51 protein-coding genes (1 of these 51 only partly in view) are annotated in these 57219 nt (G+C 67.2%); 26 read left to right on the top strand and 25 right to left on the bottom strand.

The features are described from left to right. The 7 genes from RT697_RS06770 to RT697_RS06740 all read left to right on the top strand — a co-directional run. Window positions 1-313, top strand: the 3' portion of a protein-coding gene (locus RT697_RS06770) for a gluconate 2-dehydrogenase subunit 3 family protein (protein WP_175121198.1). The gene continues 401 nt to the left of window position 1, outside the view; only the last 313 of its 714 coding nucleotides appear in the window; its start codon lies off the left edge, out of view; its stop codon occupies window positions 311-313. 3 nt (window positions 314-316) lie between these two features. Then, window positions 317-2092: a GMC family oxidoreductase gene (locus RT697_RS06765; protein WP_313697636.1), complete on the top strand. Its 1776-nt coding sequence runs from the start codon at window positions 317-319 to the stop codon at window positions 2090-2092. Between the two features lie 12 nt (window positions 2093-2104). Further along, window positions 2105-3433, top strand: a complete 1329-nt coding sequence (locus tag RT697_RS06760) for a cytochrome c (RefSeq protein ID WP_313697634.1) — start codon at window positions 2105-2107, stop codon at window positions 3431-3433. A 104-nt stretch (window positions 3434-3537) separates the two neighbouring features. Continuing rightward, the gene (locus RT697_RS06755) at window positions 3538-3744 is read left to right on the top strand and encodes a hypothetical protein (RefSeq protein WP_313697632.1); all 207 of its coding nucleotides are present in this window, start codon (window positions 3538-3540) and stop codon (window positions 3742-3744) included. 12 nt (window positions 3745-3756) lie between these two features. Then, window positions 3757-4296, top strand: a complete 540-nt coding sequence (locus RT697_RS06750; protein WP_313697630.1) for an ATP-binding protein — start codon at window positions 3757-3759, stop codon at window positions 4294-4296. Between the two features lie 37 nt (window positions 4297-4333). Continuing rightward, window positions 4334-5980, top strand: a complete 1647-nt coding sequence (locus RT697_RS06745) for a VRR-NUC domain-containing protein (protein WP_313697629.1) — start codon at window positions 4334-4336, stop codon at window positions 5978-5980. Next, window positions 5977-8247, top strand: a complete 2271-nt coding sequence (locus tag RT697_RS06740) for an ATP-dependent DNA helicase (protein WP_313697627.1) — start codon at window positions 5977-5979, stop codon at window positions 8245-8247. Before RT697_RS06745 ends, RT697_RS06740 begins: the two co-directional genes overlap by 4 nt. Window positions 8248-8258: 11 nt before the next feature. Here the strand turns inward: RT697_RS06740 and RT697_RS06735 are convergent, their stop codons facing one another. Continuing rightward, entirely contained in the window at window positions 8259-8714 is a 456-nt protein-coding gene (locus RT697_RS06735) for a group III truncated hemoglobin (protein ID WP_313697625.1), read from the bottom strand. A gap of 166 nt (window positions 8715-8880) precedes the next feature. Here RT697_RS06735 and fes point away from each other — a divergent pair, with 166 nt between their 5' ends. The 9 genes from fes (at window position 8881) to RT697_RS06690 (ending at window position 20973) form a co-directional block, all read left to right on the top strand. Continuing rightward, entirely contained in the window at window positions 8881-10494 is a 1614-nt protein-coding gene (gene fes / locus RT697_RS06730; protein ID WP_313697623.1) for an enterochelin esterase, read from the top strand. A gap of 227 nt (window positions 10495-10721) precedes the next feature. Next, window positions 10722-12188, top strand: a complete 1467-nt coding sequence (locus RT697_RS06725; RefSeq protein WP_313697622.1) for an amidase — start codon at window positions 10722-10724, stop codon at window positions 12186-12188. Between the two features lie 264 nt (window positions 12189-12452). After that, window positions 12453-14072, top strand: coding sequence for a methyl-accepting chemotaxis protein (locus tag RT697_RS06720; protein ID WP_313697620.1), 1620 nt, complete (start codon window positions 12453-12455; stop codon window positions 14070-14072). Window positions 14073-14080: 8 nt separating this feature from the next. Continuing rightward, entirely contained in the window at window positions 14081-14623 is a 543-nt protein-coding gene (locus RT697_RS06715) for a chemotaxis protein CheW (RefSeq protein WP_313697618.1), read from the top strand. Then, window positions 14620-15942, top strand: coding sequence for a CheR family methyltransferase (locus RT697_RS06710; RefSeq protein ID WP_313697616.1), 1323 nt, complete (start codon window positions 14620-14622; stop codon window positions 15940-15942). The genes RT697_RS06715 and RT697_RS06710 overlap by 4 nt, the downstream gene beginning before the upstream one ends. Next, entirely contained in the window at window positions 15935-16606 is a 672-nt protein-coding gene (locus RT697_RS06705; RefSeq protein WP_409517407.1) for a chemotaxis protein CheW, read from the top strand. The genes RT697_RS06710 and RT697_RS06705 overlap by 8 nt, the downstream gene beginning before the upstream one ends. After that, the gene (locus RT697_RS06700) at window positions 16603-18918 is read left to right on the top strand and encodes a hybrid sensor histidine kinase/response regulator (RefSeq protein ID WP_313697614.1); all 2316 of its coding nucleotides are present in this window, start codon (window positions 16603-16605) and stop codon (window positions 18916-18918) included. The genes RT697_RS06705 and RT697_RS06700 overlap by 4 nt, the downstream gene beginning before the upstream one ends. Next, entirely contained in the window at window positions 18915-19925 is a 1011-nt protein-coding gene (locus RT697_RS06695) for a chemotaxis response regulator protein-glutamate methylesterase (protein WP_313697613.1), read from the top strand. The genes RT697_RS06700 and RT697_RS06695 overlap by 4 nt, the downstream gene beginning before the upstream one ends. Window positions 19926-19959: 34 nt before the next feature. Then, complete coding sequence (locus tag RT697_RS06690; protein WP_313697611.1) at window positions 19960-20973, top strand: PleD family two-component system response regulator; 1014 nt, start codon at window positions 19960-19962, stop codon at window positions 20971-20973. A 24-nt stretch (window positions 20974-20997) separates the two neighbouring features. Here the strand turns inward: RT697_RS06690 and RT697_RS06685 are convergent, their stop codons facing one another. From RT697_RS06685 to RT697_RS06635, 11 genes are all read right to left on the bottom strand, one after another. After that, window positions 20998-22653 (bottom strand): ABC transporter permease, encoded by a 1656-nt coding sequence (locus tag RT697_RS06685; RefSeq protein WP_313697609.1) that lies wholly within the window; start codon window positions 22651-22653, stop codon window positions 20998-21000. A gap of 40 nt (window positions 22654-22693) precedes the next feature. Next, window positions 22694-23629, bottom strand: coding sequence for an ABC transporter substrate-binding protein (locus RT697_RS06680; RefSeq protein WP_313697608.1), 936 nt, complete (start codon window positions 23627-23629; stop codon window positions 22694-22696). A 42-nt stretch (window positions 23630-23671) separates the two neighbouring features. Continuing rightward, window positions 23672-24382 (bottom strand): ABC transporter ATP-binding protein, encoded by a 711-nt coding sequence (locus tag RT697_RS06675; RefSeq protein ID WP_313697607.1) that lies wholly within the window; start codon window positions 24380-24382, stop codon window positions 23672-23674. Continuing rightward, on the bottom strand, window positions 24379-25497 hold the full coding sequence (locus RT697_RS06670; RefSeq protein WP_313697605.1) for a porin: 1119 nt from the start codon (window positions 25495-25497) through the stop codon (window positions 24379-24381). The genes RT697_RS06675 and RT697_RS06670 overlap by 4 nt, the downstream gene beginning before the upstream one ends. Before the next feature lie 328 nt (window positions 25498-25825). After that, window positions 25826-26491 (bottom strand): GntR family transcriptional regulator, encoded by a 666-nt coding sequence (locus RT697_RS06665; protein ID WP_313697603.1) that lies wholly within the window; start codon window positions 26489-26491, stop codon window positions 25826-25828. A gap of 97 nt (window positions 26492-26588) precedes the next feature. Continuing rightward, a complete protein-coding gene (locus tag RT697_RS06660; protein ID WP_313697601.1) occupies window positions 26589-27641 on the bottom strand; it encodes an NAD(P)-dependent oxidoreductase in 1053 nt (350 codons plus the stop codon). A gap of 2 nt (window positions 27642-27643) precedes the next feature. After that, entirely contained in the window at window positions 27644-28315 is a 672-nt protein-coding gene (locus RT697_RS06655) for an RraA family protein (protein ID WP_313697599.1), read from the bottom strand. A 36-nt stretch (window positions 28316-28351) separates the two neighbouring features. After that, window positions 28352-29317 (bottom strand): tripartite tricarboxylate transporter substrate binding protein, encoded by a 966-nt coding sequence (locus RT697_RS06650; RefSeq protein WP_313697597.1) that lies wholly within the window; start codon window positions 29315-29317, stop codon window positions 28352-28354. 59 nt (window positions 29318-29376) lie between these two features. Next, window positions 29377-30252, bottom strand: coding sequence for an NAD(P)-binding domain-containing protein (locus RT697_RS06645; protein ID WP_313697595.1), 876 nt, complete (start codon window positions 30250-30252; stop codon window positions 29377-29379). Window positions 30253-30361: 109 nt separating this feature from the next. After that, window positions 30362-31042 carry an RraA family protein gene (locus RT697_RS06640; protein ID WP_313697594.1) on the bottom strand — a complete coding sequence of 227 codons (681 nt, stop codon included), beginning with the start codon at window positions 31040-31042 and terminating at the stop codon, window positions 30362-30364. Between the two features lie 41 nt (window positions 31043-31083). After that, window positions 31084-31743, bottom strand: a complete 660-nt coding sequence (locus RT697_RS06635) for an RraA family protein (RefSeq protein ID WP_313697592.1) — start codon at window positions 31741-31743, stop codon at window positions 31084-31086. 129 nt (window positions 31744-31872) lie between these two features. On the opposite strand from RT697_RS06635, the gene RT697_RS06630 reads away from it, so the two are divergent. Beyond that, window positions 31873-32793 carry a LysR substrate-binding domain-containing protein gene (locus tag RT697_RS06630; protein WP_313697590.1) on the top strand — a complete coding sequence of 307 codons (921 nt, stop codon included), beginning with the start codon at window positions 31873-31875 and terminating at the stop codon, window positions 32791-32793. Between the two features lie 39 nt (window positions 32794-32832). On the opposite strand, the gene RT697_RS06625 is transcribed toward RT697_RS06630, so the two are convergent. The 4 genes from RT697_RS06625 to RT697_RS06610 form a co-directional block, all read right to left on the bottom strand. Next, window positions 32833-33789, bottom strand: a complete 957-nt coding sequence (locus tag RT697_RS06625; protein ID WP_313697588.1) for a tripartite tricarboxylate transporter substrate binding protein — start codon at window positions 33787-33789, stop codon at window positions 32833-32835. A gap of 38 nt (window positions 33790-33827) precedes the next feature. Then, window positions 33828-34796 (bottom strand): tripartite tricarboxylate transporter substrate binding protein, encoded by a 969-nt coding sequence (locus RT697_RS06620; RefSeq protein ID WP_313697586.1) that lies wholly within the window; start codon window positions 34794-34796, stop codon window positions 33828-33830. Window positions 34797-34865: 69 nt separating this feature from the next. Continuing rightward, the gene (locus RT697_RS06615) at window positions 34866-35561 is read right to left on the bottom strand and encodes an alpha/beta hydrolase (protein ID WP_313697585.1); all 696 of its coding nucleotides are present in this window, start codon (window positions 35559-35561) and stop codon (window positions 34866-34868) included. Window positions 35562-35676: 115 nt separating this feature from the next. Next, entirely contained in the window at window positions 35677-36609 is a 933-nt protein-coding gene (locus RT697_RS06610) for a LysR substrate-binding domain-containing protein (RefSeq protein WP_105241563.1), read from the bottom strand. Window positions 36610-36724: 115 nt separating this feature from the next. Between RT697_RS06610 and RT697_RS06605 the strand changes: the two genes are divergently transcribed. Genes RT697_RS06605 through RT697_RS06595 form a run of 3 tightly spaced genes read left to right on the top strand, consistent with a single transcriptional unit; the run spans window position 36725 to window position 39390 of the window. Continuing rightward, window positions 36725-37261, top strand: coding sequence for a phosphonopyruvate decarboxylase (locus tag RT697_RS06605; RefSeq protein ID WP_105239255.1), 537 nt, complete (start codon window positions 36725-36727; stop codon window positions 37259-37261). Continuing rightward, on the top strand, window positions 37261-37860 hold the full coding sequence (locus RT697_RS06600) for a thiamine pyrophosphate-dependent enzyme (RefSeq protein ID WP_313697582.1): 600 nt from the start codon (window positions 37261-37263) through the stop codon (window positions 37858-37860). Before RT697_RS06605 ends, RT697_RS06600 begins: the two co-directional genes overlap by 1 nt. A 51-nt stretch (window positions 37861-37911) precedes the next feature. After that, window positions 37912-39390, top strand: a complete 1479-nt coding sequence (locus tag RT697_RS06595) for an aldehyde dehydrogenase (protein ID WP_313697581.1) — start codon at window positions 37912-37914, stop codon at window positions 39388-39390. A 61-nt stretch (window positions 39391-39451) separates the two neighbouring features. On the opposite strand, the gene RT697_RS06590 is transcribed toward RT697_RS06595, so the two are convergent. After that, a complete protein-coding gene (locus RT697_RS06590; RefSeq protein WP_313697579.1) occupies window positions 39452-40378 on the bottom strand; it encodes a LysR family transcriptional regulator in 927 nt (308 codons plus the stop codon). 130 nt (window positions 40379-40508) lie between these two features. On the opposite strand from RT697_RS06590, the gene RT697_RS06585 reads away from it, so the two are divergent. The 4 genes from RT697_RS06585 (at window position 40509) to RT697_RS06570 (ending at window position 44699) form a co-directional block, all read left to right on the top strand. Beyond that, a complete protein-coding gene (locus RT697_RS06585) occupies window positions 40509-41750 on the top strand; it encodes an aconitase X catalytic domain-containing protein (protein ID WP_291383860.1) in 1242 nt (413 codons plus the stop codon). Window positions 41751-41755: 5 nt separating this feature from the next. After that, window positions 41756-42175 (top strand): aconitase X swivel domain-containing protein, encoded by a 420-nt coding sequence (locus tag RT697_RS06580; protein WP_313697578.1) that lies wholly within the window; start codon window positions 41756-41758, stop codon window positions 42173-42175. Between the two features lie 105 nt (window positions 42176-42280). Continuing rightward, window positions 42281-43270 (top strand): tripartite tricarboxylate transporter substrate binding protein, encoded by a 990-nt coding sequence (locus RT697_RS06575; RefSeq protein ID WP_313697576.1) that lies wholly within the window; start codon window positions 42281-42283, stop codon window positions 43268-43270. 145 nt (window positions 43271-43415) lie between these two features. Beyond that, entirely contained in the window at window positions 43416-44699 is a 1284-nt protein-coding gene (locus RT697_RS06570; RefSeq protein WP_313697574.1) for a cystathionine gamma-synthase family protein, read from the top strand. Window positions 44700-44701: 2 nt separating this feature from the next. Here the strand turns inward: RT697_RS06570 and RT697_RS06565 are convergent, their stop codons facing one another. Then, entirely contained in the window at window positions 44702-46222 is a 1521-nt protein-coding gene (locus RT697_RS06565) for an MFS transporter (protein ID WP_313697572.1), read from the bottom strand. A 138-nt stretch (window positions 46223-46360) separates the two neighbouring features. Here RT697_RS06565 and RT697_RS06560 point away from each other — a divergent pair, with 138 nt between their 5' ends. Then, the gene (locus tag RT697_RS06560) at window positions 46361-47233 is read left to right on the top strand and encodes a LysR family transcriptional regulator (protein WP_313697571.1); all 873 of its coding nucleotides are present in this window, start codon (window positions 46361-46363) and stop codon (window positions 47231-47233) included. Between the two features lie 37 nt (window positions 47234-47270). On the opposite strand, the gene RT697_RS06555 is transcribed toward RT697_RS06560, so the two are convergent. The 7 genes from RT697_RS06555 to RT697_RS06525 all read right to left on the bottom strand — a co-directional run bounded on the left by RT697_RS06555 (window position 47271) and on the right by RT697_RS06525 (window position 56815). Further along, entirely contained in the window at window positions 47271-47957 is a 687-nt protein-coding gene (locus RT697_RS06555) for a GntR family transcriptional regulator (protein WP_313697570.1), read from the bottom strand. A 192-nt stretch (window positions 47958-48149) separates the two neighbouring features. Beyond that, window positions 48150-49133, bottom strand: a complete 984-nt coding sequence (locus RT697_RS06550) for a tripartite tricarboxylate transporter substrate binding protein (protein ID WP_313697568.1) — start codon at window positions 49131-49133, stop codon at window positions 48150-48152. A 49-nt stretch (window positions 49134-49182) separates the two neighbouring features. Further along, on the bottom strand, window positions 49183-51123 hold the full coding sequence (locus tag RT697_RS06545) for an acyl-CoA synthetase (protein ID WP_313697691.1): 1941 nt from the start codon (window positions 51121-51123) through the stop codon (window positions 49183-49185). Between the two features lie 16 nt (window positions 51124-51139). Next, window positions 51140-52273, bottom strand: a complete 1134-nt coding sequence (locus RT697_RS06540; protein WP_313697567.1) for an acyl-CoA dehydrogenase — start codon at window positions 52271-52273, stop codon at window positions 51140-51142. 9 nt (window positions 52274-52282) lie between these two features. Beyond that, the gene (locus RT697_RS06535; protein ID WP_313697566.1) at window positions 52283-53479 is read right to left on the bottom strand and encodes an acyl-CoA dehydrogenase family protein; all 1197 of its coding nucleotides are present in this window, start codon (window positions 53477-53479) and stop codon (window positions 52283-52285) included. 9 nt (window positions 53480-53488) lie between these two features. Further along, complete coding sequence (locus RT697_RS06530) at window positions 53489-54670, bottom strand: acetyl-CoA C-acyltransferase (protein ID WP_105239242.1); 1182 nt, start codon at window positions 54668-54670, stop codon at window positions 53489-53491. Window positions 54671-54694: 24 nt separating this feature from the next. Continuing rightward, complete coding sequence (locus RT697_RS06525) at window positions 54695-56815, bottom strand: 3-hydroxyacyl-CoA dehydrogenase NAD-binding domain-containing protein (RefSeq protein ID WP_313697564.1); 2121 nt, start codon at window positions 56813-56815, stop codon at window positions 54695-54697. Between the two features lie 205 nt (window positions 56816-57020). Here RT697_RS06525 and RT697_RS06520 point away from each other — a divergent pair. After that, a partial coding sequence (locus tag RT697_RS06520) for a LysR family transcriptional regulator (protein WP_313697562.1) occupies window positions 57021-57219 on the top strand: 199 nt, incomplete at its 3' end.

The raw sequence follows: 57219 nt of genomic DNA, 5'->3' as shown, positions 1-57219 counted from the left end.
CGCCTGGTGCGTGAAGACGCACGGCAAGGCATACGCCGAACTGGACAAGGCGCTGCAGGAACAGATCCTGAAGGATCTGCAGTCGGGCAAGATCGCATTCGAATCCGTGCCGTCCAAGACGTTCTTCAGCTTCCTGCTTGCCAACACCAAGGAAGGTTTCTTTGCCGATCCGATCTACGGCGGCAACAAGAACATGGTGGGCTGGAAGATGGTGGGCTTTCCCGGCGCGCGCGCCGATTTCATGGACTGGGTCGACCAGCCCAACGTGAAGTACCCCTATGGCCCCGTGTCGATCTCTGGGGAGAAGGGTTAAATCATGGCGATCAAGAAAGACAAAGTTGATGCGGTGCTGGTCGGATTCGGCTGGACCGGTGCGATCCTGGGTCAGGAACTGACCGAAGCGGGTCTGCAGGTGCTGGCGCTGGAGCGCGGCGGCATGCAGGACACGCCCAAGGACGCCGAATACCCCAAGGTGATCGACGAGCTGAAGTATTCGGTGCGCGGTTATCTGTTCCAGGACCTGTCCAAGGAAACCGTCACGATCCGCCACGGCGTGGATGACGTGGCCGTGCCGTATCGTCAGAACGGTTCGTTCCTGCTGGGCACGGGCGTGGGCGGCGCGGGCTTTCACTGGAACGGCATGCACTACCGCGTGCTGCCCGAAGAGCTGGAGCTGCGCACGCGTTATGAGACGCGCTATGGCAAGAACTTCATTCCGGAAGGCATGACGATCCAGGACTTCGGCGTGACCTACGACGAGCTGGAGCCGTATTTCTCGAAGTTCGAATACGTGTGCGGCACGTCGGGCAAGGCTGGCAACCTGGACGGCAAGATCGTTGAAGGCGGCAACCCGCTGGAAGGCAAGCGCAGCAAGGAATTCCCGCTGCCGCCGCTGGCCACGACCTACGGCGCATCGCTGTTCGACAAGGCCGCGCGCGAAGTCGGCTTCAATCCGTATCCCACGCCCGCCGCCAACGCGTCCGGTCCGTACACCAATCCGTACGGCGTGCGCCTTGGCCCCTGTAACTTCTGTGGTTTCTGCGAGAACTACGGCTGCTACATGTATTCGAAGGCCTCGCCGCAGACCACGATTCTGCCGGTGCTGCTGAAGAAGCCGAATTTCGAGCTGCGCACGCGTGCGCAGGTCATCAAGGTCAATCTGGATTCGACCGGCAAGAAGGCCGTGGGCGTGACCTACATCGACGCGGACGGCAACGAGATCGATCAGCCCGCGGATCTGGTGATCCTGTCGGCGTATCAGATGCACAACGTGCGCCTCTTGCTGCTGTCGGGTATCGGCAAGCCGTATGACCCGAAGACCAACGAAGGCGTGGTCGGCAAGAACTACGCGTACCAGATGAACGGCGCGGTCAACGTGCTGCTGCCCAAGGGTACGCAACTGAACCCGTTCGTCGGCACCGGCGCCGGCGGCGTGGGCATGGACGACCTGAACGGCGACCAGTTCGACCACGGCCCGCTGGGCTTTGTGGGTGGCGCCAGCATCCGTCACGTGCGCTACGGCGGCCGTCCGATCAAGCAGACGCCGACGACGCCGGGCACCCCGACGTGGGGCACGGCCTGGAAGGCGGGCGTGCAGGACGCTTATCAGCGCTTCATGACGATCGGCATTTCCGGGTCGGTGATGTCGTACCGTGACGCCTACCTGTCGCTGGATCCGACCTACAAGGACGCGTATGGCCAGCCGCTCTTGCGCATGACGTTCGACTGGCACGACAACGAGTTCGACATGCTGGGCTACATGGGCAAGCGCATGGAGACCGTGGCCAAGGCCATGAATCCTGAAAAGCACTTTGTGGCCGTGCGCAAGAAGGGCGCGCGCTACGACACGCGCGTCTACCAGAGCACGCACAACACGGGCGGCGCCATCATGGGCTCGAACCCCAAGGAAAGCGTGGTCAACAAGTACCTGCAGAGCTGGGATGTGCCGAACGTGTTCGTGATGGGCGCCTGCGTGTTCCCGCAGAACATGGGCTACAACCCGACCGGTCTGGTCGGCGCGCTGGCCTACTGGGCGGCGCAGGCGATCCGCGAGCAGTATCTGAAGAACCCCGGCCCGCTGGTCCAGGCTTAAGGAGACGGAACAATGATCAAGCACACCATTGTTGCGGCCTTCTCGGCCCTGTCTGCCCTGGCTGCCGGCGCCGCGTTCGCGGCCGGCGGCACGCCCGCATCGACCGATGCGCAAATGATCAAGCAGGGCGAGTACCTGTCGCGCGCCGGCGACTGTATCGCCTGCCACACGGCCTCCGGCGGCAAGCCTTTTGCCGGCGGTCTGGGCATCGATTCGCCGCTGGGCATGATCTATTCGACGAACATCACGCCGGATAAGGAAACGGGCATCGGCAATTATTCGTACGAGGACTTCGACCGGGCCGTGCGCCACGGCGTGGCCAAGGACGGACATTCGCTGTATCCGGCCATGCCTTACACCGCCTACGCCAACGTCACCCCCGACGATGTGAAGGCCTTGTATGCCTACTTCATGCACGGCGTCGAGCCCGTGAAGCAGGAAAACAAGGACACCGACATCGTCTGGCCGATGTCGATGCGCTGGCCGCTGACGGTGTGGCGCTGGGTGTTTGCGCCCGATGTCGTGACGGCGCCGGTCACCATTGACGCCAACGGCGCCGACAAGCAGGCGCTGCTGCGCGGCCGCTACCTCGTTGAAGGCCTGGGCCATTGCAGCACCTGCCACACGCCGCGCGGCGTGGCCTTGCAGGAAAAGGCGCTGACCGATGCGGATGGCTCGGCCTTCCTGTCGGGCGGCGTGGTCGAAGGCTGGCTGGCCAAGAACCTGCGCGGCGACGCGACCGACGGCCTGGGCGCCTGGAGCAAGGAAGACATCACGGCCTTCCTGAAGTCCGGCCGCAACGGGCATTCGGCGGCGTTCGGCGGCATGGCGCAAGTGGTCGAGGAGAGCACGCAGCACCTGACCGACGACGACCTGAACGCCATCGCGGTGTACCTGAAGAGCCTGCCGCCGGTGAACAAGGACGCCACCAAGCCGCTGGCCTATGACGAGTCCGTGGCCCAGGCGCTGCGCACCGGCAAGGACAAGAGCGATGGCGCGATGGCCTTCCTGAACTACTGCGCGGCTTGCCATCGCAGCACGGGCAAGGGCTATACCGAGACGTTCCCGCAGCTCGCGTTGAGCTCGACGGTCAACTCGGCCGATCCGGCTTCGTTGATCCACATCGTGCTCAAGGGCGCCCAGATGCCGGGTACGGCGTCGGCCCCAACCGCGTACGCGATGCCGGGCTTTGACTGGCGCATGACCGACAAGGAAGTCGCCGACGTGGTGAGCTTCGTGCGGTCGAGCTGGGGCAACAAGGGCGCGGCGGTCAGCGCGTCCGACGTGGCCAAGGTGCGTAAAGACATCGGCGCGGCGCCGCAGCCGGTGCGCGCGCAGTAAGCCGTTGCAGTCGTGAACCGCTGTCCTGCCGCTTTGCGGGCGGGACGGCAAACGGCGCTGGAGAGCCTGCGGCTTTCCGGCGCCGTTTTTCATGCGCGCTTTTCATGCGCATTTTTCATGCGATTCGAGATGCAGGGTTTGACAAGCCGATGGCATCGGCGCAAAGTGCGCAGCATGTCCCGGACGCACGCGCCTTTCGCCTTGATTATTGCCACCATCGGTTTGATGGTGGGTTAGCGCGTTTTCCGGACATCGCTACACAAACCCGCCACGAGGCGGGTTTGTCGTTTCCGCCTCCTGGTTTTTTCTGACAGGAGCTTTCCATGCCTTCCCCCGAAACTGTCCACGACGCTGCCGAACCCATGCTGCATTTTCTGTGCGGCAAGATCGGCGCGGGCAAATCCACGCTGGCTGCCCGATTGGCGGCGCAGCCCCGGACCCTGCTGCTCAGCGAAGACCGCTGGCTGGCGGCGCTGTATCCGGGCGAAATCGTGGACGTGGCGGACTACGGGCGCTGCGCCAGCCGCCTGCGAAACGCCATGGGCAGCCATGTCGTGGCGCTGGTGGCGGCGGGGCTGTCGGTGGTGCTGGATTTTCCGGCCAACACGCGCCGCAGCCGCGAGTGGCTGCGCGACGTGGCCCGGGAGGCGGGCTGCGCCCACACGCTGCATTATCTGGACGTGCCCGACGCGGTCTGCAAGGCCCGGCTGCGCGCGCGCAATGCCTCGGGCGATCATCCGTTCACCACCAGCGACGCCGAGTACGACGCCATCACGGCGTATTTCGTGGAGCCGGATGAGGAGGAGGGGCTGACCATCTTCCGGCACGCTTCGACGGATTCCGGATTCGCCGGCCTGCTATGATTACTGGATAAATAAACAGTCCACCCGGCCGCCGCCGATGTTGCCCCCGCACCGTTACTACTATCTGCACAATTTCCAGCGCGCGCTGGCGTGGGTCTCGGACCGCTACGCCGACCTGCTGGACGAAGACGATTGCCGCTTTCTGGCGGACTTCGCGGCGTTGCCGCAGGCGTCGCAGGCGTTGATGGTGCGCATGCTGATGCGGCGCGGGCCGTGGTTTCGGGCCAGCCGGCTGACGTACGAAGAGATCCCGGCCGTCGAAGAGGCGGCCGAGGCGCTGGAAGCGTTGGGGTGGCTGGACACGCGCGCACCGATGACGCTGGATGAACTGTTTGCGCTGCTGACCAAGCCTGAGCTGTGCCGGGCGTTCGCGTCTCAGCCGGCAGCCAGGCCGGGCGCGCGCAAGGCCGATATGCTCGAGGCGCTGCGCATGGCGCTGCCTGACGCCCGGCCGTTCGGCGTCTGGTCGCCGGATTTCTTGGAGCCCGTCTGGCGCGTGATGGTGGCGGACCGCTGCGAACGCCTGCGCCTCATGTTCTTCGGCAATCTGCATCAGGATTGGTCGGAATTCGTGCTGGCGGACCTGGGCGTGTTTCAGTACGAGACCGTGCCGTTCGACGCGGCGTCGCGGGCTTTCCAGACGCGGGCGGACGTGGACTGCTATCTGGCGTTGCACGCGTGCCGGCGGGCGCTGGACGAAGGTGCGGCCGTGGACGACTTGCTGCGGGCGGCGGAGGACTGCGTCAGCGGCAACGCCTGGCTGGAAAAGCGCCGCGCCAAGGTGTTGCTGCGTATCGGGCAAGCATGCGAAAGGGCGCAGGACTGGGAAGCCGCCCAGCGCGTATACGCGGCTTGTGGCTATCCCGGCGCGCGGCATCGGCGCATTCGGGTGTATGAGCGGATGCAGCGGTTCGAGGACGCGATGGCGCTGGCCATGACGGCGGCGAACACGCCCGAGAGCGAAGAGGAAAGCCAACGGGTGGCGCGCATGATGCCCCGGCTGCGGCGGGGGCTGGGGCAGGGCGCGGCGGCACGTGCGGCAGCGCCCATCCTGCCGCGCACGGAACTGGCGCTGGCCCGCCCGGCGCAACCGTCCGCGGTGGAATACGTGACGCGCGATCACCTGCATCAGGACGATGCGCCGGTGCATTACGTCGAGAACGCGCTGATCAATTCGCTTTTTGGCTTGCTGTGTTGGCCGGCGGTGTTTGCGCCGTTGCCGGGCGCGTTCTTTCATCCGTTCCAGCGTGGTCCCGCCGACCTGGAGGCGCCGGATTTCCACGCGCGGCGGCAGGCGCACTTCGAGGCCTGCCTGGCGCAGCTCGATACGCCCGCCTACCGCGACGTCATCCTGCAGCGGTACGCCGACAAGGCGGGCTTGCAGTCGCCGTTCGTGTTCTGGGGCGCCTTGTCCGACACGTTGCTGGCACAGGCGCTGGACTGCCTGCCAGCCGCGCATCTGAAGCTCTTCTTCACGCGGCTGCTGCGCGACGTGAAGGGCAACCGCACCGGTCTGCCGGATCTGGTGCGCTTCTGGCCCGCCGAGCGCCGCTATGAACTGATCGAGGTGAAGGGTCCGGGCGACAAGTTGCAGGACAACCAGATCCGCTGGCTGCAGTATTGCGTCGCGCACGGCATGCCGGTGCGCGTGTGCCACGTGAGCTGGTTGCAGGAGGCCGCATGAGCTACGCGGTGGCGGTGCGGGCGTTGTGCGAGTTCACGGCGCGGGCCGGTGATCTGGACCTGCGCTTCACGCCCGCGCCTAGCGGCCTGGAAGGCATGGCGGGACACGCGGTCGTGACGGGGCGGCGCGGGCCGGATTACGAAACTGAAGTGTCTTTGTCGGGCGTGTTTGGCGACCTGCTGGTGCGCGGGCGCGCCGACGGCTACGACCCGGCGGCCAACCAGCTCGAAGAGATCAAGACCTACCGCGGCCAGTTCGACAGCGTGCGCGAGAATCACCGCGTGGTGCATTGGGCGCAGGCAAAGGTGTACGGTCATCTGCTGTGCCAGGCGCGGGGCCTCGCGAACGTGCGGGTGGCGCTGGTCTACTACAACGTGGCGACCGAGGAAGAGACGGTGCTGGTGGAAACGCACGAGGCCGCCGATCTGGCTGCATTCTTCCAACTGCAATGCGAACGGTTTCTTGCGTGGGCCAAGACGGAACTGGCGCATCGGCAGTCGCGCGACGCGGCGCTCGAGGCGCTGGCGTTTCCGCATGGCGAGTTCCGCGCCGGGCAGCGCGATCTGGCGGTGGCCGTCTACCGCACGGCGCGCGATGGCCGCTGCCTGATGGCGCAGGCGCCCACGGGCATCGGCAAGACGCTGGGCACGATCTTTCCGCTGCTCAAGGCCAGTCCAGGCACGGGCCTGGACAAGGTGTTCTTCCTGGCGGCCAAGGGGTCGGGCCGTGGGTTGGCGGTCGAGGCGCTGGAAACCATCAATGCGCAGCCCGCCAAGCCAGGCCTGCGGATTCTGGATCTGCAAGCGCGCGATAAAAGCTGCGTGCATCCGGATCTGGCCTGTCATGGCGATTCCTGCCCGCTGGCGCGCGGCTTTTACGACCGCCTGCCGCAGGCCCGCGCCGCGGCGCTGGAACACACCCGGTTGGACGCGCCCGCGGTGCGCGCCACCGCGCTGGAACACGATGTGTGTCCGTATTACCTGTCGCAGGAGCTGATCCGCTGGAGCGATGTGGTGGTGGGCGACTACAACTATTACTACGACGCCACCGCCATGTTGCATGCGCTGACGCAGGCGCATCAGTGGAAGGTGGCGGTGCTGGTTGACGAGGCGCACAACCTGGTGGACCGCGCGCGCCGCATGTACACGGGCGAACTCGATCAGAACCGGCTGACCGCCGCGCGGTATGCGGCGCCCAAGGCGCTTAAAAAACCGCTGGACGGGCTGCACCGGTCGTGGAATGCGCTGAACAAGAAGCAGACTGAACGCTATCAGGCGTACGACGCCGCGCCGGCCGGTGTGCTGACGGCAGTGCAGAAGGCGGTGGCGGCCATCACCGAGTTCATCGGCCAGACGCCGCTGCCGCAGGATGATCCCTTGCTGGGGTTCTATTTCGAGGCGCTGCATTTCATGCGGCTGGCCGAGCAGTTCGGCTCGCATGCGCTGTTTGACGTGACGCTGGGCGAGGCGGGCGTCAGCAGCGCCAAGACACCGCCGTCGACGCTGTGCGTGCGCAATGTGATTCCCGCGCCGTATCTGGCCGCGCGCTATGCGACGGCGCACGCGACGGTGCTGTTCTCCGGCACGCTGAGTCCGCAGCAGTTTTACCGGGACACGCTGGGCCTGCCCAAGGACACGCCGTGGATCGACGTGGCCGCGCCGTTTCAGGCGGGGCAGTTGGCGGTGCGCGTGGTGGGCAACGTGTCCACGCGCTTTCGCGATCGCGAGCGGTCGCTGGCGCCCATCGCGGACCTGATCGCGCGACAGTACGCCGAGCGGCCGGGCAATTACCTGGGCTTTCTGAGCAGCTTTGACTACCTGAAGCGCGTGGCCGACCTGATGCGCGAGCGCCATCCGCAGGTGCCGATCTGGCTGCAGACGCCGGGCATGGACGAGCCGGGGCGGGCGGCCTTCCTGGCGCGCTTTACCGAAACGGGACAGGGCGTGGGATTCGCGGTGCTGGGCGGCGCGTTCTCGGAAGGCGTGGACCTGCCGGGCAAGCGGCTGATCGGCGCGTTCATCGCCACGCTGGGACTGCCGCAGGTCAACCCCGTGAACGAAAACATGAAACGTGCCATGGACATGCGCTATGGCGAAGAGAACGGGTACGACTACACGTATCTGTACCCCGGCATGCAGAAGGTGGTGCAGGCGGCGGGCCGGGTCATCCGGACCGAACACGATGAGGGTACTGTGCACCTCATCGATGACCGCTATCGGCGCGCCAAGGTGCGCGGGTTGTTGCCGGGGTGGTGGCGGGTGGACTGAGCGCCCGAACCCTAGGCGGGGTGCGCTTCGGGGTGCGCCGGCGGGCGCAGTTCGGTCAGCGGCTGGCTGGGATCGCGCGACAACTGATAGCCGTACCAGAGGCTGCGCGCCATGCGCTTGGCCATTTCCTGCGCGGCGTCGGCCAGGGCGCGATTCGGCAGCGCGTCGGTCGTCTCGCCAAACAGGACCAGCCAGCGTTCGAAGAGTTCGGCTTTCAGGTTGGGCATGGCCGCGTGTTTGGGCATCGGCATGCCGGTAAAGCGCCGGGTGCCCAGGATGACGGCCGACCAGAAGTCCGAGAGCGTGGCCAGGTGTTCGTCCCAGTCGTGGACCATGCCGTTGAAGATGGGGCCGAGGGATTCATCGGCGCGCGCCTTGGCGTAGAAGGTATGGACCAGGTCCTGGATTTCGGCTTCGGTGCAGACGGCGGCGGTATCGGTGTCGGTGGCGATGTCGTGCGTGGTCAAGATGGTCTCCGGGCGGGGGGCAGGAGACGATCTTAGGGCGAGGGCGGAAGCGTGCGGTTTGATATGGCTCAAGCGGCGCGGCGTAATTTATTCGGACGCGTGCCCGGACGGGATTGGATTCCGTTTTCGGCAATAATGATATCCATTCTTATTAAGGCGGATGGATATGCGACAGATGAACGGGCGGCGCAATGGCCTGACTTCGACGGTAATGGCCGTTGCGTTGAAAGCGGCGATGACGGCCGCGCTCGTCGCCACGGCGCCCGGCCCGGCGGCGGCTCAATCAGCGCAAGGCGCGGTCACGCCGCAGGCCGCTGCCGACAAGCCGCTGCCCATGCAAAAGGGCGAATTCGTGGCGGGAACCTGGTCGGCGGACAGCGGCGTGACGCTGGATCTGCTGGACCCGCAAGGGCGCCACGTGCGCCGGCTGAGCGACCGCGAAAAGCCGGCCGGCTTGCTGATGCTGGTGGGGCCGGCCGATGGCGTCTACACGGTGCGGGCGCAGGGGCAGGGCGCGTATGAATGGTCCGTGACCGAGCGCCTGCCGCTGTCCGAACAGCGCGCGCCGGCGCCCACGATCGATAGCCCGCGCCTGGCCGTGCTGGCGCAGACGCTGGCAAAGGGCGGCACGACGGCCGCGTTCTGGGACGAGATGAAGCGCCAGGGCACGCCGCTGATCGAGCCGGCAAACGCCACGCATGATCGCGTGACCTTTCTGTGGCAGGGCGCGGAACGCAACGTGCGCCTGTTCGGCGGTCCGTCCACCGACCACGCGCAATTGTCGCGGCTGAGCGATTCCGACGTCTGGTACGTGAGCTTCCTGGTGCCGAAGACGGCGCGCCTGTCGTACCGGCTGGCGCCCGATGTGCCGGAACTGCCGGGGACCGGCATGGCGCGGCGCCGCGCGATCCTGGCCACGGCGCAGGCCGACCCGAACAATCCCAAGGTCTATCCCGAGCGTGGCATCGATGCGTTCCAGACCTATTCGGTGATGGAACTGGCCGACGCGCCGCCGCAGCCGTGGGTCGAACCGCGCGTGGACGTTCCCGCCGGCAGCGTCCAAGCGCTGGAACTGCGCAGCGACATCCTGGGCAATACGCGCACGATTCATCTGTACCGCCCGGCGGGTTGGAAACCAGATGGCCCGGACAACCACGTGCTGGTGTTGTTCGACGCGGGCGCCTATCTGGGGCGCGTGCCCACGCCGACCATCCTGGACAACATGATCGCGGCCGGCGTCATTCCGCCGACCGCGGCCCTGCTGATCGATAACCCCACCGCGGACTCGCGCGGCCGCGAGCTGCCGCCTAATCCGGATTTCGCCGATTTCCTGGCGCGCGAGCTGATGCCGTGGGCGCGCAAGCAGGGCATCGCGGCGCCGGCGGGGCGCACGGTGATCGGCGGGTCGAGCTATGGCGGCCTTGCGTCCTCGTATGCGGCGCTGCGCCATCCCGAGGTCTTCGGCAATGTGCTGAGCCAGTCCGGCTCGTACTGGTGGGCGCCGCCTGGGGAGGAAGACCAGTGGCTGACGCGGCAGTTCGTGGCGGTGCGCACGCTGCCGGTGCGGTTCTTTCTGGGCGCGGGCCTGTTCGAATCGGGGCGCGGCGGCCAGCCCGGAATCCTGGAGACCAACCGCCATCTGCGCGACGTGCTGCGGGCCAAGGGTTATCTCGTGACCCATCGCGAGGTGGCGGGCGGCCACGATTATCTGAGCTGGCGCGGGACCTTGTCGGACGGGTTGCTGGAACTGATCGGCAAGAACGGTCTGGCTCGGCAATAGCCGGGGCGCCGGCCCACGCTGCATGCATTCGTCGTCCAGCCGGGGGCCGCGGCATGCTGCCGCCGTCCAGCGGATGTCCGCGGCGTGCGGCTGCCTTCATCCCCTGCGCGCGGCGCCGCCGATTTGCGTAGTATTGTCGCGATGCGCGCGGCCGGCCGCCGCGCTGCGCCCAATGACAATACGCGCGCCCGGCGGATCCGCGGCGCGCGCCAAGGAGACGAACGCCCATGCCTACCCCCGCCCCGCTCAATGACATCGTGGCCATGCCCGCGCACGCGCTGTCGGACGCCATCCGCAGCCGCCGGGTGTCCTGCCGCGAAGTGATGCAGGCGTATCTGGCGCATATCGACCGGGTCAATCCCAAGCTGAACGCCATCGTCGCGCGCCGCGACAGCGATGAGCTGCTGCGCGAAGCGGATGCGCGGGACGCGCAGTTGGCCGCGGGGCAGTGGCAGGGGTGGCTCCACGGCATTCCGCAGGCGCCCAAGGACCTGACGGCCGTGCGCGGCATGGTCACCTCGATGGGGTCGCTGGTCTACAAGGACGTGGTGACGGCGCACGATTCGATTCTGGTCGAGCGCATGCGCGCCGCCGGCGCGATCTTCATCGGCCGCAGCAATGTGCCGGAATTCGGCCTGGGCTCGCACACGTATAACAAGGTCTATGGCGCGACCGGCAATCCGTATGACGCCACCAAGACCGCAGGCGGCAGCAGCGGTGGGGCCGCGGCGGCGCTGGCGGCGCGCATGTTGCCCGTGGCCGACGGCAGCGACTTCGGCGGCTCGCTGCGCAATCCCGCGGCGTTCTGCAATGTGTACGGCATGCGCCCGTCGGCCGGCCGCGTGCCTTCCGGGCCGTCGCCCGAGGTCTTCCTGAAGCAGCTTTCCTACGAAGGCCCCATGGGGCGCACCCCGCGCGACGTGGCGCTGCTGCTGTCGGTGATCGCCGGCCACGACAAGCGCGCGCCGCTATCGCTGACAGACGATCCGGCGCAGTATGCGCAACCGCTGGACACGGACATGTCCGGCAAGCGCGTGGGTTGGCTGGGCGATTGGGGCGGTTACCTGGCGATGGAGCCCGGCATCCTGGAACTCTGCAAAGCGGCCCTGAAGGATCTGGAGACCGCAGGCTGCCAGGTCGACGCATACCAGGTGCCTTTTGCGGGCGACCGGCTGTGGCGCATCTGGCTGGCGCACCGCCATCTGATGGTGGGCGGGCAGTTCCATGCCCTGGTCAACAACCCCGAGACGCGCAAGCTGGTCAAGCCCGCGCTGATCTGGGAGGTCGAAGGGCTGGAAGGCATGACGGCTCGCCAGATCTATCAGGCGACGGAGGAACGCAGCGCCTGGTATCAGACCGTGCTGCGCATGTTTGAAGAGGTCGATTATCTGGCGGTGCCGTCGGCGCAGGTGTTTCCGTTCGACGTGAACCTGGATTGGCCCAAGGAGATCGCGGGCCGTCCGATGGATACGTATCACCGTTGGATGGAAACCGTGACGCCGTGGACGCTGGCCGGTTGCCCGGTCATCAGTGTGCCAGTGGGCTTTAACGCCGCAGGGCTGCCGATGGGTATGCAGCTTATTGGTCCGCCCCGGGGCGACCTTGCCGTGCTGCAACTGGCTCATGCCTATGAAAACGCGCGCGACTGGGTGCAGGAGCGGCCGCCGGCGGCGCTGTGGGGCGTCGCACAATGACCATCACGCAATGACCGTCACGTACCGATGCTCACAAACTTCGGTTGATTTTGTGTAATAGATCTTTGCATTTTTCCGACAAGCTAGCCATGTTTTGCGTTTTCCCGCGTTTTTCATGGCTGTGACACGGCACCTTTGTAATAATTGTCGAAATTTCCCACATTCCCGCCAGAATCCCGGCTGCCGGCAGGCCGGGGGCGGGAATAACCCAGGGGCGTCCGGGCAGGGCGTCGACATGTCGATACAGTACAAAGGTCTCCCGGTATGAAGAATGTGACGCTCCGCCAGCGCATCCTGGTCAGTTTCCTGGCGGTTCTCGCCATCATGACGCTGATGGTGGTGGTGGATTACCGGCGGCTTCTGCATGTCGAAGCCCAGGCCGAAATGATCAACAACGACGCCGTACCCGGCATCTACTACAGCACGTCGATCCGGGCGTCGTGGTTTGGTGGTTTCGTGGTGGTGCAGGACGCCTTCAATGCGCCCACGGAGGCCGAGCGCCGCGCCGCGCTGGAGGCGCTGCCGCGCAACGACGTGCAGCTTGACGAGCACATCGAGTTCTACCGGCGCACCATTGCCCGGCAGGACGACCAGCAACTGTTCGATGAGTTCGAGAAGGAACTGAAGGCCTACAAGCGTATCCGGGCCGACATCCTGACGCCTGCGATGCTGGCGGACCCGAACCGTGCGCTGACGCGCATCGTTTCCGAGCTGCGGCCGTCGTTCTACCGGGGACGCGACACCCTGGCAAAGATGGTCGCCGAAAACAAACGGCAGGCCGATGAGTCCGCGATCAGCATCAAGCAGTCCGTGGACGCCGCCGAGACCGGCATGCTGGTGTCGCTGGCGATGGCCATCGCCGCGTCCATCGTGTGCGGATTCCTGCTCTTGCGCGCCATCGTCAATCCCATGCGCGACATCGTGAAGACACTTGAAGCCACGGGGAGCGGCGACCTGACGCGGCGGCTGAAGCTGGCGCGCAACGACGAGTTCAACGCCATCGAAACGGGTTTCAACGGCATGGTCGACGAGCTGACCGGCCTGGTGGGCCGGACGCAGCGCTCGGCCGTGCAGGTGGCCACGTCGGTGACGGAGATTGCCGCCACGTCCAAGCAGCAGCAGGCCACCGCGTCGGAAGTGGCCGCCACCACCACCGAAATCGGCGCCACGTCGCGCGAGATCTCGGCAACCTCCCGCGAACTGGTGCGCACCATGACCGAAGTCTCCAGCGCTGCCGAACAGACCGCGACGCTGGCCGGCAGCGGTCAGGTAGGCCTGGCGCGCATGGAAGACACGATGCGCAACGTGGTGGGCGCGGCGGGCTCGGTAAACGCCAAGCTGGCGGTGCTGAATGAAAAGGCCGGCAACATCACGCAGGTCGTGACGACCATCACCAAGGTGGCGGACCAGACGAACCTGTTGTCGCTGAACGCGGCGATCGAAGCCGAGAAGGCGGGCGAATACGGCCGCGGCTTCGTGGTGGTGGCCACCGAGATCCGCCGCCTTGCCGACCAGACCGCGGTGGCGACGTACGACATCGAGCAGATGGTGCGCGAGATTCAGTCGTCGGTGTCGGCCGGCGTGATGGGCATGGACAAGTTTTCCGAGGAAGTGCGCCGCGGCATGGCCGACATGCAGCAGGTGGGCGACCAGCTCTCGCAGATCATCCAGCAGGTGCAGACGCTGGCGCCGCGCGTGCAGATGGTCAACGAAGGCATGCAGGCGCAGGCCACCGGCGCCGAGCAGATCAACCAGGCGCTGCAGCAACTGAGCGACGCGGCCCAGCAGACGGTGGAATCGCTGCGGCAGTCCAGCCTTGCCATTGAAGAGCTGACGCTGGTGGCCAACGACCTGCGCAGCGGCGTGTCGCGCTTCAAGGTGTGATCGGGTCCATGACTGCTCCCGCCGTCCGCGCCCGAACCTCCGCGGGTCACGCCGGCCCCTCGCGCCGGCTGTACCTGCTTTTCAGAATCGGCGCGGATCGCTATGCGCTGGACGCCGGGGACATCGCCGAAGTGCTGGGGCTGCGTATCCTCAAACAGGTGCCGGGTGCGCCGCATTGGGTGGCCGGCATGATGGAGCGCCGCGGCGTTGCCGTGCCGGTCCTCGACATGAGCGCGCTGGCCGGCGCCGGCACGTACGCCGCCGTCACCAGCACGCGCGTGGCGCTGGTGCGCTACCGGCCGGATCACGCGGACGCCGAGCGCCTGCTTGGGCTGATCCTGGAACAGGCCACCGAAACCGTCCATTACGACCCGTCGGCGTTTCAGCCGCACGCGCTGGACAATGCCGAGGCCCGCTATCTTGGTCCGGTCCTGACCGATGCGCACGGCATGGTGCAGGCGGTTTCGGTCAATGATCTGCTGCCCGCCTACGTGCGGGCGCTGCTGTTTCCGTCCGACGGCAGCGCGCCGACAGCCGAGGCGCAGCCATGAGCCTGGTCGAAGAATTCAGCGGGCTGCTCAAGCGGCGCATGGGACTGGACAGCGGGTCCATCGGCCAGGCGGCGGTCGAGCGCGCCGTGCGGCACCGCATGCACGCCGCCGGCGTGGACGACGAGCAGGACTACTTGATGCGTGTGCAGGCCTGGCCCGACGAGATGCAGCAGCTGATCGAAGCGGTGATCGTGCCCGAAACGTGGTTCTTCCGGTATCCGGAGTCGCAGGACGCCATGGCGACGCTGGCGCGCGAGCGCCTGTTTGCGCCCGGTTGCGAGGCCCGCGTCCTGCGCGTGCTGAGCGTGCCGTGTTCCAGCGGCGAAGAACCGTATTCCATCGCGATGGCGCTGCTGGATGCCGGCGTGCCGCCGCACCGTTTCCATGTGGACGCGCTGGACATCAGCGTGCGCATGGTCGAATTCGCGCAGCGCGCCGTGTATGGCCGCAATTCGTTTCGCGGGGGCGATCTGGCGTTTCGCGACCGCCATTTTTCAGAGGTGCCGGACGGCCATCAACTGGCTGCGCGCGTGCGCGGGCAGGTCCGGTTCCAGCCGGGCAACCTGTTCGATGCGAACCTGTTGGCGGGCGCCGCGCCGTATGACTTCGTGTTCTGCCGCAACCTATTGATCTATTTCGACATGCCCACGCAGGAACGCGCCGTGCAGGTGCTTCGCCGATTTGCGCGCGATGACGGCGTGCTGTTCGTGGGACCGGCCGAGACCAGTCTGCTGACAGGCCGCCGGCTGCCTGCCGTGCCGCTCTCGCGTTCCTTTGCATTCCGCGCCAAGCCCGCGCCCGTGCCGGCCGAGCCAGCCGCCGCCGCCGCGCGCGCGCCGCTGTCCAGCCAGGGGCCGATCGTGCACGCCTGGACACCGCCGCGCCGCCCGGTCGCGCAGACGCCCGCGCCCCGGCTGCCGTTGCCGCACGCGGCCATTGCCGGCACGCCCTCCGCACCCCAACCCGCACCGCAACCCGCACCGCCCGCCGTCCAAACGGGGCAGGCCGCACAGACTTCACTGCGCGAGATCGCCGCCCTGGCTGACCTGGGCCGGGTTCGCGATGCGATGGCAAAATGCCAGGGGCATATCGAGATCCACGGCGCCAGCGCCGACGCGCTGCATCTGCAGGGGCTGCTGCTGGATGCCGAAGGGCAGTCGCGGCAGGCGCAGGCCGCATATCGCAAGGCGTTGTACCTGGACCCGAACCACCGCGAGGCGCTGCTGCATCTGGCCGCGCTGGTGGCGTCGGATGGCGATCACGAGGGCGCCCGCCGCCTGCAAGCGCGCGCGGCGCGCGGGGAGGCGCGACGTGACTGACGTGATTGACACGATCGAAGCGCTGTCCGGCGTGGACGACTGCTGGAACCGTATCGGAATACGCGGCGACAAGAGTTGCTCGCAGCTTGCCGGCCACGTGCATTGCCGCAACTGTCCGGTGTATGCCGCGGCGGCCAAGCGCATTCTTGACCGCCTGCCACCCGCCATGGAAGCGGCCGACGAGGCCGTGCCGCCGCAGCAGTCGGACAATCTGTCGTCGCTGCTGGTGTTCCGGCTGCACCGCGAATGGATGGGCCTGCCCACCCGCTCGCTGGACGAGGTGGCCGGCACGCGCGGCATCATCAGCCTGCCGCACCGGCGCGATCCGGCGGTGCTGGGCGTGACCAACGTGCGCGGCACGCTGACAGTGTGCGTGTCGCTGCCGCGCCTGTTGGGACTGGACGCCGCGGCGCTGCAGACGCGCGATCGTCCCGCCACGGCCCGCATGCTGATTTTCGGCGGCGCCGGCCGCGCCGTGGTGCTGCCCGTGGACGAAATCGAGGGCATGCACGAAGTGGACCTGGAGGCGCTGGAGCCGCTGCCGTCGACGGTGCAGGGCGCAAGCCTGAAGTATTCGCGCGGCGTGGCGCGCTGCGGCGGCCGCGCCGTCGGCGTGCTGGACGAAACCCTGCTGATGCAGGCATTGGAACGGAGTCTCGCGTGAATCCCGATCAGATGCGCGATGCCTCGCTCCTCGAACTGTTCCAGATCGAGACCCGCACCCAGGTGCAGGTCTTGAACGACGGGCTGCTCGCCCTGGAAAAGAACCCCACGTCCGCGCCGCACCTCGAAGCCTGCATGCGCGCCGCGCATTCGCTGAAGGGTGCGGCGCGCATCGTGGACCTGCATCCGGCGGTGCGCATCGCGCACGCCATGGAAGACTGCCTGGTGGCCGCGCAGGAAGGCCGCCTGCGCCTGCAGGCAACCGACATCGATGCCTTGCTGCTGGGCACCGACTTGCTGCAGCGTGTCGCGACGCCCGGCGTGGAGCTGGACGCCGAGATCGGCGATCTGGTGGCGCGGCTGAGCAGCGCGCCCAATCTCCCGAACGCATCCCCGTCTCCCGCCGCGACTGCGGCCCAGGCGCCGCGCACGGGACGGCCGTCGGACTACCTGCCGCCCATCGTGCGGATCGAAGACGAGCCCGCTGCGCCGGCGCCCGCCGCAAAACCTGCCGCACCCGCCGCGCTGCCCTCGCGCCGCAGTTCGGACGGCATTGTGGGCGAAGGCGAGCGGGTGCTGCGCGTGACCGCCGACACGCTGAACCGCCTGCTCGGCTTGTCCAGCGAGACGCTGGTCGAGTCGCAATGGGTGGGACCCTTCAGCACCGCCATGCTGCGGCTGCGACGGATGCAGACGGGCGCGGCGCACGCGCTGGATGGCCTGCGGGCCGTGCTGGCCGAGCAGCAGCTGGACGCGCGCGGCCAGGCCGCGCTGGACGATGCGCAACGCATCCTTGAGCAATGCCAGCGTGAACTGACGCAACGCGCCAGCGAAGTCGACGAATTCGGCTGGCGCATGAATCACCTGACGCGGCGCCTTTATGACACCGCGCTCGCCTGCCGCATGCGGCCCTTTGGCGACGGCGTGGGCGGCATGCCGCGCATGGTGCGCGACCTGGGCCGTTCGCTGGGCAAGCAGGTTCGCCTTGAGATCGAGGGCGAAAACACGCAGGTGGATCGGGACATCCTCGAAAAGCTGGATGCGCCGCTCATGCACCTGTTGCGCAATGCCGTGGATCACGGCATCGAGGCGCCCGAGGTCCGTGAACGCGCTGGCAAGCCGGCCGAGGGGATGATCACGCTGTCGGCGCGCCATTCGGCGGGCATGCTGCTGGTCGAACTGGCCGACGACGGCACCGGCATTTCGCTGGACCACCTGCGTGAAGAGGTCGTCGAACGCAAACTCACCAATGCCGAAACCGCGGCGCGCCTGAGCGAAGCCGAGCTGCTGGAATTCCTTTTCCTGTCGGGCTTCAGCACACGTGATGAGGTGACCGAGATCTCAGGCCGCGGCGTGGGGCTGGACGTGGTCCAGACCATGGTGCGCCAATTGCGCGGCGCGGTGCGGGTCTACCAGCAGCAGGGACGCGGCACGCGCTTCGTGCTGGAAATGCCGCTGTCGCTGTCCGTGGTGCGCAGCCTGCTGGTCGAAGTGCAGAACGAGATCTACGCGTTTCCGCTGGCCTACGTCAGCCACGCGTTGCAGGTGGACGCCCGGGACATCGAGCAGTTGGAGGGGCAGCAGCATTTCCGGTTCCAGGACCGCCAGATCGGCCTGGTGTCGGCGCGGCAGATCCTGCGCGCCGGCGAGGCCGCGCCGGACACGGATACCTTGTCCGTGGTGGTGGTGGGCGACCATGACCGGCTCTACGGCATCGCCGTGGACCGTTACGTGGGCGAGCGCACGCTGGTCGTGCAGCCGCTCGATCCCCGCCTGGGCAAGGTGCAGGACGTGATGGCGGGTTCGCTCATGGACGATGGCACGCCGCTGTTGATCCTGGACGTCGAGGACATGCTGGTGTCCGTCCAGAAGCTGATCGAGGGCGGGCGGCTGTCGCGGGTGGACAGCGGGTCCGGCGCCGCGGCCGCGCGCCGCCGCAAGCGCGTGCTGGTGGTGGATGATTCATTGACGGTTCGCGAGCTTGAGCGCAAGCTCCTGCTGAACCGCGGATTCGATGTGGCGGTCGCCGTGGACGGCATGGACGGCTGGAACATGCTCCGCAGCGAGGACTTTGACCTGATCGTGACCGACGTCGACATGCCCCGCATGGATGGCATCGAGCTGGTGTCGCGGATCAAGGCGGATCCCAAGCTGCAGACCCTGCCCGTCATGGTGGTGTCGTACAAGGACCGGGAAGAGGACAGGCAGCGCGGGCTGGATGCCGGCGCGGACTACTATCTGGCCAAGGGCAGCTTTCACGACGATGCGCTGCTCGACGCCGTTGAAGACCTCATCGGGAAAGCACGGACGTGAGAATCGGGATCGTCAACGACATGCCCCTCGCTGTCGAAGTTCTGCGGCGAGTCATTGCATTGGAACCGGGTCTGGAAGTCGCCTGGACGGCGTCGGACGGCCTGGAGGCCGTCCAGCAGTGCGCGCGCGACCGCCCGGACGTCGTGCTGATGGACCTCATCATGCCCGTCATGGACGGCGTCGAGGCCACGCGCCGCATCATGGCTGAAACTCCCTGCGCCATCGTCGTGGTCACCTCCGACGTGGCGGGCCATACATCGCGCGTCTTCGACGCGATGGGCCACGGCGCGCTGGACGCGGTGGATACGCCGGTGGTGGGTGCGGCCGACATGCGCACCGCGGCGGCGCCGCTGCTGCGCAAGATCCGCAACATCGGCTGGCTGATCGGCCGTTACAGCAACCGTCCCGCGCTGACGCCGGTCAGCAAGCCTGCGGCGCCGGCGAGCGCGCGGCGGCTCCTGGCGGTGGGTGCGTCGGCCGGCGGCCCCGCCACGCTGGCCCAGCTGCTGCGCGACATTCCCCTGGATTTTCCGGCAGGCATCGTGCTGGTGCAGCATGTGGACGCGTCGTTCGCCGCAGGCATGGCGGACTGGCTCAATGACCAGGTGCCGCTGCCGGTCAGGCTGGCGCGCGAAGGCGAACGGCCATTGCCCGGCCAGATCCTGCTGGCGGGCACGGATGACCATCTGACGCTGCTCGAGGATGGTACCCTGCGCTACACGGATTGCCCCCGCGAAAGCCTGTATCGGCCTTCCATCGATGTCTTCTTTCATAGCGTCGCGCAGCACTGGCGCGGCGTGGCGGTCGGCGTGCTGCTGACCGGCATGGGGCAGGACGGGGCGCGCGGCCTGAAGGCGCTGCGCGAGCGCGGTTGCCTGACCATCGCACAAGACCAGGCCACCAGCGCCGTCTATGGCATGCCGAAGGCAGCCGCGGCCATGCAGGCCGCGGTGGAAATCCGGCCGCTCGAACAAATTGCGTCCCGCGTCATCCAGGCGTTCGCCTGAGCCGCGGCACATCGTTGGACATCAAGGACTCACTATGCTTCCATCCCCTGACGACACGGTCTCCGCGGATCTCAATTCGCACGGGGCGATGGTGTTGCTCGTCGACGACCAGGTCATGGTTGGAGAAGCCATCCGGCGGGCGTTGGTGCCCGAGGGCAACATCGATTTTCACTATTGCTCGGATCCCTACAAGGCCTTGAGCGTCGCGATCCAGACCCGGCCCACGGTCATCCTGCAGGATCTGGTGCTGCCCGGCGTGGACGGCCTGAGCCTGGTGCGCGAATATCGCGCCCATCCCGTCACGCGCGACATCCCGATCATCGTTCTGTCGACCAAGGAAGATCCCGCCATCAAGAGCGCAGCCTTCGCGGCGGGCGCCAACGACTACCTGGTCAAGCTGCCGGATTCGATCGAATTGATCGCGCGCATCCGCTACCACTCGCGTTCGTACATGGCGCTGGTGCAGCGCGACGAAGCCTATCAGGCGCTGCGCCAGAGCCAGCAGCAACTGCTGGAAAGCAATATGGAGCTGCGCCGGCTGACCAATTCGGACGGCCTGACCGGCTTGGGCAACCGTCGCTATTTCGATGAATACCTGAATGCCGAATGGCAGCGCGCGGGGCGCGACGGCCGCGAGATCAGCATGCTCATGATCGACGTGGACCACTTCAAGTCCTACAACGACACCTATGGCCACATCGCGGGCGACGAGGCGCTCAAGCGCGTCGCCAACACCATCTTCGCCAGTTGCGACCGCTCCACTGACCTGGCGGCGCGTTTTGGCGGCGAGGAATTTGCGCTGGTGTTGCCGGGCACGCCGGGCGGCAGCGCGCGGCTTGCGGCTGAAAAGCTGCGCCGCGCCGTGGAAGCCATGCAGATTCCCCAGCGCGACGCGGGCTTCGGCCCGTGGCTGACGGTCAGCATCGGGCTGGCGACGGCGGTCCCGCAAGAGGGGCAGCCGTGCACCGAGCTGATTCAGGCCGCCGACCGCGGCCTGTATGAAGCGAAGCGGCAGGGGCGCAACCGGGTGGTGCCCGGACAGATCTGACGCGCGTGCCTGCCGCCCCGCCTGCTAGCGGGGTTGGCGGCCGCCGATGCTGGCTGCGCCCAGCATCAGCAACAGGCTGACGGCAACGGCCGCCGCGGCCATCGCCATGCCTTCACCCACCGAACCCTGCTCGAACTGCCGCCACACGAAGATCGACACGGTCTGCACGCCGGCCGGCGCCAGCAGCAGCGACGTCACCAGTTCGCGCGACGCCACGGCAAACACCATCAGCATCGACGCCGCCAGCCCGGGCAATACCAGCGGCAGGACGATGCGCCGCAGCGCGCGCGCCGCGCTGGCGCCATGGACGCGCGCGGCGGCTTCCAGATTGGCGCCGATCTGCGCCAGGGCCGCGCCAACATAACGCACTGGGTAGGGCAGCAGCAGGCAGGTGTACGACAGCAGCAGGATGCCCCAGGTCCCGTAGGGCGTTGCCGGCCAGAACGGCTGGTTCCACGCCAGGATCAGGCCGACGCCGACCACCACGCCGGGCAATGCCGCGGGCAACAGGGCCAGCGCGTCGATCAGCGCGGCGCCGCGCACGTGACGCCAGGCGACGCACCACGCCGCCAGCAATCCCACCGCGCCCGCCAGGAGGGCCGTCCCGCTCGCCAGCGACAGGCTGGTGGACAAGGCCTCCCATGCGTCGCCGCGTGCATCGAACAGCGCGGCGAAGTTGGCCAGCGTCAGATTGCCGGCCGACAGGCCGCCCGACACGTTGCGCGTCAGCGCGGCGGCCAACATCGACGCCAGGGGCGCCGCCACCGCGATCAGCGCCACCATGGCAAAGGCCAGCAGCACGGGCGCGCGCCATGGACCCAGTTCGCCGCGCGCCAATGGCGCGGGTTTGCCCGTCGTGGTTTCGAAGCCGCGGCCGGCCAGCGCGGCGCGTTGGACGGCGTAGGCGGTCAGCGCCAGCGCCACCAGCACCAGCGACAGCAGCGACGCGCCGGGCAGGTCGATGGGCCAGTCGGCCAGCCGGCGTTCGATGGCGGTGGTCAGCACGGCGACACCCGATTGCGAGCCGAGCGCCGCAGGCACGCCGTACTCCTCGATGGCGAGCGTGAACGCAAGCAGCAGGCTGGCCGCAATGGCGGGCAGCGCCAGCGGCAGCGTGACGAGCAGGAAGGCGCGCCACGGACCCGCGCCGAACACGCGCGCCACGTCCGCCATCCGCGCGCCGGTGGCCGCCATGCTGCGCGAGACGGCGAAATACACGACGGGAAAGATCGCCAGGCTCATCGCCAGCGTCACGCCCGTGGGCGAGAACAATAACGGGCCGAGATTGAAGCCCGTCAGTTGTTCAAGATAGCCGCGCGGCTGCAGGGCCATCGTCCACGACAACGCCGCGATGTAGGGCGGAAGCAGAAAGGGGACCAGAAACAGCAGATCCCACAACCGCGCCAGCGGCACGCGGAACAGCCCGCGCAGCGCACCGAGCGGAATGCCGATGGCGGCGCTGACCGCGGCCACGCCCAGGCCCAGTTTCAGCGTGCCGCCGATCAGGCTGAGCGTGCCGGGACTGCCCAGCGTCGCAGGCCAGGCGCCGAACGGGTCGCGCAGCGAGCCCTCGGCCAGATGGGGAAAGACAGCTTGCAGCGCCACGAACGCCATGGGCAAGGCGACGAGCACCGCCAGGGCGGCCAGGGTGGCGGCCGCCAGGAGATAGAGGCTTTTCATGGAGGGGATCGGATGCCGGCCGGACCGGCATCCCGGCCTGTCAGTGTTGGCCGAAGATCCGGCCGAAGCGGGTCAGCACCTCGGCCCGGCTGGCGCCGGATTCGGTTGCGGTGTCCGGCAGCAAAGCCAGATCCTTGAACACGGGCCGCTTGGCCGCCACGTCCTGACGCGCGGGCATCAGCCAGGCGTCCGCCACGGCGCGCTGGCCTTCTTCGGACAGCACGTAGTCCACGAACTTGCGCGCCTCGTCGGCCTGGCGTGCGGTCTTCAGGATCATCATGGGGCGCGGGGCGATGGCGGTGCCGCTGGACGGGAAGATGACCTTCACCGACTCGCCCTTGGCCACGCTGGCGTACGACACGTAATCCACCGCGCCGAACACGGCCGCCTTGGCGCCTTGCAGCACCGGCGTCAACGCCTGGGCGTTGGGACCGGAGATGTTCATGCCGTTGTCGCGCAGCGTCTCGAAGAGCTTCCACGCGGCGTCGCCCTGAGCGTTCTGCAGGCCCAGCAGCAGGTCGAGCGATGCGCCCGACAGGGCCGGATCCGGCATGGTGACCGACTGCTTGAATTGAGGGCCGGTCAGGTCGGACCAGTCGCGCGGTTCGGGCGTGCCGCTGGCCGTGTTCCAGACGATGCCCAGCGCCGAAATGCCTTGCGCGACGTAGGTGGGGGCCTTGAAGCGCGCCGGCACCTGCGCGGCATTGGGGCTTTCATAGGCCATCAGCCAGCCGCGCTGGTCCAGGTCCTGGGCGGTATCCCAGGACGCCGAGATCAGCACGTCGGCGCGCGGGTTGGCCGCTTCGGCCTCCAGTCGCGCCATGACCTTGCCCGTGGTGGCCTGGAACACATCCACCTTGATGCCGGTTTTTTCCTGGAAGCCGGCCGCCAATTGCTTGATGAGGCCGCCTGGTCCGGCGGTGTAGACGGTCAGCGCCTTGGCCTGGCCCGAGGCCAATCCGATAGAAAGCGTCATGAAGAGCGTAGCGAGTAGTTGGGAAGAAGGTGCGAGTGACATTTAAGCAGAGTCCTTGTTGACCGGCACGAGTTCGGCGATGCGGCCGTTTTGCATGCGGGCGATCGTGTGCGCCAGCGCATGGGCTTCCTCGTGGTCGTGGGTGACGTAGACGGCGGTCGTGCCGATCCGGCGCAGCAGCGCGCCGATCTCGGCGCACAGCGTTTCGCGCAGCGTCCGGTCCAGATTGGAGAGGGGTTCGTCGAACAGCAGCACGCGCGGGCGGGCGACAATCGCGCGCGCCAGCGCCACGCGTTGCTGCTGGCCGCCGGACAGGTCGGTGGGACGGCGTTCGGCATGTTCGTGCAGGCCGACCATGGCCAGGGCGTCGCGCACGAGCGCGGGGCGCTCACGGCGCGAGACGCCCCGCATTTCAAGCGGAAAGGCCACGTTGCTGGCCACGCTCATGTGCGGCCAGAGGGCGTAGTCCTGGAACACCATGCCCAGGTCACGGCGCTCCGGCGGCTCGTGCTGGCCAGCGCTGCTGACCACCGCGCCGCCGAACCGGATGTCGCCGTGCTGCGGCCGCAAGAGGCCCGCCAGCGCCTTGAGCAGGGTGCTCTTGCCGCAGCCGGAGGGCCCGAGCAGCGCCAGGACCGTGCCCGCAGGCACGTCCAGGTCCACGCCGTCCAGCACCGTATGGCCGTTGAACGCATGCCGCAGGCCGCGCACGGCGATAGCCGTGCCGCCGGCGTTGGAGGCGGGCGCGTTCAAAACCGATGCCGCATGCCGAGGTTCAGGCCGAACTGGTTCTTGCCCGGTTCGACGTTCGCGCCGTACTTGCCGCCGACCACGCTCAAGGACGATTTGTCGTCGTTGATGGCGTAGGCCGCGACGGCGTACAGCGTGGTGCGCTTGGACAGGTCGTATTCGTTGCCGAGCACGATCATGGTCGACTTCTGACCGGTGCCGGCGGCTTGCACGGCGGGGCAGGCCGCGTTGTTCATGTCGTCGCACACCGAGTCGTTCAGGTGATAGACGGCGGCCGACAGACGCACGTTGCCTTGCGGCTTGTAGGTCGCGCCCAGCCACGTCATGTTGTTCTTGTAGCTGCGTTGCGTGAGCTTCTGGTCCAGCCAGCGGTAGCCGGCGTACACCTTGACGTCCTCGAAGTCGTACGACACGCCCGCCACGACGCGGTCTTCGCGGTTGCTGCTGCCGGCGCCCGTCTTGGGCTTGTCGGCGTTCTTCGAGTGATACAGCAGCGCGGCGTCCAGGCCGCCCGATTTGTAGCGCAGACCGCCGCCCACCATGCGTCCGAGCTTGCTGTCATCGAACGACTGTTCGTTGTTCCAGCCGAAGCTGTAGTAGCCGCCGACGGAAACAGGACCCAGCTTGCCGACGTACATGACGGCGTTGTCGGTGCGGTCCGAGAACGCGGCGTCGGGCCGCTTGATCGAGAAATTGGCGTTGTCGAACGGGTTGTACTTGCTCATCCATTCGATCATCAGCGTGTTGTGGCGGCCCAGCGTCAGGCGGCCCCACGTGTTGCTGAAAAAGCCGACGTAGGCCTGGCGCCCGAACAGACGTCCGCCTTGCAGGCTGTTGCCGTTGCCGGAGTCAAAGCCGTTTTCCAGGACGAAGATGGCGGAAACGCCGTCGCCCAGGTCCTCGGAGCCCTTCAGGCCCCAGCGCGAACCGTTCAGGTTGCCGGCGCTCATGCCGGTCTTGCTGTTGCCGCCCGGACCGTTGCTGAGGTATTGCAGGCCGGTGTCGATCAAGCCGTAGAGCTGAACCGAGGTGGCGGTGGCGGCGAGCGCTGCGGGCGCTGCCAGGGAGAAAGCGGACAGGCAGGCGCCAGCCGCCGCAATGCGGAGTGTCGATTTCAAAATGAAAGTCCTCTTTGGGATTCAATCGGAGCCGACACTCTAGGGGCGGGTTGCTACAGGTCGATGACACTACCCGCCCGTCTTGCCATCCTTCCGATGCGATCGGGACGGAAGATGAGTAGTTGTCCGATGAAAGTGAACCCGGGGCAAGGTGTCTGACACCCTTTGCACATCTGCCCGATGCGACGCCCATCTCTCAAGGGTGTCAGACACCGGCCAGCAGATGAAAGTGAACCCGGTGCAAGGTGTCTGACACCCTATGCACACCGGCCCGATGCGACGACCGTCTCTCAAGGGTGTCAGACACCGGCCAGCGCAGCGCCGGCGGTCATTCGTGCTCGAGCGTCTTCTTGTCTTTCCGATGCGATCTGAACAGAAGATGGGTCGTCGCCAGATGAAAGCGCACGGCGATCTCGGCGCATTCGGGATCGCGCGCGCGGATGGCGGCGATGATCTGGCGATGGTGTTCCACGCTGCGCAGCATGTCGTCGCGGCCGTAGAAATAGAACGAGCCGATGATGATCGGCATGTCCAGCAAGTTTTCGACCAGCGACCGCACCCGCGCCGATTGCGCGGCGTTGAGCAGGGCGTGGTGGAACAGGTTGTTGTAGTGCTGGACTTGGGCCACGTGGTCGGGCGCGCCGGAGTTGACGGCGTCGAGCATGCACTGGTTGATGCGGTCCAGTTCGTCGATCTGTTCGGGCGTGGCGCGCTCGGCGGCGGCCTTGGCGGAATAGGGTTCGAGCAGCATGCGCAGCTCGAAGGCTTCGTCGATGTCGCGGTCCTGCCAACCCAGCACGACGGCTCCGCGCCGGCCTTCGCGGGTGACCAGACCGTCCGCGATCAGGCGTTCGATGGCGTTGCGCACGGGCGTGCGGCTGACGGAGAGCTGGGTGGCGATGTGTTCCTCGCGCAGCGGCTCGCCGGGCAGGAACGATCCGGCCATCAGGCGGCGGCGCAACTCTCCGTATACGTAATCACTGGCGCTCGACATGACGCGGCTTGGCTCTTCTCGTTTTTCGAAGCTGGGACTATAACAACGGCACGCGGGGCCATGGTCGCCGAGACTTTGGCCGCCGCGCTCGCAGGTTCTACACGGTCACCCCGTGTTCCGCCAGCCGCGCCAGAAAGCGCGGCCAGACTTCCGGATTGAGCAGGCGTGCCGGACGGCGGCCGGCAAGCATGTCCATGATCTGCGTAGCCGAGCCCTGCGCCACCTTGCGGCGGCCTTCGTGCGTGACGCCGCCCGTGTGAAAGGCGGCGGCCACGTCCGCACGCTGCAGGAGGCCGCTGCGCGGAGGCGGCGGTTCCACCTGCCACACGTCCAGCCCAGCACCTGCAATATGCCCGGACTCCAGCGCCGCGAGCAGGGCGTCTTCGTCATGGATGCCGCCGCGCGCGGTGGAGACGAACAGCGCGCCGCGCTTCATACGGCGCAAGGCGGCGGCATTGACCATCCCGCGCGTGACGGCGTTCAGCGGGCAGTGCAGGCTGACGATGTCGGCCTGTTCCAGCAGCGCATCGAACGAGACCGGCGCCGCGCCGCGTTCGGCGATCTGCGCGTCGGTCAGCAGCGGATCGTACGCAACGACCTTCAAGCCAAAGCCCGCTGCAATCCGCGCCACCCTGCGCCCGATCTCGCCGATGCCGACGATGCCGATGACGCGGCCTTCGATCTCGTGACCCATCAGGGCCTCGCGGCTGACGGCGGTGCCGGCGCGCAGCGCGGCTTCCGATTCGCCCAGCCGCTTGACCAGCGACAGCAGCAGGGCAAAGGTCATTTCGGCGACCGATGCGGCATTGGCGCCAGCCTGGTTGACGACGGCCACGCCCGCGCGGGTGCAGGCGGCCACGTCCACCGTGTCGTAGCCCGCGCCGCCCGAGGACACGCACAGCAGTTGGGGACATTGGGCCAGGAGATCCGCCGATACCTGCCAGCGGGCCGGAACCTCGTCCTTCGCCGCGCTGACGTGATACGCGTGCGCGCCGGCCAGGCCGGCGGCCGTCACCGCGTCGCCATCGGCCGGCAGCACGCGCAGGTCCAGCGTATCGTCCCGCGCAATGGTCTCGTCGAACACCGGATCGATCCACAGATCCAGGCGCGCGACGCGCAACTGGGGCCTGCTGACTGGCGCATCGCTCATGGTCAGACTCCCGTGCAGCCCAACGCGCGCAGTCGGGCGTCGACCCACGACGTATCCAGCGTGCCGGCGGCAATGTCCGCCAGCATCTTGGTTTCCACGTCGTGCTTTGCCGCGGCGGCCTCAAAGATGGCTTGCGCCTGCTCGAACGGCACGGCAAGCAGCCCGTCGTCGTCGCCCAGGATCAGATCGCCCGGCGCGATGGTCATGCCGTCCAGCGCGACCACGCAGTTGATTTCGCCCGGGCCGTCCTTGTACGGGCCGCGGTGCGTGACGCCGGCCGCGTAGACGGGAAACGCGCTGCGGCGGATGGTGCCGCAGTCGCGGATGGCGCCGTTGATGATGATGCCCGCGATGCCGCGCGACTCGGCGTAGGTCGTCATGATCTCGCCGATGATCGCGTTGGTCAGGTCGCCGCCGGCATCGACCACGATGACGTCGCCCGGTTGCGCCAGGCTCAGCGCCTTGTGCACCAGCAGGTTGTCGCCGGGACGCGTGCGCACGGTGAGCGCCGGGCCGGCCAGCGGCGTGCCGTCGTGCATGGGCCGCAGGCGAGCGCCGCCGGCCGTCATGCGCGACATGCAATCGCTGACGTTGGCGACCGGCACCTGGCGGAATTTATCGACCAGTTCCTTGCTGACCGCGCGCTGGCGGGCGTGGATTTCAAAACCTGTCATCACTGCTCCTGATAGCTGGATATCTACAAATCGGGTTCACTGCTTGGGAATGCCGGCTTCCTGCACGACCTTGCCGAAGGCGTCGTGGTCCGTGCGGTGGCGGCGCGCCAGGTCGTCGGGCGAGCCCTTCAGCACGCTGTAGCCGGCGTCCTCAAGCTTCTTGATCAGTTCGGGGTTCGACTGCACCTTCTGCAGCTCGCTGTTCAGCGCGGCGATCACGTCGTCCGGCGTCTTGCCCGGCGCCATCAGGCCCCACCAGATCGACTGGTTGATGGTCGGAAAGCCGCTTTCGGGAAAGGTCGGCACGTCCGGCAGGGCGGGCGAACGCTCGCTCGCGACGACGCCCAGCGCGCGCACCTTGCCGCCGCGGATCTGCGGCAGCAGCGACGCGACGGAGCCGACGTAAATGTCGATCCGGCCGCTGGCCAGATCGGGGAAGGCCTGGCTCCAGCCGCGGTACGGCACGTGCATCAGTTCCATGTTGGCGGCCTTGCGCCACAAGTAGCCGGTCAGGTCGCCCGTGCCGCCGATGCCGGGAATGCCGAGCGAAACTTGGTTGGGACGCGCCTGCGCGGCCTTGACGACGTCGGCGATGGTCTTGAACGGCGAATCGGGCACCACGACGAAGACGCTGGGCGAAGACGCCACGGGGCCGACCGGCTTGAAGTCCTTGAAGGTGTCGTAGCTGAGCTTGCTGTAGAGCCAGGGGTTCAGCACGATGTTGTCGGTCTGCGCCATGACCAGCGTGTGGCCGTCGGGTTGGGCGCGCGCCGTGGCGTCCAGCGCTAGGTTGCCGCCGGCGCCGGGCTTGTTCTCGACGACGATGTTCCAGCCAGCGTCCTGGCTGATGGCGCTGCCGATCATGCGCGTCAGGGTGTCCGTGCCGCCACCGGGGGGGAACGGCGAGATCAGCGTGATGGGGGCCTTGCCCAGGTCGGCCGCGTGGGCGGCGGCGCAGCTCAGCACGAGCGTGGCGGCCAGCAGTTGCTTGAATAGTTTCATTGTCTTCCTCACGAAGTGTTATGCAGATTCGGTCCGCGCTCTGGGGCGCGGTGGGGATGTCAGGACTGGCGGGCCAGCGTGGTCAGCCAGGCCAGGCGCGCCTCGACCGTGTCGGGCGCCGGGGCTTCGCCCTTGGCGCGCGCGGCCTCGATGCCGCGGGTGGAACGCGCAAAGAGCTGTTCGACGCCATCCAGGACCAGGGGCTCAAGGCCCGCTTCATGCAGCTGGTCGCGCGCTTCGCGCACTTCGGCAAGCCGGCGCGGCGCGTGCAGCACGTGCGAGCGCACGAACGAGTCCATGAATGCCGTCAGCGGCGTGCGGTCGATGTCGGCCAGCACTTCGTACAGCGATTCGCGCAGACCCATGCGCTCGGCCGCCACGAGGCATTCGACGGCCAGGCTTTCCATGCCTTTGGTCATGATGCTGCGCAAGAGCTTCAAGCGCACCGCGTCGCCGGGCTTGCCTTCGATGATCCGGACCGTGGCGCCCGCGCTTTCGCCCAGCGCCGTCACCACGTCCGCGCCTTCGCCGGCGCATAGCAGTGGCGTCTTTTCGGCCAGCAGGGCGATGGCGCCCATGATGGCCACGTCCATGAAAGGGATGGCGCTCGCGGCTGCGGCCGCGGCCGCTTTCTGCATGTCGGGCGCGCTGGCGGTGGTGAAATCCGCGTAGACGGCGCCGGCGCGCATGTGGGGAAAGGCTTGCGCGGCGACTTCCGCTGCGCTGTAGCCGTACACGGCCGAGACCACGACGTCGGCCTCGGCCAGCCAGGCGCCCGGTTCGGCATGCAAGGCCGCGTCTGCGGCCTTGGCGCGGTCCGCCATTTCTGCGTCCGAGCGCAGGTCGCAGATGCCGACGATGCGATGTCCTGCGGCGATCCAGGCCCGGGTGTAGCAATGGCCGACCTCGCCACAACCAATCAGTGCGATTTTCATCTTAAAAACACATTAAAAAAACAATACGTGTTTATAGATCGGCAATTTACGCGGCGAAAGAAGGTGTTTACCCTAGGTTTTTCACGCACAAAGTACATTAAAAAAACAATCAGGCCTTTCTTTGCAGCAGGTGATAGCCCAGCGCGGCGCGCGCTTCGCGGATGGTCGCGCCCTGGCTGATCCGCTCGCGGATCGCGGCCTCCACGGCTTCAATCTTGCGCGCGGTCTCGGCCACTTCACGAGCGCGCTCGCGCGGCACGATCACCACGCCATTGGCGTCGGCCACCACGATGTCACGCGCGGCCACACGCACGGTGCCCACCGCGACGGTGGTGTTCACCGACTCCACCTCCACCCGGTCCTTGCCGGTGCGCATGAAGCGGCCGGCGCTGAAAACCGGATAGCCGTCGCCCAGCGCCTTGCCCACGTCGCGGCACACGCCGTCAATGACGGTGCCGGCGATGCCGCGCAGGCCGGCGTATTGCGTCATGATGTCGCCCCATACCGTGCAGTCGGTGCGGCCATCGTTGTCGATCACCACGATGTCGCCTTCGGCGACGTCATCGATGAAGTCGCCGACCGTGCCGGCGGGCGTCGCGGCGGGGACGTACTTGACCGTGAAGGCCGGGCCGACAACCGGGCGGGCATAGTTGTCCAGCGGCATGATGTCCTGCGCCTGGCCGTGCAGACCCAGCTTGTCCATGGCGTCGGACACGCCCGGCGTATCCAGTCCTTCAAATAGGGCGACCAGCTCCTGGTCGTGTGCGGCGGCTTTCTTGGGGTTTGTCATCGTCGTTCCTTTGGTGAGTGGGGCAGTGAGGGCGCGTCGGGTCACTTCGCGTGGATGGCTTCGAATTCCTTGTCGTGCATGACCTCGGCGACCGAGCGGCCGGCGCGCACGGCGGCGACCATGCCGTCCTGCCGCGTTGCAATGCGTTCGGCCAGATCCAGCACTTCATCGATTCGGGCGGCCGGCACGAACACGGCGCCGCAGCGGTCCGCGATGACGTAGTCGTCTTCATGGACGGTCACGCCGGCCATCTGTACGGGCTTGCCGGCATCGATCTGGATCACGCGGTTGCGGGCGCTGATCATGGTGATGCCCCGTCCATAGACGGGGTAGCCGATCGATTCGCTGCCTTCGATGTCGCGGCTCAGACCGTCGATGACGGAACCTCGCACGTGTTTGGCGCGCGCCGCATTGGCCAGGATGTCGCCCCAGCAGGAAATGCCCTCGGCGCCGCCGGCGATGACCAGCACGCGGTCGCCGGTCTGCACGGCGTCGATGACGGGAGAGATCAGATGCACGGCCGGTTTTGCGTCCGTCTTGGGGCCCAGTTGGATGGTGCTGGCGCGGCCCACGATCTTCGGGCAGTCCCACAGCGGCCGCAGGCCGAAGGTGGCGCCGGGCAGTCCAAGAAAGTCCAGGGCGTCCGAGACGGTATTGGTGTCCAGCGAGGCAAGGCGGTCGAGTGTGGATGCTTGGGACATGGGGAAACCTCCTGAGTGAAGGTTTGATTATGGGAACGGCTTCTTGATAGATAAATTCGTTTTCAAGTATCTCTGTGATACGGTTCCAGGATCAGCGCGGCAGCGCGCAACCGGCGACGAGGACACGGCATGAGCACGATCGACTTCAGGCTGATACGGCAACTCTGGATGTTTCTGGCGGTGGCCGAGGAACGGCATTTCGGACGGGCGGCAGCGCGGCTGGGCATGTCGCAGCCGCCGCTGACCGAGCAGATCAAGGTGCTGGAACAATCGCTGAAACTCCAGCTCTTCGAACGGTCGCGCCGGGGCACGCAGCTTTCGGCGGCGGGCGCGGCGATCCTGCCCGCGGTGCGCCAGTTTGCCGGTCAGGTCGAACACCTGGAGCGCGTCGTGCGGGAGGTCGCGTCGGGCCAGTCAGGCGTGCTGCATGTGGGCGCGATCACCTCGGCAATGCTGGACACCGTTCCGCCGCTGCTCAATGAACTGAAGCGGGCGCACCCGAGTCTGACGGTCTTCGTGCGGGAGATCGACAGCGTCGAGGCGGTGCCGGCGCTGCTGTCAGGGGAACTGGACATGGCGTTCGTGCGCATCGATGGCGACGTCGGCGAGGGCATCTCGACGCTGCCGTTGACCGAGGACCGGTTGGCCGTGGCGCTGCCTGACGACCACAAGCTGGCGGCGTTGCCCCGCGTGCGCCTTCAGTCGTTGGCGGCGGAGCAGCTTGTGATGTCGTCCCGGCAGGTGAGCCCGGTGTACTTCGACATGCTGACCGCGATCTGCCGCGCCCACGGCTTCACGCCCCGCGTGCTGCACGAGGTGCGGTCGGTGGCCTCGCAGGTCGCCTATGTGGGATGCGGCCAGGGCGTGGCGCTGGTGCCGGCGTCGATGAAGAAGCTGGCGCCCGCCAACGTCGTCATCCGGCCATTGAAGGAAAAGGTCATGGTGGTCACGGCCGCGCTGGCGTGGAATACCGCGCGCTTTCATCCGCTGGTCGAGGTAGCTGTGCAGTGGCTTGAAAAAACGTATCGCAAGCGGCGTCCGGAAGGGTGATGCCAGGCGACGCGGCAAGCGCTGCCTGGCATCAGGCGCCTACTTTTTCGCGGCGGCCTCTTGCTGGAAGGCGCGTGTCTGCCGGGCCAGGCTGGCCCGCCATTCCTCGCCCGGCTGAAAGGCCAGCACGGCTGCGTCGCGTCCCGATGCCGCCAGAAAGGCGGGGTCCTTGAGGGTGTCCTCAAGCGCCTGTTCCAGCTTGTCGCGGATGGCGTCCGGCAAGGTCGCCGGGCCGCCCATGCCGCGTTCGGACGAGTATCGCAGCGCCACGCCGGATTCCGCCGCGGTGGGGATGGTGTTGTGGCGCTTGTCGCTGGTGATGGCGATGGCCTCGAAAGGGCCTTTCGGGTCGATCAGTTCCGGCACCTCGCTCACGGTGATCAGACCGTAGTCGATGTGATCGCCCAGGATCCCCAGGCGGATGTCGCCGCCGCCCTTGAAAGGCACGCTGGTGCCTCGCACGTTCTGGCTGCGCTCCATGTCCATCAGTGCCAGATGGCCGGTCGTGCCGTCGCCGCTGTGGCCGAAGGACAGCGATTCGGGCGACTGCTTCAGCTTTGTGACGAGCGCCGGCAGGTCGTCCGGCGCGTTGGATCCGCGGCGCTTGATGAAGAGCAGCGGGTCGTCGACCAGACGGGCGATGAGCCGGATGTCTTCGGGCTTGTACTTCGCCCCCTTGCTGACGGGCAGGTACACGAAGCCGGGCGCGTTGATCATGCCCAGCGTGTAGCCGTCGGGTTTGGCCGCCGCGACGTAGCGCACGGCGATTTCGCCGCCGGCCCCGGGCTTGTTGATTACGATGATCCGGGTCTTGTCGCCCAGGCGCTTTTCCATGTGCTGGGCCACCAGCCGCGCCATCACGTCCGTGCCGCCGCCGGGCGCGAAACCCACCACCAGTTCGATCGGACGGTCGTCCGGCCAGGCGGCATACGACGCGCCGGCCGCCAGGGCCAGCGCCCCGGCAATCAGAATCCGCTGAAATGCATTTGCTTTCATGCTTGTCTCCTTGATTGGCTGTCATGCGCCACGACGTGTCAGTTGACCTGGATGCCTGCGGACTGGATGAGCTGGCGGTAGCGGTCCAGTTCCTCCGCCCAGAACGCCGTGAAGGCCGCGGGCGTGCTTTGCCGCAGTTCCGCGCCCATGGCGATGAGCCGTTGCGAATAGGCGGGATCGGACATCACGGCGTTCAGGGCGCTGCTCAGTTTGTCCACGATGGGCGCGGGCGTGCCGGCCGGCGCCGCCAGGCCGAACCACGTGGTCAGTTGCATGCCGGCCATGCCCAGTTCCTCGAACGTGGGCACGTCGGGAATGGCCTTGAGCCGGGCGTCTGAGGCAACGGCCAACGCGCGTACGCGCTGGCTCTGGATGTGGCCAATCGCGCCGTTGTCGAACATGTAGTCCAGCCGTCCGCCCATCAAGTCGGTCAAGGCAGGGTTGTTGCCCTTGTACGGCACATGCGTGACCTCGATCTTGTTGATCGCGCGAAACAGTTCGCCCGAAAGATGCCCCGAGTTGCCGGTGCCGCCGGAGCCGTAGGTCAGTTTGCCGGGTTGCTTGCGCGCCGCGGCGACGATGTCGGCCGGACGCTTGAACGGCGAGTTCTCGGGGACGATGAGCACGCTGGGCACCAGCGCGACTTCACCGATCGGGGTGAAGTCCTTGATGGGGTCGAAATGCACCTTGGCATACAGGTTGGGCGCCGAGACGTTGGCCGAGCTGCTGGCCAGCAGGAGGGTGTAGCCGTCCGGCGCGGCGCGGGCGAATTGGGTGGTTGCGATGGTGCCGGAAGCGCCCGCCACGTTTTCGACCACGACCGTCGCATTCAGGCGCTTGCCCAAGGCATCGCCCAGCGAGCGGCCAATGGTGTCCGCCGAGCCGCCCGCGGGCCACGGCACGATGAGGCGTATCGGTTTGTCCGGATACGGCGCGGCCGCCATGACGGCCGCGCTGAACGCTGATGCGAGGGCGCCGCACGCCCAACGCTTGATGGGAAAGCGCATGTTTGTCTCCTTGTTGAACCCTCCCTCTTGCTCGATGGCGTGTCGGGGAGGTGTGAAAAGGCGCCGCGATCAATCTGTACGAGCCTTGGCGGCCTCCTTGGGAAGATGCGCAAGGACCAGGGACAGCAGCAGGTCCTGCGAATGGGTGAAGAAGTGATCCGCGCCGGGGACGACGATGATCGGATGGGAGGTGGGCCGTGCCCACGCCAGCAGCGGCTGCAAGGGCGCCTGCGTGTCCGATTCGCCATGGATCAGCACCACGCCGGCGGGCAAGGGGGGCGTGTCGTAGACCCGGTCTCCCTCGACGGCGCCAACCGGCAGCCCGGCCAGGATCGCGGCGGCGGGTGGGGCGTCCTGGTCGGTCAGCGCGCGAATCGCGTGGGCCAGGGCGTAAGCGCCGAATGAAAAGCCGATGAGCGCCAGTGGCATATCGGGGGACTCGGCACGTACGGCATGCACGACGGCAAGAATGTCTTCGGCTTCGCCCAGGCCGTGGTCATACACGCCGGCGCTGGCGCCCACGCCTCGAAAGCTGGGCCGTATCGCAAGCCATCCGGCGTCCCGCACGCCGTGCGCCAGTCTGTGCGGGATCTTGTGGCGCGGCGTGCCGCCCAACAGCGGTTGTGGATGGGTAACGATCGCCACCCCAACGCGCGGCGTGGCGGGGCGGTCGATCAGCAATTCCAGCGGACCGGCCGGACCGGGGATCAGCCGTGTTTCCGTCCTTGCGCCGGCGGGGTGTTCGGTATCAATCAAGTGGGACATGTCGGCCAGATAGCGCTGTCAGGTGTCCCAGATTAATCCGTTATGAAAAGGCCGAATAAATAGAATTTCGTGATGGGTTTCATCACGGCGGGAGATGGCGCGGCCGGCGAGCCGGCTACTTGGCCAACCAGCGGGCGGAGGGCCAGCGTGCATTGCGCACCGCATCGCGGGCGCATTGGATCAATTCGTTCATGACGCAATGCACGGAATTGGCGATGGGACGGGTGGCGGGTTGCGCCAGCACGATGCGCCGCACCAACAGCGGATCCACGACCGGGGCAGCGGCCAGGATTGCGCGATCGACGTCGTCGGCCACGGCGATCGAGGGCAGGATGGTGTAGCCATGGCCGTCCAGCACCAGGCGCTTCTGCACGCTCATCGCGTTGGTCTCGGCCACGATGTGCAGCTCGGTCTCTTGCGTGCGCGCGGCCTGTTCGACCAGTGAGCGCAATCCATGTGGCGCGCCCGGCAGCACAAGCGGCCGGCCGATGATGTCGGCCATGCGAACGGGCGTGCGGGTATCGAGTCCGCTGTCCGGCGGCCCCACGAACCACAGGCTCTCTTCCAGCAAGGTGCGGAACTTCAGCGCGGGATTCGGCTTGGAGTCGTACAGCAGCGCGATGTCGACATCGCCGGTCTCCAGCCACGACTGCAGGTGTCCGGCATACCCCGCCGTCAGCCGCAGGCGGATGCCGGGATAGTGGGCCGCCACGGCGGACAGCAGCGCGCTGGACAGCATGTCTGCCGTGCTGGGCAAGAGGCCCACGGTGACGATGCCGCCCACCGTGCCGCTGGACGGCCGGATCTCGGCGCGGGCGCGGTCCAGTTCATTCAGCGCGCGCCGCGCATAGTCCTCGAGCGTCTTGCCGGCGTCCGTCAGTTCCATGCCAAGGCGGCCGCGCGTGAAGAGCGGCGTGCCGATATCGTCTTCCAGCAGTTTCAATTGCCGGGAGACTGCCGGCTGCACGATGTTCAGCAGGCGGGCGGCGCTGGTCACGCTGCCGGTCTCGGCCACGGTCACGAACGCCTTCAGTTGCTTCAAGTCCATCTGCGGCTCCGGGTATACGCAAGGGTGATGAATTCCATCACAAAATTCTATTTAGTTGGCGATTCTATAGCGACATAAGATACCTCGCAGCACTTAGCCACCGGGAAACCCACTCATGACTTCAACCACTACCGAGGCCCCTGCCTGGCAGCAAGCCGCGTTCGACGCGCTGAAAGCCGGCGGCATCCGCCAGATCGCCTACGTGCCGGACGCCGGCCATTCCTATGCCATCCGGCAAGCGCAGCTAGATCCGGAAATCACCGACGTGGTCCTGACCACGGAAGAAGAGGGCGTCGCCGTCGTCAGCGGCGCCTGGCTGGGCGGCCAGCGCGCCGCGTTGCTGATGCAAAGCAGCGGCGTGGGCAATTGCGTGAACATGTTTTCGCTGCTGCGCAGCTGCAACTTTCCCTTTCTCACGCTGGTGACGATGCGTGGCGAGTACGCGGAATTCAATCCCTGGCAGGGGCCGATGGGCAAGACGACCCAGCAGGCGCTTGAGCTGATGGGCATCACGGTGCTGCGGGCGTCGAACCCCGACGAGGTCGGAGAGATCGTCAGTGCCGCCGCCGATTCCGCATTTCTGGCCGGCGAGCAGGTAGCCGTCCTGCTGTCGCAAACCTTGATTGGACGTAAGAAGTGGGAGCGCAACTGATGTCGACCACCTTGAATGCTTCGGGCGCCGTGGACCGCCGCGCCTTCGTGTCGCAACTGATCGCGGCGTCGCCCGATGCGCTGATCGTCTCGGGCCTGGGGTCTCCGTCCTATGACGTTTTTGCCGCGGGCGACCGGGACCAGAATTTCTATCTGTGGGGCGCCATGGGAGGCTCCGTGGCGCTGGGCTTGGGTCTGGCGCTTGCGCAACCCGACCGGCCCGTGCTCGTCATCACCGGCGACGGCGAACAGTTGATGGGCGTGGGCACGCTGGGCACCGTCGGCGCCAAGCAGCCCAGGAACCTGACCATCGTGGTGCTGGACAACGGCCATTTCGGCGAGACCGGCATGCAGCGCAGCCACACCAGCCTGGGCACGGACCTGGTGGCCGTGGCGCAGGGGTTCGGCATCAAGGACGCGTTTGCCGTCAGGGAAATGGGCAGGGCGGGCGAGGTCGCCGAGCGCGTGATGGCGCGTCGTGGCGTCGCCTTCGCCCAGGTGTTCATCAATCCGGACGAACCGCCGCGCGCGCTGCCGCCGCGCGACGGTGTGTACGTCAAGAACCGCTTCCGGGCCGCGCTGGGATTTTCGACGTTCTGAGCAGCGGCAGCCCCTTGGGCTGCCATGCTGCATTCAGGCCAGGAGGCTGTGATGAAGACTTACTCAATGCGGATTGCGGGGGCGCCGGCCGCTGCCATCTCGGGCGAATGGTTCGAGACGCAGAACCCCTACACCGGCGAGACCTGGGCGCGGGTTGCGCGCGGAGCCGCGCAAGACGTCGATGTGGCGGTGCAGGCCGCCCACTTCGCCTTTTCGGAAGGCCCGTGGGCGGAACTGACCGCCACCGAGCGCGGCCGGTTGCTGTATCGGCTGGCCGATCTGATCGAACGGGATGCGCGCAAGCTCGCGGAAACGGAAGTCCGGGATAACGGCAAGCTGTTCGCCGAGATGCTGGGACAGCTGACCTACCTGCCGCAATGGTTCCGCTACTACGGCGGCCTGGCGGACAAGATCCACGGGGCGACGCTGCCCTTGGACAAGAAGGGCTATTTCACTTACACGCGCCACGAACCGCTGGGCGTGGTGGCGGCGATCACGCCGTGGAATTCGCCCTTGTTGCTGCTGGGCTGGAAGATTGCGCCGGCGTTGGCGGCCGGCTGCACGGTGGTCGTGAAACCGTCGGAGTTCACGTCCGCGTCGACGCTGGAGTTCGCGGAACTGTTCGACGAGGCGGGGTTTCCGCCGGGCGTGCTGAACGTGGTGACGGGCTATGGCCAGGAGGTGGGGGCCGCGCTGGTCCAGCATCCGCTGGTGCAGAAGGTCACCTTTACCGGGTCGGACCAGACCGGCCGCCTGATCAACGAGCAGGCCGCGCGTCTGCTCAAGCACACCTCGCTGGAACTGGGCGGCAAGTCGCCCAACATCGTCTTCGAGGACGCGGACCTGGAACAGGCCGTGTTCGGCGCGATCTCGGGCATCTTCGCGGCCAGCGGGCAAACCTGCATCGCCGGCTCGCGCCTGTTGCTCCAGGACAGCATCTACGATCGCTTCGTTGAAAAGCTGCTGTCGCTGGCGGGCGCCGCGCGCATGGGGGATCCGATGGATCCGGCCACGCAGGTCGGGCCGGTCACGACGCCGCCCCAATACCAGAAGGTGCTGGATTACATCCGCATCGCGCGGGACGAGGGGGCAACGCTGCTGCTGGGCGGCAAGGCCGCGCAACGGCCGGAATGCGGCAAGGGGTGGTTCGTGGAACCGACCATCTTCGGCGACGTGCGCAACGACATGCGCATCGCCCAGGAAGAGGTGTTCGGGCCGGTGCTGTCCATCATCCGCTTCAAGGACGAAGCCGAGGCGCTGCGGATCGCCAATGATGTCCGCTTCGGACTGGCCGCCGCGGTGTGGACGCAGGACATCGCCCGAGCCATCCGGATGTCGGAGCGCTTGAAGGCCGGCACGGTATGGGTCAACACGTACCGTGCGGTCAGCTTCATGGCGCCCTTTGGCGGCTACAAGGACTCGGGGCTGGGGCGCGAGAACGGCATGGACGCCGTCAAGGAGTTCCTGCAGGTCAAGAGCGTCTGGCTCAATAGCGGGGCGACCGCCAGCAATCCGTTCGTACTGCGTTGATCCGGCAGGAGCGGCCACGGACCGTGGCTCGCCTGCCTGGTTCTTCGATGCCGGCGCCGTGCTACGCGCCAGCGGTGCGCGTCGACTGCGCATCCGACTGGAAGATCTTGCCGAAATCGCATTGCTCCTGCGCCAGCGCCGCGATGGCGGAAATCAGGTTGCTGGGACGGTCGCCGCGAAAGACCGCCGCGTAGGCGGCAGGCGGCAGGGCGGGCGTCACCGTCAGGATTTCCAGCGCGCCCGACTCCACCATGGGCGCCAGAAAAGTCTTGGGCAGGTAGCTGATGCCCATGCCTGAGATCGCCAGACCGATCAACGCCACCAGGCTGTTGCTCAGCACGGTCTGCTCGGGCTGCACGCCCACCGAGCGAAACCACCGGTTGTAGAGCTGGCCCGTGCCGGAACGCTCGTCCTGCGTCAGCAGCCGGTGCTTGACGAGGTCCTGCACCTTGAGGCGCCGGCGCGGCGCCAGCCCTGGTTTGCACATCCACGAATTGACGACCTGACCGACCCGGCGCGACACGAAACGCTGGTCGTCGAACACGTCCGGCACGATCATCAGGTCGACCTCGTCGGCCAGCAGCTTGTCGCGCAGGATGGCGCTGGTATCGACGTGCGGCTCGATGATGACCCGGGGATAGCGCGCCTGGATGGCGCTCACCAGTCTTGGCAACCAGGTCATGGCCGTCAGTTCCGTGATGCCGATGCGAACGTGGCGCTCCATGACGTCCGGGCGCTGGAACTGCTCGATGGCCGCATCGCGCTGTTCCAGCAGCCGTTTCGCCAGCAGGAACATCTCTTCGCCTTTCTCCGTCAGCCGGGCCGTGCGCAACGTGCGGTCAAAAAGCGGCGTGTCGAAGAGCGCTTCCAGTTCCTGCACGCGCTTGGACACCGCCGATTGGGTGGTGTGCAGCCGATTGGCCGCCGGTGCAAAGCCGCCAAGCTGGACGACCCAATATACGGCTTCGAGTTGCTTGAACGTGATCAACGGCGCCTCCTTCGTGGCCGGAAAAGATCGAATTAAGGAATCTGATCGGATTCCAATTTATCGCTTTTTTTGATTTAACGCCGCGCTCAGAATTTGTGCCTGAGGATTCGAACGCATTGGAGGCGTGCATATGTTTCTTACGGAAGAAGAGTCGGCGATGCTGACGGGCGGCAAGGGACCGGCCGTGCAGAAGGCCATGGAAATCCTGGTGGCGCTGGGCGAGAGCTTTGGCGCCAAGCGCCTGCTGCAGGTCAGCAATGTTCATATGGCGGGTTCGTCCGTCCTCGTCGCGGAGGAGGCCGGGACGCGGTTTGTCGAAGACATCAAGCGGCAGGGCGGCACGTTCGTCACCCGGGTGACGACGAACCCGACGGCGGTCGATCCGGTGCAGTGGCGCGAGATCGGCATCCCCGAATCGGACAGCGCGCTGCAGACGCGCCTGACGGACGCTTACGCCGGCATGGGCGCCAACACCTGCAACACCTGTATTCCCTATCTGGTCGGCAACAGCCCGCGGTTCGGCGAGCACATGGCATGGGGCGAGTCGTCGGCCGTGGTGTACGCCAATTCGGTGTGCGGCGCTCGCACCAATCGTGAAGGCGGCCCAAGCGGTCTGGCCACGGCGCTGACGGGGCGCACGCCCGAGTACGGCTTTCACCTGACGGAGAACCGCTACGGGAAGCTGCTGGTCAAGGTCGAGACCACGCTCGACGACATGACCGATTACGGCACGCTGGGCTACTTTGCCGGCCGCATCGCCGGACAGGACACGCCGGTTTTCACCGGCATTCCCTCGGACCCGACGCTGGAGCAGTTGAAGGCGCTGAGCGCGGCGCTGGCGGCTTCCGGTGCGGTGAGCATGTTCCATGCGGTCGGCGTCACGCCCGAAGCACCCACGCTCGAGGCGGCATTCGGCGGCAACGCGCCTGAAAAAGTGCTGGTGTTCGACGACGCCGAAAAGAAGAAGGCCGAGGCCGCGCTGAACAAGGAGCCGTCGGATCACGTGGACTGGATTCTGGTGGGCTGTCCGAATGCGTCCGTGCAGGAGATCCGCGAGGTGGCCGAGGCGTTGGAAGGCAAAAAGGTACACCCGGAGGTCGCGCTGTGGGTCACCACGGCCGGCGCCATGTATGCCATGGCCGAGCGCATGGGGTACATCCAGACGATCAAGGACGCCGGCGGGACGGTCGTGCGGGAAACGTGTCCGTTCCTGGCGCGCAGCCGCGTGATCGCGCCGGCCAAGGGCTATCGGACGTTGACCACCAACTCCGCCAAGATGGCGTTCTATGCGCCCGGCCAGTTTGGCCTGCCCACGCATTACGGCAATCTCAATCGCGTCATGCAGGCCGCCGTCAGCGGCGTCTGGAGGTAAGCGCCATGATCCAAGCCAAACGCGTCCTCACGGGACGCAAGATCGTCAAGGGCAAGACCAGCGGAAAGGCCGTCGTGACAGGAGAGGCGATCAGCTTCAACGGCGGCGTCGACAACATGACGGGCATCGTCACGGAACCCGGACACGAGCTGGAAGGCGTGAACATCGCCGGCAAGGTGCTGGTGTTTCTGACCGGCAAGGGATCGACCGGCGGGTCCTACAAGATCTACGACATGGTCTCGCGCGGCACGGCGCCGCTGGCATTCGTGCAGGTGACGCCCGAGCCCATCACGACGATCGGCGCGATCATCGGCGCCATTCCCGTCGTGGCCGGGCTGGACGAAGACCCGACCAAGGCCATCGCCACGGGCGATTGGCTGGACGTGGATGCCGACGCGGGCACCGTCGTGGTGACTCCGCAATAGCAGTTCGCTCGCGGCGTCAGCCGCACCCTTCACCGGCCTTCGGGTAGTTGCGCGTACGACGCAACGCCCGGATCGGCCGCGCACATATCAATCAAGGAGACAACCATGCCTTCACGCGCAATCATCGCCCTTGCCTTGGGCGCCTGTCTTGGCGCGGGCGCCCCGGCCGCGCACCCGGCCCAGCCCGACGCGGGCGCCGACTGGCCCACCCGCAAGGCCATCACGATGATCGTTCCCTTTGCGGCCGGCGGCAGCACGGATGCGACCGCGCGGCTGCTCGCCGAGCATCTGTCCCGGCAACTCAAGCAACAGGTGGTCGTGGAGAACCGCGCGGGGGCGGGCAGCAACCTGGGATCGAGCGTGGCGGCGCGCGCAACGCCCGACGGCTACACGCTGCTGCTGGCCACCAGCACGATCGCCACCAATGTGACGCTGTACAAGAACATGGGCTTCGACCTGCGCCGTGATCTGATTCCCGTGTCGCAGATCGCGTCGATTCCGAATGTGCTGACCGTGAACAACAGCGTGCCGGCCAAGTCGCTCACGGAGTTCATCGCGCTGGTCCAGAAGAAGGACGCGCCGGTGAATTACGGTTCCGCGGGCAACGGGTCGGCCTCGCATCTGTCCGGCGCGCTGTTCAACGCGATGGCCAAGGGCGACATGGTCCATGTGGCGTACAAGGGCGGGGCGCCGGCGAACGTGGATCTGATGGGCGGGCAGGTGCAGGCGGTGTTTTCGCCGCTGGTGGAAGTGCTGTCGTACCTGGAAAGCGGCAAGTTGCGCGCATTGGGCGTGACCACCCCGGAGCGCTCGCCGCGCCTGCCCGATGTGCCGGCGGTGGGTGAAGCGTTGGCCGGATTCGACGTTTCGCTGTGGAACGGTGTGTTCGTGCCGGCCGGCACGCCGCCCGACGTCGTCGATGGGCTGGCCCGGGCCCTGAAGTCGGTGACGCAAGACCCAGCGTTCCGCAAGGTGCTGCTGGATCAAGGCTCCGCCCCCACGAGCCAGTCGCCGGCGCAGTTCAAGGCCTTCCTGGATCAGGAAATCGACAAGTGGGCCAAGCTGGTGAAGCTGTCCGGGGCGACGGTGGACTGAGGCCGGGGCCGCTTCTCCGGGATCCCGCTGCTGCCGGCGCGCGCACGTCACAACCTGCAATAACTCCCCCGCAGCTCGGCGTTATTGTCTGGAAGATGCGTGACGCGCCCGCCCGGTCGGCTGGAACACCAGAGAGAGGCACACCATGACTTACTCGAGCTATCACAAGAAGGACATCTTCGGCCGCCCCTTGCATGCCGAAACGCAGATGATGTCCTATGGCTACGATCCCTATCTGTCCGAGGGGGCGGTCAAGCCGCCGGTGTTTCTGACGTCCACCTTCGCGTTCCGCACGGCCGAGGACGGGGCCGCGTTCTTTGATCTGGTGTCCGGCCGCAAGCCCTTGCCGCAGGGCGAGACGGCGGGGCTGGTGTACAGCCGGTTCAATCATCCGAACCTGGAGATCGTGGAAGACCGGCTGTCGCTGCTTGACGGCTCGCAGGACGCGGCCGTGACGTCCAGCGGCATGTCCGCGATCAGCGCGGTGCTGATGGCGTTTCTGCGCCCGGGCGACCAGCTGGTGCAATCCGTGCCGCTCTATGGCGGCACCGAGACGCTGATCGGCAAGATCTTTCCGGAGTGGGGCGTGGGTTCGCATCCCGTGGCGGACGGGCTGTCGCCGCGCAACATGCGCGCCGCGCTGGAAGAGGCCGCGGCCAAGGGGCCGGTGAAGCTCTTCTACGTCGAGACGCCCGCCAACCCAACCAACGCGCTGTTCGACTTCGAGGCCATGAAGAACGAGCTGGATGCGTTCGAAACGCGCCACGGCTACCGGCCAATCTCGGTGTGCGACAACACGCTGCTCGGCCCGATCTTCCAGAAGCCGGCGGAGCACGGGGTGGATCTGTCGGTGTATTCGCTGACCAAGTATGTTGGCGGCCATAGCGATCTGGTGGCGGGGGCGGTCACCGGCAGCAAGGATCTCATCAAGAAGGTGCGCGCGATCCGCAGCGCCTTCGGGTCCCAGCTGGATCCGCATTCGTGCTGGATGATCACGCGGTCGATGGAAACGGTGGTCCTGCGCATGAAGCAGGCGGCGCGCACTGCGACCCGGGTTGCCGAGTGGCTGGCGGGTAATCCGCATGAAAAGGTGCAGGTGTTCCACCCGGAACTGATCGCGGATCGCGCCTATCAGGAGGTCTACAAGCGCCAATGCACCGGACCGGGTTCGACGTTTGCGTTCGTGCTGGAAGGCGGCCGCGAACGCGCGTTCCGCTTCATCAATGCGCTGCATTTGTTCCGATCGGCTGTCAGCCTGGGCGGCACGGAGACGCTGGTGTGCCACCCGGCGTCGACCACGCATTCCGGGGTGCCCGCGGCGGAGCGCGATGCCGCGGGTGTGTCCGAAGGCCTGATCCGGGTGTCGATCGGCCTGGAGCACGAGGAAGACCTGATCGCGGACATGGACCACGCGTTTCGGAACGGCTGATTTCAGCCCGGTTGCACCGCCCGGCGGGCACGGTTCAGCAGCACGAACGCGGCGGTGCCCAGCAGCATGATCGTGGCGGTGGCGATCACCGCCGCGTAGCCCGTCTCGAAGGCGCCGCGGGCCATCTCGGTCAGCGTGGCCGCCAGGTCCGCGGGCAGGCTTTCAGCCACGACGAGCGCCTCGTCCAGGCTGTCGCGCGCGGCGCCGGTTGCGGCTACGCCCGCCGGCACGGACAGCGACTGCGCGTACACGCCCGACAGGATCGACCCCATCAGCGTCACGCCCAGCGCGCCGCCCAGTTCATACGAAACTTCCTCGATCGACGCGGCCATGCCCGCGCGCTCGGGCGTGGCGCTTTGCATGATGGTGCTGGACGCGGCTGTCATGGTGGCGCCGATGCCCAGGCCCAGCACGCACAGGCTGATCATCTGCGGCATGACCGCCGCGTCGTAGGTCAGCAGGTAGCCGCCCATGCCTGCGCCCGACACCAGCAGCGACAGGAACAGCATGCGCCGGCTGCCCACGCGCCCGAGCAACAGGCCCGCAAGCGGCCCGGCCACAAAGGCGGCCAGCGGCAGCGGCAGGATGAACAGCGCGGACTGGATCGGCGACATGCCCAGCACCAGTTGCAGGCGCTGGCTGAACACCAGTTCCATGCCCAGCAGCGCTGCTGCCGCAAACAGCGCGGCGGCGACGGCCGAACTGAAGGACGCGTTGCGGAAGATGGCAAAGTCGATCAGCGGATGGGGCCGGCGCCGCTGGCGCCGCACAAAGATGGTCAGCATGGCGGCGCCCGCCGCGCAGGCCACGAAGGCGTGCAGCCAGGACGGCGACGCGCGGCCCAGTTCCTTGAGCGCGTAGGCAGACAGGATCATGCCCGCCATCACCTGTAGCGAGCCGACCAGATCCCACGGCCGCGACGCATCCGGTTGGCTGGCCGGGATGAAGCGCCAGGCCAAGGGCAGGGCCAGCAACACGATGGGAACGTTGATGAGGAACACCGAACCCCACCAGAAATGCTCCAGCAGCAGGCCGCCCACGACGGGTCCGAGCGCGGCGCCGCCCGAGGCGACCGAGGCCCAGACGCCGATGGCCACGGCGCGCTCGCGCTCGTCGGCAAACGTCAGGCGCAGGATGGACAGCGTGGCGGGCATCATCATCGCCGCGCCCACGCCCAACAAGGCGCGGGCCGCGATCAGGACGACTGCGCCGGGCGAATAGGCGGCGGCCAGCGAGGCGGCGCCGAACACGGTCAGCCCCATCATGAAAAGGCGCTTGTGGCCCAGCCGGTCGCCCAGCGTGCCCATGCCCAGCAACAAGCCGGACACGACCAGCGCGTACACGTTCACGATCCACAGCTTGGCGGACGCGGTGACGCCCAGTTCGTGGGTGAGCCGGGGCAAGGCGGTGTAAAGGACCGTCATGTCGACGACGATCAGCAGCAAGGCGCTGGACACAATGGCCAGCACGAGCCAGCGGCCGGGGGTGGCCGCGGCAACAGCGTTCGAATGAGTCCGCTGCATGGTTCTACTCCTTTTGAAGACCGTGATTCCGGGGGCGGCGTGCGCGCTCGGGATCACGGGCTGGCATTATCCATCTACATATCCGCCATAAAAAGTTGGATTGCATCTATAAAATCGATGGATTGAAAGGAGAACACCATGCAATGGACCCTGGACCAACTCCGGCAATTCGTGTCGGCGGCCGACGCCGGATCGTTCTCGGCGGCGGCGCGGCGAATCGGCCGTGCGCAATCGGCGGTCAGTACGGCGGTGGGCTTGCTGGAGGCGGATCTGGGCGTGGAACTCTTTGACCGGTCGCGCCGCAATGCGGTGCTGACGCCGGCCGGCGAGGTGATGCTGCTGGAAGCGAAGGAGTTGCTCCGGCAGGCGGGCGGGTTGTCGCAGCGGGCGCTGGCGTTTGCCGGTGGCCAGGAGGCGCGCCTGTCCATTGCGCTGGACGAGGCCCTGCCTTATCTGGTGCTGGGCGCGCTGGCGCTGGAGCTGGCCGAGCGATTCCCGGCGCTTGAGCTGACGCAGTTGAACGGCACCGCGACCGAGGTTGCTGATTACGTGCGGCAGGGCCGGGCCAGCATCGCGTTCCATTTCGACCGGGGCGACCCCGGCAGCGACTTTGCCCACCGTTCGCTGGGCAACGTGGCGCAGGGGATCTTCGTGGCGTCTGGCCATCCGCTGGCTGCGCTGCCGCAGGTGACGCGCGAGGACCTGGCGCGGCACCGCCAGCTCGTCATGCAGATGGAGGGCGTGGAGGACATGGTGCTCAGTCCCACGGTGTGGCGCACCGATAGTTTCTACAGCATCGCGGGCATGGTGGCCGACGGGCTGGGCTTTGCGATCCTGCCGTTGAACATCGCGGAATACGAGAGCTTCAGCACCACGCTGACGCCCGTGCCGTGCGCGGAGCTGGCGATGCCGATGCTGTCCGTGCGCACGTTGTGGTTGCAGGGGGCCGTGTTGAACGAGACGGAGCGCTGGTTGCAGCAGCGCATGGAGCAATTGCTGCGGGCGGGGTAGCGGCGCGGGGCTGAAAGCCCGTGAGGCCAGCCGCGCGTCAGCTCAGCAGCGCGGCCACCAGATCGCTGCCCGCGTGCCGATCCCCGCTGAAATCCAGCGCGGCCAGCACGTGCTCCAGGTGTTCGTCCATCAGGGCGCACGCGCGATCGGCGTCGCCGGCGCGCGCCGCCTCGACGAAGGCGTGGTGCTCGCGGGACGAGCAATTGGCGTCGTGGGAGCTTTGGTACAGCACGGTGATCACCGCGCTGCGGGCGGACAATTCGCGCAGCATGCCGGTCAGCACGGAATTGCCCACGGTTTCGGCAAGCAGGATGTGGAACTGGCTGAGCAACCGGTTGCGCGCCTGCACATCGCCGCTTTCCAGCGCCTGGCGTTCCTCGGCCAGATGGGCATCGATGCGGCGGAAGTCGGTGGTCTTGGCGCAGGCCACGAATTCACGGGCCAGCGCGGCTTCCAGGATGCGGCGCACGGCGTAGACCTCGCGCGCCTCGTTCGCATCGGGCTTGCTGACGAAGGCGCCCTTGTCCGGAACGATGTTGATGAGCTTGTCCTTGGACAGCATCAGGAGCGCGGCGCGGATCTTGGTGCGGCTGACCTTGTAGACCCGGGCCAGGGCCTCTTCGCGCAGCCGGGTGCCGGGCGGAAGCTTGTGCGCCACGATGGCGGCGGACACTTCCTTGGCGATGTCGTCGGCGCTGGGGTCTGGCTGGACGTCCTGATTCATGAGGCGCGGCAGGGGCTGCCGGTTGCGGGAAACCGTCGGGCAGCCAGTCTAACAAAAGGCGGCCGGGGCGGCAGACATTTCTTGCATACAAAATCTGTCTGCACGCTGCGGGCTGCGGGCTGCGGGGACCGGGGCAGCAGCGCCTGCCGGCCGCCCCTTGTCCTTCCGGCGCCTGCCCCTTGGTTTGTCCCGCTATTTGGCCATCAGCCCCAGGTTTTCGATCAGCGCCTTTTCCTTGACGAAGGTGGCCTGCGCCCACGCCTTGTAGTCCTCGCTGCTGCGATAGGCGGGTTCCTGATTGAGCTGCTTCATGACGTCCATGCTGGCCTGGTCGAAGAGCGCCTTCTTGAACGCGTCGTGCAGGATCTTCACCACCGCCGGATCCATGCCTTTCGGACCGGCCAGACCATACGGCGACGTGGACACGACCTTGTAGCCCAGCTCCTGGGCGGTCGGCACGTCGGGCCAGCGCGTGGTGCGTTTTTCGCCAAAGGTGACCAGCAGGCGCATCTTGCCGGAATCCACGAACTGGTCCCAGCCGGTGGCGTCGCTCTGCGCCATGACGTGGCCGCCCAGCAGCGCCTGCTGCATGTCGGCGTTGCCCTTGAACGGCACGTGGTTGAGCTTGACGTTGGCGTTGATGGCGATCTCTTCGATGATCAGGTGCGGCGACGAGCCGATGCCGGTCGAGCCGTAGTCGATCTTGCCGGGCGCCTTGCGCGCCGCCTCGATGTATTCGTTGAAGGTCTTGTACGGCGAATCGGAGCGCACGGTGAAGCCGAAGGTGTAGCCCGACAGGCCGAGGATGAAGGTGAAATCGTTGATCGGATCCCAGCTGCTTTTCTGCATGTAGGGCATCCGCAGCATCGCCAGGGTGTACAGGGCGATGGTGTAGCCGTCCGGCTTGGCCGTCTTGGCCATGGTCGCCGTGCCAAGCGTGCCGCCGGCGCCCGGCCGGTTTTCCACGATGACGGGCTGGCCCAGGTGTTTGGAGGCGTCCTGCGCCACGATCCGCAGGTGGCGGTCGGTGGAGCCGCCGGCGGGGAAGGGCACGATCAGGGTGATGGGCTTGGTGGGAAAGTCCGTCTGGGCACTGGCGGAAAAGGGCAAGACGGCGCTTGCCAGGGTGAGCGTCAGGGCAGCGAGGACAGCGCGTCGCAGGGGAAGTCGGGTCATATTGTTTGTCTCCTGGTGGTGTTGCCTGATGGTTGTTATGGGCGGCCAGTCAGTCGCGAAAGTCGACCTTGACGGGCAGCCGGGACAGCGCTTCGCGCAGCTGGGCTTTCAGCGGCGCGGGCGCACCGGCGCCGGCTTCTACGGCGACATCCGGTTGCGCATCGGCCAGCACGCGGAAGACGGGATCGTCTTGCGCGCGGCCAGCCTCTTGCAGGGTGCGCGCCACCACGGCTTCGACCGACACGGCGGTCGCCAGGCGGCGCAAATCGGGTTTGTAGATCTTGCCCACGTTGGTCATCGGCATGGTGTCCAGCACGACGACCCGCTTGGGCCGTGCGGGGCCTTCGTCCACGTGCTCAGCCGCGTAGGCCACCAGTTCCGCCTCGGTCGCCTCGCTGCCTTCGGCCAGCGTGACGAAGGCGATGGGCAGCTCGCCCGCGTAGGCATCGGGGGCGCCGACCGCCGCGCAAAGCTGCACCGCCGGGTGCCTGGCAAGCGCGTCCTCGATGGTCTTGGGGTCGATGTTGTGGCCGCCGCGGATGATCAGGTCCTTGGCGCGGCCCTGCAGATGCAGGCGGCCTTCGGCATCCAGGAAGCCGACGTCGCCGCTGATGAGCCAACCGTCCTCGGTGAAGGCGCGCGCGGTGTCTTCGGGGTCGAGGAAGCCGGGGATGACGTTGGGCGCCTTGATCAGCACCATGCCCGGCGTGCCGGGCGGCAGATCGCGCGCGGGCAGGCCCGCGGGCATGTCCAGGCTGACGATGCGGATCTGCACGTAGGGCAGCGGGAACCCCACGCAGTTGACCGGGAATTCGCAGCCGGGGGGCGAGATCGACGTGATGCCCGCCATCTCGGTCATGCCCAGGCTTTCGCTGACGTGCAGGCCGAACAGACGTTTGAAGCGCGCGGCCAGCTCCGCGGGCAAGGGCGCCGCGCCGGTGCGGCAGTAGCGCAGCGACGAAATGTCGGCGCCGGCCAGTGGCACCTCGGCCAGCGCAGCCAGGATGGTTGGCACGCCCTGCAGCGACGTGGCGCGGTGTTTTTCGACGAGGCGCCAGTAGTTGCGCAGCACGTCGCGGTTGCGCAGCAGCAGGGTGGTGGGAATGACGGTCTCGACGCCGGACGACAACGCCGCCAGCGACGCCGGCAGCACACCCGCCACGTGAAACAGCGGATAGCCGTTGATGACCACGTCGCCGGGACCTGCGTTTTGCAGTTGCACGGCCGCCCAGGCGGAGAATACCTGGTTGGCGTGCGTATGGATCGCCAGCTTGGGCGCGCCCGTGGTGCCGCCCGTGTGGAAATAGGCGGCCACATCGCTGGCGCGGACGACCCGCTCGCTGACCAGCCGGTCGGAAGGCTGGGCCGCGCGCGCGGCATTGAAATCCAGCGCGAAGTCCGGCAGCGCCGGGCGGTCCGCTTCGGCTTCATGCCACGGCGCCACGCGCAACAGCGACTTCAGGGTCGGCACGCGCTCCATCAGGCGCAGCGCCTTGGACCACGAGCCGCACTCCACGTCGGATCCATAGGCGATCAGCGCCTTGGCGCCGGCCGTCGTCATCAGCGATGCCAGCTTGTCTTCGGTGAGCAGCGGATTGAGCGGTTGAACAATGCCCGCCGCCTCGCCGCCCCAGAGGGCAAGGTGGTACTCAAGGCATCCCGGCAGCAGCACACCGACGGCGTCGCCTTCGCGGATGCCCAGGCCGTGCAGCAGGTTGGCGGTCTGGTGGATGCCGGCCAGCAGCTCGCGGTAGGTCCAGCTGATGGCCTCGTCGGCGGGGTCCGCGCTGCGCAGGAAGGTCAGCGCGCGCCGGTCGCCGAACGCGGCGGCCGAGTTGCAGAAGATCTCGTAGGTGCTCTGAACCGTCAGCGTTTCTTCCAGCGGCCGGGCCTGCAGCCGCTGGACGTCCTGCGCGGTGCGCACCGGGAACGGCGCGGCGAAGGGGCGGGATAGGGGGCGGGAGAGGGTGGCGGAACGGGTGTCGATCATGGCCGTGCGTCCGCGCTCATGCCTGCCCCAGCGCGATGTAGCGGCGCAGGTGGTGGTCTTCATCGCCCAGCTGATGGTCGATCATGACCAGGCGCTTGGCGTAGTGCGCCAGCGGCAGCTCCCACGTCATGCCGATGCCGCCATGCAGCTGGATGCATTCTTCGGCCACCAGCGTGCCGATGCGGCCGATGGTGACCTTGGCGGCCGACAGCGCGCGTTCGCGCGTGACGCGGTCGGGGTGGTCGACGGCGGCGGCCGCGTTGATGACGGCCGAGCGCGCCTGTTCGATCTCCAGCAGCACGTCGGCCATGCGATGCTGCAAGGCCTGGAAGCTGCCGAGCGGCGCGCCGAACTGGCGGCGCGTGCGCAGGTATTCCAGCGTGGCGTCGCGCGCGCAGTCCATCGCGCCCACGGCCTCGGCGCACAGCGCCAGGATGCCGCGGCCTACGGCGCGTTCCAGCAGCGCGTAACCGGCGTCCGCTTCGCCCAGCAATGCGCCGGGTCCTAACTGCACCTTGTCCAGCACCAGCTCCGCGGCGCGTCCGCCGTCGATCAGGCCATAGCCCCGAATGCTCAGGCCCGGCGACCCCTTCGTCACCAGAAAGAGGCTGATGCCGGCCTCGTCGTCGTCGGCGCCCGACGTGCGCGCCGACACCAGGAAGAGATCGGCGTGTTCGCCCGCATAGACGACGGCCTTGGCGCCGTCGAGCACCCAGCCGTCGGCGCTGCGTTGCGCACGCGCCTGCACCTGGTTGAGGTCGTAGCCGGATTGCGGCTCGGCATGGGCCAGCGCGGCGGTCAGGCTGCCGGCGATCAGGCCTTCCAATGCCTCGCGCTGTTCGGGCGTCCCCTTTGCTGCGATCGCGCTGCCCACCATCACGGTGTCCAGAAAGGGTTCGACGACGAGACCCCGGCCCAACGCTTCAAAGACGACGGAGATGTCAAAGCCCGCGCCGCCCAGCCCGCCGTCCGCCTCGGTGAACAGCGCGCCGATGGCGCCCAGCTCGGCGTAGCGTTGCCAGAACTCGACGCTGTACCCCTGCGGCGATTCGGCGTGGCGCATGCGGGTGGCAAAGTCGTATTGCTCGGCGACAAAGCGGCGCAGCATGTCCGAGAGCATGCGCCGGTCTTCGGTGTGTTCGAAATTCATGGCCAGCCCTTACAGTCCCAGGATCATCTTCGAGATGATGTTTTTCTGGATTTCATTGGAGCCGCCGAAGATCGACAGCTTGCGGTTGTTGAAGTACTGCGCCGCGGCGCTGTTGGCGCCTTCCGGGCCGATGGGCGGCGCGTCGTAGCCATCGTGAAGCGCCTCGGGTACGAAGGGCCGTGCGTACGGGCCCATGGCGCGGCGGTTCAGGGCGCTGATCTCCTGGCGGATCTGCGTGCCGCGGATCTTCAACATCGAACTCTCCGCGCCGGGCGCGCCGCCGCCGGCCACGGCTGCGACCACGCGCAGGTTGGTCGTGCGCATGTTGGCCAGCTCGATCTCGACGCGCGCCAGCCGCGCGGCAAAATCCGGGTCTTCGGTCAGCGGGCGGCCATGGCGCTTCTGGCGCGCGGCCACGGCCTTCAGACGTTCCAGCGCGGCCGTGGACTGGCCCACGCCCGCGATGTTGGTGCGCTCATAGGTCAGCAGATACTTGGCGCACGTCCAGCCGCGGTTCTCTTCGCCGACCAGGTTTTCGACCGGCACGCGCACGTCCGAGAAGAACACCTCGTTGACTTCGTGCTCGCCGTCCAGCGTGATGATCGGGCGCACTTCGATGCCCGGGGTGTTCATGTCGATCAGGAGAAAGCTGATGCCTTCCTGGCGCCGGCCTTCCTGCGAGGTGCGCACCAGGCAGAAGATCATGTTGGCGTACTGGCCGAGCGTGGTCCACGTCTTCTGGCCGTTGACGATGTAGCTGTCACCGTCGCGCACGGCCGTGGTTTTCAGCGACGCCAGGTCAGAGCCCGCGCCGGGTTCGGAATAGCCCTGGCACCACCAGTCCGAACCGTCCAGAATGCGCGGCAGCCAGTAGCGGCGCTGCGCCTCGGAGCCGTACTTGATCAGCACGGGTCCCAGCATGCTCAGGCCGAACGGCACGATGCGCGGCGCGTTGGCGAGCGCGCATTCGTTGTCGAAGATGTACTTCTGCGCGGCCGTCCAGCCGGTGCCGCCGTACTCCACGGGCCAGTGCGTTGCCAGCCAGCCTTGCGCGTTCAGGATCGCGTGCCATTCGGCCATGTCGTCGCGCGTCAGCAGCTTGCCTTCGCCGACCTTGCCGGCCAGGCGGCGGGGCAGCCTGGCGTCCAGAAAGGCGCGCACTTCATCGCGGAAGGCGATTTCTTCGGGGGTGAATTCCAGATCCATGCGGGTCTCTCAGTAGATTTCAAACAGGCCGGCCGCGCCCATGCCGCCGCCGATGCACATCGTGACGACGGCGTAGCGGGCGCCGCGGCGGCGGCCTTCGATCAGGACGTGGCCAGCCAGCCGCGCGCCGGTGACGCCGAACGGGTGGCCCAGTGCGATGGAACCGCCGTCCACGTTGAGGCGGTCCATGGGGATGCCCAGTTTTTCCTGGCAATACAGCGCTTGAGACGCAAACGCCTCGTTCAGCTCCCACAGGTCGATGTCCTGCACTTTCAAGCCGTGGCGCGCCAGCAGCTTGGGCACCGCGTAGACCGGGCCGATGCCCATTTCGTCCGGCTCGCAGCCGGCGATGGCAAGGCCGCGGAACGCGCCCAGCGGCCGGATGCCGGCGCGCTGGGCCTCGGCCGCTTCCATCAGCACGCAGGCGGCCGCGCCGTCCGACAGCTGCGAGGCATTGCCCGCCGTGACGAACTGGCCTTCACCGCGTACGGGCGCAAGGCCGGCCAGCGCCTCGTAAGTCGTGCCGGGACGATTGCAGGTGTCCTTGTCCACCGTCACTTCGCGTTCGGTGACAGCGCCGGTGGCGCGGTCCGTGACGGACATGGTGGTGGTGACCGGAATGATTTCCTCGCGGTAGCGGCCCGCGGCCTGCGCGGCCTCGGTGCGCGCCTGGCTTTGCGCGGCAAAGCGGTCCTGCGCCTCGCGGCTGATGCCGTAGCGGGCGGCCACGATGTCGGCGGTCTCGATCATGGGCAGGTACAGTTCGGGCTTGTTGGCGACGATCCACGGGTCCATGCCGCTGACGCCATCGTCGCGGGTGCGGATCTGCGACACCAGCTCCACGCCGCCCGCAATCACGGCCGGCGCGCCGTCCATCACGATGCGGCTTGCGGCCGACGCGATCGCCTGCAGGCCGGATGCGCAATAGCGGTTGATGGTGGCGCCGCCCACGCTGACGGGCAGTTCCGCGCGGATCACGGCCTGACGGCCGATGTTGCGCCCGGTGGCGCCTTCCGGATAGCCGCAGCCGATGAACGCGTCTTCGATCAGCGCTGGGTCGATGCCGGCGCGGTCCACGGCGGCGCGCACGGCGTGGGCGGCCAGCGTGGGTCCGGCGATCAGGTTGAATTCGCCGCGTCCCGCCTTGGTGATGGGGGTGCGGGCAGTGGAAACGATGACGGCTTCACGCATGAGGGTTCCTAGGATGAATTCGGATCAGGCGGCGTTCAGGCTGCCGAAGGTGCGGCCGGATTCGGCCAGTTGCACGAGCAGCGGCGACGGCTTCCAGAATGCGGGGTCTTCCTCCGCATAGCTGCGGATGTCGGCAAGAATGCTTGGCAGGCCCACGCTGTCGGCGTAGTGCATCGGGCCGCCGCGATGGCGCGGAAAGCCGTAGCCGGACAGGAAGACGACGTCGACGTCCGACGGGCGCAACGCGATGCCCTGGTGCAGCACGTTGGCCGCTTCGTTGACCATCGCGGCCAGGTAGCGGCGCAGGATGTCTTCCTGCGTGAACGGGCGGGGCGTGACGCGGGCGCGGCGGCGTTCTTCGTCGATGATGGCAAGCACTTCCGGGTCCGGCGTGCCCTGGCGCGCACCGTCCGGGTACAGATAGAAGCCGCGGCCGGTCTTCTGGCCGAACCAGCCGCGTTCGCAGAGGCGGTCAGGAATCTGCACATAACGCAACGCCGGGTCGCGGGTAGGGGCGCGGCGCTTGCGCGTCGCCCAGCCAATGTCGCCGCCGGCCAGATCGGCCATCTGGTAGGGGCCCATCGGATAGCCGAACGCGCGCACGGCGGCATCGATGTCGTAGGGCGAGGCGCCGTCCTCCATCATCATGTCGGCAGCCTGCCGGTGCACGGCCAGGATGCGGTTGCCGATGAAGCCATCGCACACGCCCGCGCGCACGGGGATCTTGCGCAGCCGGCGCGCCAGTTCGAAGCCAGTTGCCACGGTGTCCGGCGCGGTGTGGCGGCCGACCACGATCTCCATGAGCTTCATGATGTTGGCCGGCGAGAAAAAGTGCAGCCCCAGCACGTCGGCCGGTCCGCGCGTTGCTTCGGCGATCCGGTCCACGTCCAGGTAAGAGGTGTTGGTGGCCAGCACGGCGCCGGGCTTGGCGACGCGGTCCAGCTGCGCGAAGACCGCCTGCTTGACGGCCATGTCCTCGAACACGGCTTCGATGATGAGGTCGGTCTCGCCCAGCGCGTCGTAGCTGGTGGCGCCGGTGTAGCGCGCCATGCGCGCCGCGCGTTCGCCGGTGGTGATCCGGCCTTTCTTGACCAGCAGGTCGTAGACCTGTTCGACCCGCGCGCGGCCCCGAGCCAGCGCGGCGTCGTCCTGTTCCACCATCACCACCGGCAGCCCCGCATCCAGCACCGCCACGGCGATGCCTGCGCCCATGGTGCCGCCGCCGACGATGCCCACGCGTTCCAGGCGGCGCGAGCGCGCTTCCTTCAGTTCGGGAATCTTGGTGGTTTCGCGCTCGGCGAAAAACGCGTGAACCAGTGCGGCGCGCTGCGGGCTGTCCAGGCATTGCAGGAACAGAGCGCGCTCGATGCGCAGGCCTTCGTCAAACGGTTGTTCGATGGCCGCGCGCACTGCGTCGACGATCTTGGCGGGCGAGTACAGGCCACGGGTGGTCGCGGCGACGCGTTCGGCGGCGGCGTCCACCACCGCGAGTTGCGCCTGCCGGTCCGCCAAGGCCTCGGCGGCGTCGCGCGTGCGGCGCGGGCCGGCGTTCAGCGCCAGCAGTTCGCGCGTGTAGGCAAGGCCAGCATCCAGCGGATCTTCCTCTGCGGACAGCACGTCGACCAGCCCCGAGGCCAGGGCGGCGTCGGCGGGCAGATGCTTGCCGGTCAGCATCAGGTCCAGCGCGGCCTGCGCGCCCATCAGACGGGGCGCGCGCTGCGTGCCGCCCGCGCCGGGAAGGAGGCCCAGGTTCACTTCGGGCAAGCCCAGCTTGGCGCTGGCCAGCGCCACGCGATAGTGCGCCGCCAGGGCAATCTCCAGCCCGCCGCCCAGCGTTGCGCCATGCAGCGCCGCAACGACAGGCTTGGCGCTGGCTTCGATCTGGTTGCACAGGTCCGGCAGCAGGGGCGGTTGCGGCGGCTTGCCGAACTCGCGGATGTCGGCGCCCGCGATGAAGTTCTTGCCCGCGCCCAACAGCAGGATCGCGCGGGCCCGCGTGTCCGTCTGCGCCTGCGCGATCGCGTCGGACAGGTCGCGGCGCACGGCGGCGCTCAGTGCATTCACGGGGGGATGGTCGATGACGACGACCAGGATGTCTTCGTAGCGGCGCTTCTGGGCCGCGCCGCTGCTTGCGCTGTCTGTCATGGACAGTGTCTCCAATGATGCTCTCTGCTCGCGTGCCGCGCCGGCATGCCGGGGCGCCGGCGGCTACGCTAACGAAGCCTTGGCGGGCCAGGGTGGCCCGTCTCTTATGGCTTTATTCTTTCGCAGCAAAGATGTCTTGACAATGGCATCGATAATTGACACTCCGGACAAGAAAATTTGACAATGCACGGCAAGGAGCGCCGCCATGGACACCAAATCCCTCATCTTGCTAGTCGAAATCCTGGACGCGGGCAACCTCAGCGAGGCCGCGCGCCGCCTGAAGATGACGCGCGCCAACGTCAGCTATCACCTGAGCCAGCTCGAGCGTTCGGTCGGCATGCAGCTGGTGCGGCGCACGACGCGGCGCGTGGAACCCACCGAGATCGGCCTGAAGCTGTACAAGC

The organism is Achromobacter sp. (assembly GCF_032113835.1).
Taxonomy (GTDB): domain Bacteria; phylum Pseudomonadota; class Gammaproteobacteria; order Burkholderiales; family Burkholderiaceae_B; genus Achromobacter.
The sequence above is the reverse complement of the archived record's forward strand: the minus strand, read 5'-3'. Positions and strand labels throughout refer to the sequence as shown.

Excerpts from the sequence above, each read along its gene's own strand:
- RT697_RS06765 (WP_313697636.1), top strand. The coding sequence starts at position 317 with ATGGCGATCAAGAAAGACAAAGTTGATGCGGTGCTGGTCGGATTCGGC.
- RT697_RS06760 (WP_313697634.1), top strand. The coding sequence starts at position 2,105 with ATGATCAAGCACACCATTGTTGCGGCCTTCTCGGCCCTGTCTGCCCTG.
- RT697_RS06755 (WP_313697632.1), top strand. The coding sequence starts at position 3,538 with ATGCGCATTTTTCATGCGATTCGAGATGCAGGGTTTGACAAGCCGATG.
- RT697_RS06750 (WP_313697630.1), top strand. The coding sequence starts at position 3,757 with ATGCCTTCCCCCGAAACTGTCCACGACGCTGCCGAACCCATGCTGCAT.
- RT697_RS06745 (WP_313697629.1), top strand. The coding sequence starts at position 4,334 with ATGTTGCCCCCGCACCGTTACTACTATCTGCACAATTTCCAGCGCGCG.
- RT697_RS06740 (WP_313697627.1), top strand. The coding sequence starts at position 5,977 with ATGAGCTACGCGGTGGCGGTGCGGGCGTTGTGCGAGTTCACGGCGCGG.
- fes (WP_313697623.1), top strand. The coding sequence starts at position 8,881 with ATGCGACAGATGAACGGGCGGCGCAATGGCCTGACTTCGACGGTAATG.
- RT697_RS06725 (WP_313697622.1), top strand. The coding sequence starts at position 10,722 with ATGCCTACCCCCGCCCCGCTCAATGACATCGTGGCCATGCCCGCGCAC.
- RT697_RS06720 (WP_313697620.1), top strand. The coding sequence starts at position 12,453 with ATGAAGAATGTGACGCTCCGCCAGCGCATCCTGGTCAGTTTCCTGGCG.
- RT697_RS06715 (WP_313697618.1), top strand. The coding sequence starts at position 14,081 with ATGACTGCTCCCGCCGTCCGCGCCCGAACCTCCGCGGGTCACGCCGGC.
- RT697_RS06710 (WP_313697616.1), top strand. The coding sequence starts at position 14,620 with ATGAGCCTGGTCGAAGAATTCAGCGGGCTGCTCAAGCGGCGCATGGGA.
- RT697_RS06690 (WP_313697611.1), top strand. The coding sequence starts at position 19,960 with ATGCTTCCATCCCCTGACGACACGGTCTCCGCGGATCTCAATTCGCAC.
- RT697_RS06685 (WP_313697609.1), bottom strand. The coding sequence starts at position 22,653 with ATGAAAAGCCTCTATCTCCTGGCGGCCGCCACCCTGGCCGCCCTGGCG.
- RT697_RS06680 (WP_313697608.1), bottom strand. The coding sequence starts at position 23,629 with ATGACGCTTTCTATCGGATTGGCCTCGGGCCAGGCCAAGGCGCTGACC.
- RT697_RS06665 (WP_313697603.1), bottom strand. The coding sequence starts at position 26,491 with ATGTCGAGCGCCAGTGATTACGTATACGGAGAGTTGCGCCGCCGCCTG.
- RT697_RS06660 (WP_313697601.1), bottom strand. The coding sequence starts at position 27,641 with ATGAGCGATGCGCCAGTCAGCAGGCCCCAGTTGCGCGTCGCGCGCCTG.
- RT697_RS06655 (WP_313697599.1), bottom strand. The coding sequence starts at position 28,315 with ATGACAGGTTTTGAAATCCACGCCCGCCAGCGCGCGGTCAGCAAGGAA.
- RT697_RS06650 (WP_313697597.1), bottom strand. The coding sequence starts at position 29,317 with ATGAAACTATTCAAGCAACTGCTGGCCGCCACGCTCGTGCTGAGCTGC.
- RT697_RS06645 (WP_313697595.1), bottom strand. The coding sequence starts at position 30,252 with ATGAAAATCGCACTGATTGGTTGTGGCGAGGTCGGCCATTGCTACACC.
- RT697_RS06640 (WP_313697594.1), bottom strand. The coding sequence starts at position 31,042 with ATGACAAACCCCAAGAAAGCCGCCGCACACGACCAGGAGCTGGTCGCC.
- RT697_RS06635 (WP_313697592.1), bottom strand. The coding sequence starts at position 31,743 with ATGTCCCAAGCATCCACACTCGACCGCCTTGCCTCGCTGGACACCAAT.
- RT697_RS06630 (WP_313697590.1), top strand. The coding sequence starts at position 31,873 with ATGAGCACGATCGACTTCAGGCTGATACGGCAACTCTGGATGTTTCTG.
- RT697_RS06625 (WP_313697588.1), bottom strand. The coding sequence starts at position 33,789 with ATGAAAGCAAATGCATTTCAGCGGATTCTGATTGCCGGGGCGCTGGCC.
- RT697_RS06620 (WP_313697586.1), bottom strand. The coding sequence starts at position 34,796 with ATGCGCTTTCCCATCAAGCGTTGGGCGTGCGGCGCCCTCGCATCAGCG.
- RT697_RS06615 (WP_313697585.1), bottom strand. The coding sequence starts at position 35,561 with ATGTCCCACTTGATTGATACCGAACACCCCGCCGGCGCAAGGACGGAA.
- RT697_RS06610 (WP_105241563.1), bottom strand. The coding sequence starts at position 36,609 with ATGGACTTGAAGCAACTGAAGGCGTTCGTGACCGTGGCCGAGACCGGC.
- RT697_RS06605 (WP_105239255.1), top strand. The coding sequence starts at position 36,725 with ATGACTTCAACCACTACCGAGGCCCCTGCCTGGCAGCAAGCCGCGTTC.
- RT697_RS06600 (WP_313697582.1), top strand. The coding sequence starts at position 37,261 with ATGTCGACCACCTTGAATGCTTCGGGCGCCGTGGACCGCCGCGCCTTC.
- RT697_RS06595 (WP_313697581.1), top strand. The coding sequence starts at position 37,912 with ATGAAGACTTACTCAATGCGGATTGCGGGGGCGCCGGCCGCTGCCATC.
- RT697_RS06585 (WP_291383860.1), top strand. The coding sequence starts at position 40,509 with ATGTTTCTTACGGAAGAAGAGTCGGCGATGCTGACGGGCGGCAAGGGA.
- RT697_RS06580 (WP_313697578.1), top strand. The coding sequence starts at position 41,756 with ATGATCCAAGCCAAACGCGTCCTCACGGGACGCAAGATCGTCAAGGGC.
- RT697_RS06575 (WP_313697576.1), top strand. The coding sequence starts at position 42,281 with ATGCCTTCACGCGCAATCATCGCCCTTGCCTTGGGCGCCTGTCTTGGC.
- RT697_RS06570 (WP_313697574.1), top strand. The coding sequence starts at position 43,416 with ATGACTTACTCGAGCTATCACAAGAAGGACATCTTCGGCCGCCCCTTG.
- RT697_RS06565 (WP_313697572.1), bottom strand. The coding sequence starts at position 46,222 with ATGCAGCGGACTCATTCGAACGCTGTTGCCGCGGCCACCCCCGGCCGC.
- RT697_RS06560 (WP_313697571.1), top strand. The coding sequence starts at position 46,361 with ATGCAATGGACCCTGGACCAACTCCGGCAATTCGTGTCGGCGGCCGAC.
- RT697_RS06555 (WP_313697570.1), bottom strand. The coding sequence starts at position 47,957 with ATGAATCAGGACGTCCAGCCAGACCCCAGCGCCGACGACATCGCCAAG.
- RT697_RS06550 (WP_313697568.1), bottom strand. The coding sequence starts at position 49,133 with ATGACCCGACTTCCCCTGCGACGCGCTGTCCTCGCTGCCCTGACGCTC.
- RT697_RS06545 (WP_313697691.1), bottom strand. The coding sequence starts at position 51,123 with ATGATCGACACCCGTTCCGCCACCCTCTCCCGCCCCCTATCCCGCCCC.
- RT697_RS06540 (WP_313697567.1), bottom strand. The coding sequence starts at position 52,273 with ATGAATTTCGAACACACCGAAGACCGGCGCATGCTCTCGGACATGCTG.
- RT697_RS06535 (WP_313697566.1), bottom strand. The coding sequence starts at position 53,479 with ATGGATCTGGAATTCACCCCCGAAGAAATCGCCTTCCGCGATGAAGTG.
- RT697_RS06530 (WP_105239242.1), bottom strand. The coding sequence starts at position 54,670 with ATGCGTGAAGCCGTCATCGTTTCCACTGCCCGCACCCCCATCACCAAG.
- RT697_RS06525 (WP_313697564.1), bottom strand. The coding sequence starts at position 56,815 with ATGACAGACAGCGCAAGCAGCGGCGCGGCCCAGAAGCGCCGCTACGAA.